48 protein-coding genes (1 of these 48 running past the window's edge) are annotated in these 57671 nt (G+C 71.7%); 34 read left to right on the top strand and 14 right to left on the bottom strand.

The window, feature by feature from the left end:
• Together J7E88_RS32000 and J7E88_RS31995 are read left to right on the top strand one after the other, a co-directional pair.
• A protein-coding gene (locus J7E88_RS32000; protein WP_215186962.1) for an iron ABC transporter permease crosses the window boundary here: on the top strand, window positions 1–83 show its 3' end. The gene continues 1561 nt to the left of window position 1, outside the view; only the last 83 of its 1644 coding nucleotides appear in the window; its start codon lies beyond the left edge, outside the window; it ends in the stop codon at window positions 81–83.
• Window positions 83–1147, top strand: a complete 1065-nt coding sequence (locus J7E88_RS31995) for an ABC transporter ATP-binding protein (RefSeq protein WP_215186955.1) — start codon at window positions 83–85, stop codon at window positions 1145–1147. Before J7E88_RS32000 ends, J7E88_RS31995 begins: the two co-directional genes overlap by 1 nt.
• 140 nt (window positions 1148–1287) lie before the next feature.
• Here J7E88_RS31995 and J7E88_RS31990 read toward each other — a convergent pair whose 3' ends face one another.
• The 5 genes from J7E88_RS31990 to J7E88_RS31970 all read right to left on the bottom strand — a co-directional run bounded on the left by J7E88_RS31990 (window position 1288) and on the right by J7E88_RS31970 (window position 6446).
• Complete coding sequence (locus tag J7E88_RS31990; RefSeq protein WP_215186954.1) at window positions 1288–2400, bottom strand: LOG family protein; 1113 nt, start codon at window positions 2398–2400, stop codon at window positions 1288–1290.
• A gap of 61 nt (window positions 2401–2461) precedes the next feature.
• Window positions 2462–3601, bottom strand: a complete 1140-nt coding sequence (locus J7E88_RS31985; RefSeq protein ID WP_215186953.1) for a hypothetical protein — start codon at window positions 3599–3601, stop codon at window positions 2462–2464.
• Window positions 3583–4311, bottom strand: coding sequence for an ABC transporter ATP-binding protein (locus tag J7E88_RS31980; RefSeq protein WP_215186952.1), 729 nt, complete (start codon window positions 4309–4311; stop codon window positions 3583–3585). Before J7E88_RS31980 ends, J7E88_RS31985 begins: the two co-directional genes overlap by 19 nt.
• A gap of 255 nt (window positions 4312–4566) precedes the next feature.
• Complete coding sequence (locus J7E88_RS31975; RefSeq protein WP_215186951.1) at window positions 4567–5946, bottom strand: aspartate aminotransferase family protein; 1380 nt, start codon at window positions 5944–5946, stop codon at window positions 4567–4569.
• Window positions 5931–6446: an Lrp/AsnC family transcriptional regulator gene (locus J7E88_RS31970; RefSeq protein ID WP_215186950.1), complete on the bottom strand. Its 516-nt coding sequence runs from the start codon at window positions 6444–6446 to the stop codon at window positions 5931–5933. The genes J7E88_RS31975 and J7E88_RS31970 overlap by 16 nt, the downstream gene beginning before the upstream one ends.
• A gap of 166 nt (window positions 6447–6612) precedes the next feature.
• Here J7E88_RS31970 and J7E88_RS31965 point away from each other — a divergent pair, with 166 nt between their 5' ends.
• From J7E88_RS31965 to J7E88_RS31955, 3 genes are all read left to right on the top strand, one after another.
• Complete coding sequence (locus tag J7E88_RS31965; RefSeq protein WP_215186961.1) at window positions 6613–8052, top strand: gamma-aminobutyraldehyde dehydrogenase; 1440 nt, start codon at window positions 6613–6615, stop codon at window positions 8050–8052.
• 126 nt (window positions 8053–8178) lie between these two features.
• Window positions 8179–8709, top strand: coding sequence for an HXXEE domain-containing protein (locus J7E88_RS31960; RefSeq protein ID WP_215186949.1), 531 nt, complete (start codon window positions 8179–8181; stop codon window positions 8707–8709).
• A 36-nt stretch (window positions 8710–8745) separates the two neighbouring features.
• A complete protein-coding gene (locus J7E88_RS31955; RefSeq protein WP_215186948.1) occupies window positions 8746–9285 on the top strand; it encodes a hypothetical protein in 540 nt (179 codons plus the stop codon).
• A 186-nt stretch (window positions 9286–9471) separates the two neighbouring features.
• Here J7E88_RS31955 and J7E88_RS31950 read toward each other — a convergent pair whose 3' ends face one another.
• Genes J7E88_RS31950 through J7E88_RS31940 form a run of 3 tightly spaced genes read right to left on the bottom strand, consistent with a single transcriptional unit; the run spans window position 9472 to window position 12010 of the window.
• Entirely contained in the window at window positions 9472–10248 is a 777-nt protein-coding gene (locus J7E88_RS31950; RefSeq protein ID WP_215186947.1) for an SAM-dependent methyltransferase, read from the bottom strand.
• Window positions 10245–10952 carry a glycerophosphodiester phosphodiesterase gene (locus J7E88_RS31945; protein ID WP_215186960.1) on the bottom strand — a complete coding sequence of 236 codons (708 nt, stop codon included), beginning with the start codon at window positions 10950–10952 and terminating at the stop codon, window positions 10245–10247. The genes J7E88_RS31950 and J7E88_RS31945 overlap by 4 nt, the downstream gene beginning before the upstream one ends.
• Before the next feature lie 32 nt (window positions 10953–10984).
• Window positions 10985–12010 (bottom strand): adenosine deaminase, encoded by a 1026-nt coding sequence (locus J7E88_RS31940; protein WP_215186946.1) that lies wholly within the window; start codon window positions 12008–12010, stop codon window positions 10985–10987.
• Between the two features lie 112 nt (window positions 12011–12122).
• On the opposite strand from J7E88_RS31940, the gene J7E88_RS31935 reads away from it, so the two are divergent.
• Complete coding sequence (locus J7E88_RS31935; protein WP_215186945.1) at window positions 12123–12869, top strand: DUF4190 domain-containing protein; 747 nt, start codon at window positions 12123–12125, stop codon at window positions 12867–12869.
• Between the two features lie 72 nt (window positions 12870–12941).
• Here the strand turns inward: J7E88_RS31935 and J7E88_RS31930 are convergent, their stop codons facing one another.
• Window positions 12942–13490: an NADAR family protein gene (locus J7E88_RS31930; protein WP_215186944.1), complete on the bottom strand. Its 549-nt coding sequence runs from the start codon at window positions 13488–13490 to the stop codon at window positions 12942–12944.
• A gap of 175 nt (window positions 13491–13665) precedes the next feature.
• Between J7E88_RS31930 and J7E88_RS31925 the strand changes: the two genes are divergently transcribed.
• The 6 genes from J7E88_RS31925 to J7E88_RS31900 all read left to right on the top strand — a co-directional run bounded on the left by J7E88_RS31925 (window position 13666) and on the right by J7E88_RS31900 (window position 20869).
• The gene (locus tag J7E88_RS31925) at window positions 13666–15183 is read left to right on the top strand and encodes a gamma-aminobutyraldehyde dehydrogenase (protein WP_215186943.1); all 1518 of its coding nucleotides are present in this window, start codon (window positions 13666–13668) and stop codon (window positions 15181–15183) included.
• Window positions 15184–15257: 74 nt separating this feature from the next.
• Window positions 15258–16505: a PotD/PotF family extracellular solute-binding protein gene (locus J7E88_RS31920; protein WP_215186942.1), complete on the top strand. Its 1248-nt coding sequence runs from the start codon at window positions 15258–15260 to the stop codon at window positions 16503–16505.
• 43 nt (window positions 16506–16548) lie between these two features.
• Window positions 16549–17700: an ABC transporter ATP-binding protein gene (locus J7E88_RS31915; protein ID WP_215186941.1), complete on the top strand. Its 1152-nt coding sequence runs from the start codon at window positions 16549–16551 to the stop codon at window positions 17698–17700.
• Complete coding sequence (locus J7E88_RS31910) at window positions 17697–18629, top strand: ABC transporter permease (protein WP_215186940.1); 933 nt, start codon at window positions 17697–17699, stop codon at window positions 18627–18629. Before J7E88_RS31915 ends, J7E88_RS31910 begins: the two co-directional genes overlap by 4 nt.
• Window positions 18629–19426, top strand: coding sequence for an ABC transporter permease (locus tag J7E88_RS31905; protein WP_215186939.1), 798 nt, complete (start codon window positions 18629–18631; stop codon window positions 19424–19426). The genes J7E88_RS31910 and J7E88_RS31905 overlap by 1 nt, the downstream gene beginning before the upstream one ends.
• Window positions 19427–19456: 30 nt before the next feature.
• Entirely contained in the window at window positions 19457–20869 is a 1413-nt protein-coding gene (locus J7E88_RS31900; RefSeq protein ID WP_215186938.1) for an FAD-binding oxidoreductase, read from the top strand.
• Between the two features lie 348 nt (window positions 20870–21217).
• On the opposite strand, the gene J7E88_RS31895 is transcribed toward J7E88_RS31900, so the two are convergent.
• Window positions 21218–22036, bottom strand: coding sequence for a phosphatase PAP2 family protein (locus J7E88_RS31895; protein WP_215186937.1), 819 nt, complete (start codon window positions 22034–22036; stop codon window positions 21218–21220).
• A 113-nt stretch (window positions 22037–22149) separates the two neighbouring features.
• Complete coding sequence (gene gabT, locus J7E88_RS31890) at window positions 22150–23484, bottom strand: 4-aminobutyrate--2-oxoglutarate transaminase (RefSeq protein WP_215186936.1); 1335 nt, start codon at window positions 23482–23484, stop codon at window positions 22150–22152.
• Between the two features lie 1139 nt (window positions 23485–24623).
• On the opposite strand from gabT, the gene J7E88_RS31885 reads away from it, so the two are divergent.
• From J7E88_RS31885 to J7E88_RS31825, 13 genes are all read left to right on the top strand, one after another.
• Window positions 24624–26795, top strand: coding sequence for an ATP-binding protein (locus J7E88_RS31885; RefSeq protein ID WP_215186935.1), 2172 nt, complete (start codon window positions 24624–24626; stop codon window positions 26793–26795).
• Between the two features lie 96 nt (window positions 26796–26891).
• Entirely contained in the window at window positions 26892–28463 is a 1572-nt protein-coding gene (locus tag J7E88_RS31880; RefSeq protein ID WP_215186934.1) for a PucR family transcriptional regulator, read from the top strand.
• A gap of 458 nt (window positions 28464–28921) precedes the next feature.
• Window positions 28922–29875 carry an EamA family transporter gene (locus J7E88_RS31875; protein ID WP_215186933.1) on the top strand — a complete coding sequence of 318 codons (954 nt, stop codon included), beginning with the start codon at window positions 28922–28924 and terminating at the stop codon, window positions 29873–29875.
• Window positions 29876–30013: 138 nt separating this feature from the next.
• Window positions 30014–31459, top strand: a complete 1446-nt coding sequence (locus tag J7E88_RS31870) for an aldehyde dehydrogenase family protein (protein WP_215186932.1) — start codon at window positions 30014–30016, stop codon at window positions 31457–31459.
• A gap of 314 nt (window positions 31460–31773) precedes the next feature.
• The gene (locus J7E88_RS31865; RefSeq protein WP_215186931.1) at window positions 31774–32334 is read left to right on the top strand and encodes a hypothetical protein; all 561 of its coding nucleotides are present in this window, start codon (window positions 31774–31776) and stop codon (window positions 32332–32334) included.
• Between the two features lie 274 nt (window positions 32335–32608).
• Complete coding sequence (locus tag J7E88_RS31860; protein ID WP_215186930.1) at window positions 32609–34543, top strand: acyl-CoA dehydrogenase family protein; 1935 nt, start codon at window positions 32609–32611, stop codon at window positions 34541–34543.
• Between the two features lie 127 nt (window positions 34544–34670).
• The gene (locus J7E88_RS31855; protein WP_215186929.1) at window positions 34671–35450 is read left to right on the top strand and encodes a hypothetical protein; all 780 of its coding nucleotides are present in this window, start codon (window positions 34671–34673) and stop codon (window positions 35448–35450) included.
• A 92-nt stretch (window positions 35451–35542) separates the two neighbouring features.
• On the top strand, window positions 35543–36814 hold the full coding sequence (gene dxr, locus J7E88_RS31850; RefSeq protein WP_215186928.1) for a 1-deoxy-D-xylulose-5-phosphate reductoisomerase: 1272 nt from the start codon (window positions 35543–35545) through the stop codon (window positions 36812–36814).
• Window positions 36811–38109, top strand: coding sequence for an RIP metalloprotease (locus J7E88_RS31845; protein WP_215186927.1), 1299 nt, complete (start codon window positions 36811–36813; stop codon window positions 38107–38109). Before dxr ends, J7E88_RS31845 begins: the two co-directional genes overlap by 4 nt.
• Before the next feature lie 163 nt (window positions 38110–38272).
• The gene (gene ispG / locus J7E88_RS31840) at window positions 38273–39430 is read left to right on the top strand and encodes a flavodoxin-dependent (E)-4-hydroxy-3-methylbut-2-enyl-diphosphate synthase (protein ID WP_215186926.1); all 1158 of its coding nucleotides are present in this window, start codon (window positions 38273–38275) and stop codon (window positions 39428–39430) included.
• A gap of 279 nt (window positions 39431–39709) precedes the next feature.
• Window positions 39710–40570: a GNAT family N-acetyltransferase gene (locus tag J7E88_RS31835; protein WP_215186925.1), complete on the top strand. Its 861-nt coding sequence runs from the start codon at window positions 39710–39712 to the stop codon at window positions 40568–40570.
• Window positions 40571–40633: 63 nt separating this feature from the next.
• On the top strand, window positions 40634–41179 hold the full coding sequence (locus J7E88_RS31830; RefSeq protein WP_215186924.1) for a GNAT family N-acetyltransferase: 546 nt from the start codon (window positions 40634–40636) through the stop codon (window positions 41177–41179).
• 112 nt (window positions 41180–41291) lie between these two features.
• Window positions 41292–42986 (top strand): proline--tRNA ligase, encoded by a 1695-nt coding sequence (locus J7E88_RS31825; RefSeq protein ID WP_215186923.1) that lies wholly within the window; start codon window positions 41292–41294, stop codon window positions 42984–42986.
• 381 nt (window positions 42987–43367) lie between these two features.
• Here J7E88_RS31825 and J7E88_RS31820 read toward each other — a convergent pair whose 3' ends face one another.
• From J7E88_RS31820 to J7E88_RS31810, 3 genes are read right to left on the bottom strand one after another with little or no spacing between them, the layout of a single operon-like run.
• Window positions 43368–44237 carry an aminoglycoside phosphotransferase family protein gene (locus J7E88_RS31820; RefSeq protein ID WP_215186922.1) on the bottom strand — a complete coding sequence of 290 codons (870 nt, stop codon included), beginning with the start codon at window positions 44235–44237 and terminating at the stop codon, window positions 43368–43370.
• A 43-nt stretch (window positions 44238–44280) separates the two neighbouring features.
• Window positions 44281–44712 carry a DUF4439 domain-containing protein gene (locus J7E88_RS31815; protein ID WP_215186921.1) on the bottom strand — a complete coding sequence of 144 codons (432 nt, stop codon included), beginning with the start codon at window positions 44710–44712 and terminating at the stop codon, window positions 44281–44283.
• Entirely contained in the window at window positions 44712–45263 is a 552-nt protein-coding gene (locus J7E88_RS31810; RefSeq protein WP_251023514.1) for a hypothetical protein, read from the bottom strand. Before J7E88_RS31810 ends, J7E88_RS31815 begins: the two co-directional genes overlap by 1 nt.
• A 124-nt stretch (window positions 45264–45387) precedes the next feature.
• Here J7E88_RS31810 and rimP point away from each other — a divergent pair, with 124 nt between their 5' ends.
• The 9 genes from rimP to J7E88_RS31765 all read left to right on the top strand — a co-directional run bounded on the left by rimP (window position 45388) and on the right by J7E88_RS31765 (window position 56934).
• The gene (gene rimP, locus J7E88_RS31805; RefSeq protein ID WP_215186920.1) at window positions 45388–45903 is read left to right on the top strand and encodes a ribosome maturation factor RimP; all 516 of its coding nucleotides are present in this window, start codon (window positions 45388–45390) and stop codon (window positions 45901–45903) included.
• 2 nt (window positions 45904–45905) lie between these two features.
• Entirely contained in the window at window positions 45906–46901 is a 996-nt protein-coding gene (gene nusA, locus J7E88_RS31800; RefSeq protein ID WP_215186919.1) for a transcription termination factor NusA, read from the top strand.
• A 116-nt stretch (window positions 46902–47017) separates the two neighbouring features.
• Window positions 47018–47296: a YlxR family protein gene (locus tag J7E88_RS31795; RefSeq protein ID WP_215186918.1), complete on the top strand. Its 279-nt coding sequence runs from the start codon at window positions 47018–47020 to the stop codon at window positions 47294–47296.
• A 152-nt stretch (window positions 47297–47448) separates the two neighbouring features.
• Entirely contained in the window at window positions 47449–50517 is a 3069-nt protein-coding gene (infB, locus tag J7E88_RS37185; protein ID WP_215186917.1) for a translation initiation factor IF-2, read from the top strand.
• 135 nt (window positions 50518–50652) lie between these two features.
• The gene (locus J7E88_RS31785) at window positions 50653–50946 is read left to right on the top strand and encodes a DUF503 domain-containing protein (RefSeq protein ID WP_215186958.1); all 294 of its coding nucleotides are present in this window, start codon (window positions 50653–50655) and stop codon (window positions 50944–50946) included.
• 63 nt (window positions 50947–51009) lie between these two features.
• Window positions 51010–51447, top strand: coding sequence for a 30S ribosome-binding factor RbfA (gene rbfA, locus J7E88_RS31780; protein ID WP_215186916.1), 438 nt, complete (start codon window positions 51010–51012; stop codon window positions 51445–51447).
• On the top strand, window positions 51444–52343 hold the full coding sequence (gene truB / locus J7E88_RS31775) for a tRNA pseudouridine(55) synthase TruB (RefSeq protein WP_215186915.1): 900 nt from the start codon (window positions 51444–51446) through the stop codon (window positions 52341–52343). Before rbfA ends, truB begins: the two co-directional genes overlap by 4 nt.
• 200 nt (window positions 52344–52543) lie before the next feature.
• On the top strand, window positions 52544–55942 hold the full coding sequence (locus J7E88_RS31770; RefSeq protein ID WP_215186914.1) for a trypsin-like peptidase domain-containing protein: 3399 nt from the start codon (window positions 52544–52546) through the stop codon (window positions 55940–55942).
• 41 nt (window positions 55943–55983) lie between these two features.
• Complete coding sequence (locus J7E88_RS31765; protein WP_215186913.1) at window positions 55984–56934, top strand: bifunctional riboflavin kinase/FAD synthetase; 951 nt, start codon at window positions 55984–55986, stop codon at window positions 56932–56934.
• Window positions 56935–57671 lie beyond the last annotated feature (737 nt).

Below are 57671 nucleotides of genomic sequence, written 5' to 3'. Positions count from 1 at the left end.
GCACGATCCTGATGGTGGTGTGCGCCGCCGCGTTGCTGCTCCTCGAACGCATCCGTACCGACACCACCTCCGAGGAGTTGTGATGGCGCTGCTGGAACTGGAGGGCGTCACCGTACGGTTCGGGGCGCGGACCGCGCTCGACGCGGTGGACCTGAAGGTCGCCGAGCACGAGATCGTCTGTGTGCTGGGGCCGAGCGGCAGCGGGAAGTCCACGCTGCTCAGGGTGGTCGCCGGGCTCCAGCGCGCCGACGCCGGACGGGTGTTGCTCGCGGGCGCCGACCAGGCCGGGGTGCCGGTGCACCGCCGAGGAGTGGGGCTGATGTTCCAGGACCATCAGCTCTTCCCGCAGCGCGACGTGGGGGGCAACGTGGCCTTCGGGCTGCGCATGCGTCCCCTCGGCCCTGGTGGGCCCGGGAAGATGCCGAGCGTCGGCGGGGCGGGACGGGCAGGCAGAGTCGAGGAGTTGCTGGAGCTCGTCGGACTGCCGGGGGCGCAGCGGCGGGCCGTGGCCGCGCTGTCCGGCGGGGAGCAGCAGCGCGTTGCGCTGGCCAGGGCACTGGCGCCGGAGCCCAAGCTGCTGATGCTCGACGAGCCGCTCGGGCAGCTGGACCGCGGGCTGCGGGAGCGGCTCGTCGTCGAACTGCGCGGACTGTTCGGCCGGTTGGGCACCACAGTCCTCGCCGTCACCCATGACCAGGGCGAGGCCTTCGCGCTCGCCGACCGCGTCGTTGTCATGCAGGACGGGCGCATCGCCCAGGCGGGTACGCCGCTGGAGGTGTGGCAGCGTCCGGCATCGCCGTTCGTCGCCCGCTTCCTCGGCTTCGACAACGTCGTGCCCGCCGCGGTCAGTGGCGCGGTCGCCGACACCGCCTGGGGCAAGGTCCCCGTCCCGGACGGCTCACCGCAGGGCGACCGCACCCTGCTGGTACGGCCGTCCGGTGTGCACCTCGCCGACCCGGGGCAGGGCCTAGCCGCCACGGTGCTCTCGCGCACCTTCCGCGGCGGTCATGTCGCCCTGCGCCTGCGGCCCGCCGACGGGCCGGTGCTTGAGGCCGAGTGTTCGCTGCGGGATGCCCCCGCGGAAGGGGCGCGGATCGGCGTCCTCTTCGCCGCGGACGACGTGGTGGTCCTGGACGGCGGCACCTGACGCGTTCCCACCGCGTGGCGTCGGCCTACGCGCCCCGCTGCGCGCAGGCGCGGAGCGCCCTCCCTACGCGCCCGCCGCTCCCGAGCGCCCGCCCTGCCCCCGCCGCCCTCGGTCCGTGCATGCCCCGGAGCGCGCCCTCCCTACGCGCCCGCTCCGAGCCGCAGCAGTGCCTCCGGCGCCTCGTCGACCGAGTCCACCAGGGCGATACGGGACTCCATCGACCGGCCCCGGGCGAGCGAGCGCAGCAGCGGCCACGTGGGCAGGTGGTCGGTCCAGTGGGTGCGGTCGACCAGCACCATGGGGGTCGGTTCACCGCGCGACGCGTAGTAGTTTCCGGTCGCGTTGTCGAAGATCTCCTGCACTGTCCCCGCCGCTCCCGGCAGGAAGATCACTCCCGCGTCGGAGCGGGCCAGCAGACCGTCCTCGCGTGTGGCGTTGGCGAAATACTTCGCGATGTGCCCCGCGAACGCGTTCGGCGGCTCGTGCCCATAGAACCAGGTGGGGATGCCGACCGAGTCCGCGCCCTCCGGCCAGCGCGAGCGGACCTCGAAGGCGGCCTGCGCCCAGTCGGTCACCGAGGGCATGAACGAGGGTGCCTTGGCCAGCAGCCGGAGGGCGTCGTCCAGCATCTGCCCGTGATGCGGAGCGGCGTACGCGCCGAGGTTGGCGGCCTCCATCGCACCCGGACCGCCCCCGGTCGCCACCGTGAACCCGGCCCGGGTCAGGGACCGGCCGAGCCGCGCCGCGCCGGCGTAGGACTCGGTGCCCCGGCCCATCGTGTGGCCGCCCATCACGCCCACCACCCGTGCGCCGGCGAGACGTTCGTCGAGGGCGTCGGAGATGGCGTCGTCGTGGATCGCGCGCAGCATCGACGCGAAGATGTCGCCGTCGGCCTTGGTCCGCTGGAACCACTCGTACGTCAGAGCGTCCGGGGTGGCCGCGTATCCGCCGTCCAGCCCGGCGAAGAGGTCGTCGGCGGTGTAGAGACGACTGCGGTACGGGTCGAAGGGCAGGTCCGGTACGGGCGGGAAGACAAGCGCCCCATCGGCTCGGACCTTGGCCGCCGCCGCGGGCTCCATCGGGCAGCCGAGGAACACCGTGCCGCCGGTGTCGGTGCGGAGCAGCACGGACGTGCGCCCGGTGAGATCGACGGACTGGACGCGGAATCCGCCGAGGGCCCGCTCGGACACCACCCGGTCGAACTCATCGAGTGACTCGATCTCGCGGCGCGTGTGCGGCTCGTGGAGCGTCATGCGCCCACCATAGGCCCGCGTGGTGCGCCTCATGATCCGGCAGGATCCGACCGCGAGGCCCCTAGCCCTTCAGCGGGGCCGCGGCCAGTATGGCGACCGTCAGGGTCAGTGGCCCGAACAGCGCCAGCAGGGCCACCGCGCGCAGCGCGGCGGCCTGGCGCAGAACTGCCGGAGGTGCTCCCAGGCGCAGCAGTGCCTCGGTGGTGGCGTCGCGCGACTGCCGCGCCTCAAGCGCCGCCGTCAGCAGCGTGGCCGTCGTGCAGGCGACGACGAGCGCCGTGCCCAGAGCACTCATCGGGCCCCAGGGGCGTGCCGCGTCGCCGTGCAGCGTGCTCATTGCGAGTGCTCCGGAGGCCACCGCGCACACGACGCCGAGCGGGCGGCCGATGCGGCGGGCCTCCGCCATGAGGATGCGGCCCGCGAACAGCCGGGTCGCGCGGGGGCGCAGGGCCTGCAGGAGACGGCCGCACAGATGCGTGAGGGCCGGGCCGACGAGCCACAGGCCGACCGCGGTCAGAACCCAGCCCACCACGACCCCGGCCGGATGGCCGGTGGCATGGCCAGGCAGGGCAAGCGGCTGCCCGGAGGGCCGTCCGCTCGCGTACGTCTCGACGGCGAGGCCGCCGGCGATCAGGGCGATGCCCCACGGGAGCCCGGCGGGTGCCGACGTCTGCTCGCCCTCCCCGACCGCGGCCCGGTGGCGCAGCGCGATCGCCGCAGCCGCCGACGAGGCCACGGGGACCAGCGCCAGCAACATCAGCGCGGCCCCCAGGGGCAACGATTCATCAGCCGCGAGCAGCTCGGCCGCCGCCCCGTCGAACGGCAGCCCGGACAGATCGCCCCGCAGATGAAGGAAGAGCAGCAGCGCGGTCGTGCTCCCCAGCGTCGTGGCGACAGCGGTCGTCGCCGCGGCGACGACCGCGAGCCCGGCCGGCCCCAACCCGACGGCGGACAGAGCGGACCGCGGCCGGGTGCCCGGGTCGGTGCGGGCGACGGCGACGGCGAAGTACACGGCCGCGACGAGCGGGAACAGACACCACAGCAGCCGCTGGGTGGCTGCCGCGGAGTCGCCCGGGTGGGACAGCGCGTACGTCAGGGTGCACAGCAGCAGGAAGCCGACGCCCGCGGACGCCGCGGCGACCAGCAGCCGCCGCAGCTGTACGAGGGCGTGGCCGCCGCGGGCTAGACGGAGAGCGAGCACGCCGCCCGGCCTTCCGGCTCGGCCGTCTGGGAGGAGCCCGCCCTGCGGCCGTCGGCGAGCATGATCGCGCGGTCCGCGAGGGCGGCCACGTCAGCGTCGTGCGTGGCGAGCACCATGGTGATGCGGTGGGACCTGGCGGCGGTCGCGACCGTGCGCAGCACATGGGTCCGGTCGGTGCTGTGCAGCGCTGCGGTCGGCTCGTCGGCGAACAGCACGGACGGCGTGGTGACAAGCGCGCGGGCGACGGCGACGCGCTGCTGTTCGGCCCGGACGAGCGCGTACGGCCGCTTGGGCGCGGCGGAGCTGATGTCCAGGCGCTCCAGCCACTCCAGGGCGGTGGTCTTGGCCGCCCGGCGTGAGACGCCGCGCAGCAGCAGCGGCAGGGCCGCGTTCTCCCATGCCTTGAGCTCGGGAACCAGGGCCGGTTCCGGGCCGATCCAGCCGAAGCGGTCGCGGCGCAGCCGTTCGCGCTGCAGCGGGGGCATCGTGTGCACGGGGGCGCTGTTGAACCACACCTCGCCCTGTTCGGGGACGAGTTGCCCGGACAGGCACTGCAGGAGTGTGGTCTTTCCGCTGCCGCGCGCTCCGTGCACGGCGAGGATCTCGCCCTCCCGCACTCCGAGCGACACCCCGGCGAGCGCCGGTGAGCCGCGGTGGGAGTGGTGCAGGGAACGAGCCCAGATCACGTCGTTGTCCGGCGGGGCCACCATCGCGTACACCTCTGTTCTGATCAGATTTCCGGCCCCCCGTACGGGGGAACGAAGACGTGGCCGATCGGTCACTGGGCACGCTAAGGAGTCACCGCCGGGCTCCGGGGAAGCACGCGGCCCGGGCACCGCCCATCTCACTCGGATGGGGGTACCCGGGCCGTTCGCGCGGGGCCGGAGCGGGGGAGGCTCGGTCGTGTCGGCAACGTCTCGCCCGGCTCGCGCTGCGGGCGGACGGCGATGCGTCGCGGACACGTCCTAGAGCTTCGTCCAGGCCTCCGTGAGCACCGAGCGCAGGATCTGCTCGATCTCGTCGAACGTCGACTGGTCGGCGATCAGCGGCGGAGCCAGCTGGACGACCGGGTCGCCGCGGTCGTCGGCCCGGCAGTACAGACCGTTGTCGAAGAGCGCCTTGGACAGGAAGCCGTACAGGACGCGCTCGGTCTCCTCGTCGTTGAAGGACTCCTTCGTGACCTTGTCCTTCACGAGCTCGATTCCGTAGAAGTAGCCGTTGCCACGGACGTCGCCGACGATCGGCAGGTCGTGCAGCTTCTCCAGCGTGGAGCGGAAGGCGCCCTCGTTGTCGAGCACGTGCTGGTTGAGGTTCTCGCGCTCGAAGATGTCGAGGTTGGCGATGCCCACGGCCGCGGAGACCGGGTGGCCACCGAAGGTGTAGCCGTGCAGGAAGGTGTTGTCGCCCTTGTAGAACGGCTCGGCGACCCTGTCGGAGATGATGCAGGCGCCGATCGGGGAGTAGCCCGAGGTCATGCCCTTGGCGCAGGTGATCATGTCGGGCACGTAGCCGAACTTGTCACAGGCGAACATCGTGCCCAGACGGCCGAAGGCGCAGATGACCTCGTCGGAGACGAGCAGCACGTCGTACTGGTCGCAGATCTCGCGGACCCGCCGGAAGTAACCGGGCGGGGGCGGGAAGCAGCCGCCCGCGTTCTGCACAGGCTCCAGGAAGACCGCGGCGACGGTCTCGGGGCCCTCGAAGAGGATCTGCTGCTCGATCTGGTCGGCGGCCCAGCGGCCGAAGGCCTCGGGGTCGTCGCCGTGGATCGGGGCGCGGTAGATGTTGGTGTTCGGCACCTTGTGCGCACCGGGGACCAGCGGCTCGAAGGGAGCCTTCAGCGCGGGCAGGCCCGTGATGGACAGGGCGCCCTGCGGAGTGCCGTGGTAGGCGACCGCACGCGAGATGACCTTGTACTTGGTGTGCTTGCCCTGGAGCTTGAAGTACTGCTTGGCCAGCTTCCAGGCGGTCTCGACGGCCTCGCCGCCGCCGGTGGTGAAGAAGACCTTGTTGAGGTCGCCCGGGGCGTGGTTCGCGAGGCGCTCGGCGAGCTCGACGGCCTTGGGGTGGGCGTAGGACCACACCGGGAAGAAGGCGAGCTCCTGGGCCTGCTTGTAGGCGGTCTCGGCGAGCTCGTGCCGGCCGTGACCGGCGTTGACCACGAACAGGCCGGCGAGGCCATCGAGGTAGCGCTTGCCCTTGTCGTCGAAGATGTAGGCGCCCTCGCCACGCACGATGGTGGGCACGGGTGCGTTCTCGTACGACGACATGCGGGTGAAGTGCATCCACAGGTGGTCGTAGGCGGTCTTGGAGAGGTCCTGGCTCACGGCTATCGGGTTCCCCACATATAGGTCTGCTTCTTGAGCTTGAGGTAGACGAAGCTCTCGGTGGAGCGCACGCCGGGGAGCGTACGGATCCGCTTGTTGATCACTTCGAGAAGGTGGTCGTCGTCCTCGCAGACGATCTCCACCATCAGGTCGAAGGAGCCCGCGGTCATCACCACGTACTCGCACTCGGCCATGGCCGTGAGCGCTTCCGCCACGGGGTCGACGTCGCCCTCGACCGTGATGCCGACCATCGCCTGGCGTCGCAGGCCCACGGTGAGCGGGTCGGTGACGGCGACGATCTGCATCACGCCTTGATCGAGCAGCTTCTGGACGCGCTGTCGCACGGCCGCTTCGGAAAGGCCCACGGCCTTGCCGATCGCCGCGTACGGACGGCGCCCGTCTTCCTGAAGCTGTTCGATGATCGCGAGGGAGACAGCGTCGATCGTCGGGGACGACGAACCGCTGCCGACCTGGTTCCTGGAGTCTGCGCTACGACTGGCCACGACCTCACTCTGCACCGGTACCGTTGATTTGGCAAGCCCTGAGCGATGAAATCCGTTGTTCTGGCGATCGAAATTCACTGAATCCGAAGTTGCCGACCGTCGGGCCTATTGAAAACGTCGGAGGAGACATTAGGGTGGGTTGTCTCACCCATCGGGACATCTGACAGGAGGGGTGGCAACAGTGACCACCGAGCTGCGTCGTCTGCGCAACTACATCAACGGGGAGTTCAGGGACGCCGCCGACGGCCGGACCATCGACGTCGTCAACCCCGTCACCGGCGAGGTGTACGCCACGTCGCCGCTCTCCGGCCAGGCCGACGTGGACGCCGCCATGGAGGCCGCCCGGGCCGCCTTCCCCGCCTGGCGTGACACCACGCCGGCCGAGCGCCAGAAGGTACTGCTGAAGATCGCCGACGCCTTCGAGGAGCGCGCCGAGGACCTGATCGCGGCCGAGTCGGAGAACACGGGCAAGCCGCTGGGCCTCACCCGCACCGAAGAGATCCCGCCGATGGTGGACCAGATCCGCTTCTTCGCGGGCGCGGCGCGCATGCTCGAAGGCCGCTCGGCCGGCGAGTACATGGAGGGCATGACCTCCATCGTCCGCCGTGAGCCGGTCGGCGTCTGCGCGCAGGTCGCGCCGTGGAACTACCCGATGATGATGGCCGTGTGGAAGTTCGCGCCGGCCCTCGCCGCGGGCAACACCGTGGTGCTGAAGCCGTCGGACACCACACCCGCGTCGACCGTGCTGATCGCGGAGATCATCGGCGCCATCGCGCCCAAGGGCGTCTTCAACGTCGTCTGCGGCGACCGCGAGACCGGCCGGGCCATGGTCGAGCACCCGACGCCGGCGATGGCGTCCATCACCGGCTCCGTACGTGCCGGTATGCAGGTCGCGGCCTCCGCAGCCAAGGACGTCAAGCGCGTCCACCTGGAGCTCGGCGGCAAGGCGCCGGTCGTGGTCTTCGAGGACACCGATATCGCGAAGGCCGTCGAGGACATCTCCGTCGCGGGCTTCTTCAACGCCGGCCAGGACTGTACGGCGGCCACCCGCGTGCTCGTCCAGGATTCCATCCACGACGAGTTCGTGGCGGCACTGGCGAAGGCGGCGGCGGAGACCAAGACGGGCGCGCCGGACGACGACGACGTGCTCTTCGGCCCGCTCAACAACGCCAACCAGCTCGAGCAGGTCACCGGCTTCATCGACCGTCTGCCGGCGCACGCCAAGGTCGAGGCGGGCGGTCACCGCGTGGGCGACAAGGGCTTCTTCTACGCCCCGACGGTCGTCTCCGGCCTCAAGCAGGACGACGAGATCGTCCAGAACGAGGTCTTCGGCCCGGTGATCACCGTCCAGTCCTTCTCGGACGAGGCGCAGGCGCTGGAGTGGGCGAACGGCGTGGAGTACGCGCTGGCGTCCTCGGTGTGGACCAAGGACCACGCACGCGCCATGCGGATGTCGAAGGCGCTGGACTTCGGCTGCGTGTGGATCAACACACACATCCCGCTGGTGGCGGAGATGCCGCACGGCGGCTTCAAGAAGTCGGGCTACGGAAAGGACCTGTCGGCGTACGGGTTCGATGACTACACGCGCATCAAGCACGTGATGACGTCGCTCGACGGCTGACCCGGGTTCCGTCCCGTACAAGAACGCCGCGCGCCCGGTGCATCTGTGCACCGGGCGCGCGGCGCGTGCGGGACATCGACGCCAAGCGCGGCCCACGGCCATGCCTCCTGGAGCAGACTGGGGATCATGAGCGATGACCCCATGAACGCGACTGTCACATACGGCCTGTTGGCCGCCTGGGCGCTGCACGACCTGGAGGAGCTGGCCACCGGGCCTCGCTGGATACGCCGGAACGTGCCCCTGCTCCGTAAACGGTTCCCGCAGGTCCCCGAGCGGGTCTGGCGGGCGATGGAAACGGTGGACCAGCGGGAGTTCACCACGGCTGTGGGCGTGATGGCTGCGATCGTCGGCGCAGCAGCCGTCGCCGGACATCGCACCGGCGGCCGGTCGGCCTTCTACCAGGGCGCCGTCGACGGGTTCGGGTTGCACGGCCTGGTCCACATCGCCCAGGCGGCCGCTGTGCGCGGCTACACCCCCGGCTCGGTCACCTCGCCCCTGATCGTGGTGCCGTTCGCGCTCTGGGCCAGGGGGCGGCTCCGGCGCGCCGGAGTGCTGCGGCCCGCCAGGGTGCGGGATGCGGCAGCCGGTCTGGCGGTGGCCGCCGGCGCCACCGCCGTCGCCCACATCGTCGCCCGGAGGATCAGCGGCACCCACTAGTTTTGAACACGTTCACTTCTGTCGTAGGGTGCCCGTATGAGCGAGCGAGCAGCCCTCTTGCGGGGGATACGCGTGTGGCTGGTCTTCTTCATCGTGTGCCTGGTGCTGAGCGGCGCGACGGCCTTCCCCCTGGTCACCGAACTCCACTGGCTGGAAAGACTGCTGGGGGCCGCCGCCTCGCCCGTCCCCGAGCACCTGCCCGCCCTGATGGAGTGGATCGAGCGGGTGCGCGAGGGCCTCGACGCCACCGACGCGGCGTACCCGTTCATGCTGTACGGCACGGACTGGCTGGCCTTCGCCCACCTGGTGATCGCGGTCGCCTTCTACGGGCCCTACCGTGACCCCGTACGCAACATCTGGGTGATCGAGTTCGGCATGATCGCGTGCGCCGGGATCATCCCGCTCGCGCTGATCTGCGGGCCCATCCGCGGAATCCCCTTCTGGTGGTCCGTCATCGACATGTCCTTCGGGGTCTTCGGCGTCATCCCGCTGTACGTCGTGCGCCGCAGGATCAAGCGTCTTGAGGCCCTGGCGGTGCCGGAGCGCGGGTCGGCCCCGGCACCGGCAGCCGCCTGACGGGTGGCGCTCAGCCGCGGGCGGCCGGGAACGCGGCCTCGACGACTGGCGTCACGACGGGGTCCGCGCCTTGCCCCTTGTGTCCGTGCCCTTCGCGTCCGTCGAGTCGATGCTGTGGACGAAGGAGCGGAACAGGCAACTTCTGGCGCCGATCACCGTGTTGCAGCCCCGGCGTCCCTACGCTCGTTACGGCTTGCGGCCCACCGCTCCGAACTGCGCGACCTCCGGCTGCGTACCGTCCGCGCGCCAGCGGGCGCACGAGACGATGCCCGGCTCCAGAATCTCCGTGCCCTCCAGGAACGAGGCGAACTCCGCGCGTGTGCGCGCCGTGATCGGCGGCGTCGCGTTCTGGTTCCAGAACGCCATCGCCTCGGCGTTCCCCTCGCCGCCCAGCTCCAGCGTCGGATGCGTCAGGACGAGATGGCTGCCGGACGGCACGGCGTCCATCAGCGTCCGCACGATCGCCCTCGCCCGGTCCGTGTCCAGGACGAAGTTGAGGATGCCGAGCATCATCACGGCGACCGGCTGCTTCAGATCCAGCGTCGCCGAGACGGAGTCGAGGATCTCCTCCGGCTGGTGTGCGTCCGCTTCCACGTACTCCGTGACCCCCTGCGCGGATCCGGTCAGCAGCGCACGGGCGTGGGCCAGCACGATCGGGTCGTTGTCCACGTACACGACGCGCGCGTCCGGCGCGATGCGCTGTGCCACCTCGTGCGTGTTGTCCGCGGTCGGCAGGCCCGTGCCGATGTCCAGGAACTGCCGTACGCCCGCCTCACCGGCCAGCAACGACACCGCGCGGCCGAGGAACGCCCGGTCCGCACGGGCGACTTCGCCGATGCTCGGATACATCCCGGTGACCTGGTCGCCGACCGCCCGGTCCGCCGGATAGTTGTCCTTGCCGCCCAGCCAGTAGTTCCACACCCGGGCGTTGTGCGCGATGTCGGTGCGAAGCCTTCCGGTCATGTACGAGGTCCCTTCGGATACCCTGCCCTGTCCAGTACGGTGCCGAGCGCGTCGACACGGTTGGTGGTGATCGAGTCCACACCGCAGGCGAGAAGACGGCGCCACGTGCGCCGGGTGTCGGCGGTCCATGCCGACACCAGCATGCCCTGCCGGTGGACCCGAGCGGTCAACTCCCGCCCGATGAGCCCGAACCGGTAGTTCAGCCAGCGCGGTGCCACCGCGTCCAGCAGCACCGGGCGCGGCGGGGCGAGCGTCGTCCATGTCATGGCGATCTCGGCCGACGGGTCGGCGGAGCGGACGGCGAGCATGGTCGCCGGGCCTGCGCAGTAGTACACCCGCTCACCGGCGCCGCAGTCGTGGACGGTGCCGACCACGGTGCGCACCGACTCCGCGGTCGCGCCGGGCAGATCGATCATCAGACGGTGCGGGCCCGCCTCGTACAGTGCCTGAAGCAGTGTCGGCACACCGCCGCCGGTCAGTGACGCGACCTCGGCGTACGTGAGCCGCGCGAGCGCCACCTCCCGCCCCCACAGGCGCTTCAGCGAGTCGTCGTGCAGCAGGACGGGCACGCCGTCACGGGTCAGCCGGACGTCGATCTCGGCCGCGTCCGCCCCGTGCGCGAACGCCGACCGCAGCGACGGAAGGGTGTTCTCCCGGGCCCGGTAGGGGTCGCCGCGGTGGGCCACGATGGTCACCGGGCGCAGGTCCTCGGCACGCACCCGGCCGCCGTCGCCGTTCAGCGGGCGAGCCACGCGGTCGTGTACGCGTCGATCTCGGCGGCGATACGGGACTTGCCCGCCGCGTCGAGGAACGAGGCCGCCACGGCGTTCTTCGCCAGGTCGGCCAGCCCCCGCTCGTCCAGGTCGAGCAGGCGGGCGGCGACCGCGTACTCGTTGTTGAGGTCGGTGCCGAACATCGGCGGGTCGTCGCTGTTGATCGTCACCAGCACACCGGCCGCGACCATCTCCTTGATCGGGTGCTCGTCGAGGTCGGCGACCGCGCGGGTGGCTATGTTGGAGGTGGGGCAGACCTCCAGCGGGATGCGCCGCTCGGCGAGGTGCGCGAGCAGCCTCGGGTCCTGCACCGAGCTCGTGCCGTGGCCGATGCGCTCGGCACGCAGGTCGGTCAGGGCGTCCCAGACCGTCTGTGGTCCGGTCGTCTCGCCGGCGTGCGGCACGGAGTGCAGCCCCGCGGCGATCGCGCGGTCGAAGTACGGCTTGAACTGGGGACGGGGCACCCCGATCTCCGGGCCGCCGAGCCCGAACGACACCAGTCCCTCCGGGTGCAGGTCCACCGCGAGCCGGGCGGTCTCCTCGGCCGCCTCGAGACCGGCCTCGCCGGGGATGTCGAAGCACCAGCGCAGCACGACGCCGAGCTCACTCTCAGCCGCTTGGCGGGCGTCCTCGATGGCCGCCATGAACGCCTTCTCCTCGATGCCCCGGCGAGTCGAGCTGAACGGCGTGATCGTCAGCTCCGTGTAGCGGATGTTCTGCCGCGCCATGTCCCGGGCCACCTCGAAGGTGAGCAGCCGTACGTCCTCCGGGGTGCGGATCAGGTCGACGACCGAGAGATAGACCTCGACGAAGTGCGCGAAGTCGGTGAAGGTGAAGTAGTCGGCCAGGGCCTCGGGGTCGGTCGGCACCTTGGAGTCGGGGTGGTGCGCGGCCAGTTCGGCGACGATGCGCGGGGAGGCCGACCCGACGTGGTGCACGTGCAGTTCGGCCTTGGGCAGCCCCGCGATGAAGGGGTGCAGATCGGTCATCGTGGTACCTCCGTGTGCGATGCGCCGCTCCTGGTCGGGGGATCATCGTAGGCGGCCGGTCGGGCCGGGGACCGAGGTCGTAGCATGACCGGACCACCTATGGGGGAGATCCATGTCTGACAACCAGGGCAACCACGGCGGGCCGGCGGGCGCGCCCCAGCCGAACGACCCGTGGGCCCCGCCGGCCGGCGGCGCTCCGCAGGACAAGGTGCCGCTGGACAAACCGCAGTCCGCGCCCACGCCGCCGAGCGTGCACGATCAGCAGACGGTCATCGGGATGCCCGGTGCCGGACCCGGCGACACCGGCTCCGCGCCGCCGCCCCCGGTCGCGCCCGGCGGCCCCGCGCCCGCAGCGGGCGCCTACGGTTACCCGGCCGCCCCGAGCCTGCCCCAGCCCCCCGCCTCCGGCGGCTTCGGGGCCCCCTCGGAAGGCTTCGGCGCGCCCTCCGATCCGTACGGCGCCGCCTACCCGGGCTACGCCCCCTACGCCGGACCTAACCCCGGCTGGACGCAGACCCCGGCCAACGGCATGGGCATCACCGCGATGGTGCTCGGCATCCTGTCCGTGTGCCTGTTCTGCCTGTACGGAGTCGTCGGCGTCATCCTCGGCGTACTCGCGCTGATCTTCGGCATCCTCGGGCGCAAGCGTGCGCAGCGCGGCGAGGCCACCAACGGCGGCATGGCCCTGTCCGGCATCATCCTCGGCTCCATCGGCATCGCGCTCGGCCTGATCTTCATCGCCCTCCTCGCCTGGGGCATCACCACAGCGATCAACGAGGACAAGAAGAACAAGGACAACTACGACTACGACTACGACAGCTACTCCAACCACCTGGTCGTCGACGACACCCGCCGGTGACCCGGGCGGGCCCCAGGCTCCCCGGGGCCCGCGCCGGGCCGATCCCGGGCTCCGCCGGGCGCGCCCCGGCCTCTACCCCCGGCCCCGCAGCTCCGCACGCGCCTCCATCAGCGCGAATCCGAGCAGATTGAGCCCGCGCCAGCGCGCGGGATCCTGTGCCCGCTCGTCGTCCGCGGCCAGCCCGATGCCCCAGATGCGGTCGACCGGGCTCGCCTCCACGAGCACCCGCTCGCCGGTGCCCAGCAGGAAGTCGCACAGGTCGGCGTCCTGGCCGAACTTGTGCACACTGCCGGTGCGCACGATGTCGAAGCGCTCGCGCTTCCATATCGCCTCGTCGAAACCGCGCACCAGCCGCCCCGCCTTCTTCGCCTCGGCGGGGCTTTTCGCGTCAAGCGCCTTCCGTTCGGCCTCGGCGTCCCCGAACAGCCGGGCCTTGTGCGCCATCATCCAGTGCTCCGCCGTCGCGTACCGCACGCCCTCGACCTCGAACGGCGAAGGCCACCACTGACTGAGGCAGCCCGCTCCGATGCGGCCGTCGCGGCGCGGCGAGTGGCCCCAGAAGTGCAGGTACTTGATTCGCTGTCCCTCGGCGGCCAGCTTGATCAGTTCATCCGTCCCCATGCACGCGAGTCTGTCAGCTGCCACGGACAGTCCGTCGCGGGACAGGAGGGACGACGCGACACACAGTCGACCGATTCCGTCGCGTAATCAAAAGGCAACAACGGAATCCCTTGTTGCGTGGGTCACTCTCTGCCAGGATCGGCACTCAATTCGCGCTGGGGCAACGGAGAACGTCATGGGCAACGATTACCGGATGCAGGACCGCTTCGCGGCCGGCACGCAGTACATCGGCGGACGACTTCGATCCGGCACCTCGGGCCGTACGCAGGATGTGGTCGACCCGGCGACCGGCGGACGAGTCCACAGCTACGAGCTCGCATCGGCCGCGGACGTCGACGAGGCCGTGGCCGCCGCGCGCGAGGCGCTGCCCGGCTGGGCGGGCGCCACCCCGGGCGAACGGTCCGACGCACTGCACCGGTTCGCGGGCGTGCTCGGCGACCGGGCCGAGGAACTGGCGCACACGGAGACCGTCCAGTGCGGCAAGCCGATCAAGCTCACCACCGAGTTCGACGTGCCGGGAACGGTGGACAACACCGCCTTCTTCGCCGGGGCCGCCCGCCACCTCCAGGGGCAGTCGGCCGGCGAGTACAGCGGCGACCACACGTCCTACGTACGGCGCGAGCCCATCGGCACGGTCGGCTCGATCGCCCCCTGGAACTACCCCCTCCAGATGGCGGCCTGGAAGATCCTCCCGGCAATCGCCGCGGGGAACACCATCGTTCTCAAGCCCGCCGAGATCACGCCGCTCACCTCGCTGCTGTTCGCCGAGGCGGCCGCTGAGGCCGGGATCCCCGCCGGCGTCGTCAACATCGTCAACGGCGCGGGCAAGGACGCGGGCGAGCACCTGGTCGGCCACCCGGACATCGCGATGACCTCGTTCACCGGCTCCACCGCCGTCGGCAGGCGCGTCGCGGAGATCGCCACCGCGAGCGTCAAGCGGCTGCACCTCGAACTCGGCGGCAAGGCCCCCTTCGTGGTCTTCGACGACGCCGACATCGAGGCCGCCGCCCACGGCGCGGTCGCCGGCTCCCTCATCAACTCCGGCCAGGACTGCACGGCCGCCACCCGCGCCTACGTGCAGCGGCCGCTGTACGACGCCTTCGTCGCGGCCGTCGCCGATCTGATGGCCACGGTCCGGCTCGGAGACCCCCTCGATCCCACGACCGACCTCGGCCCGCTCGTCTCGCATCTCCAGCGCGACCGCGTGGCCGGTTTCGTCGAACGGGCACGCGCCTACGCCACCGTCGTCACCGGCGGCGAGGCACCCGGGGGAGACCTCGACCGGGGCGCGTACTACCGGCCCACCCTCATCACGGGCGCCGCCCAGGACAGCGAGATCGTCCAGTCCGAGATCTTCGGACCGGTTCTGGTGGTGCTCCCCTTCGACACCGACGACGAGGGAATCGCCCTCGCCAACGACACCCCCTACGGGCTCGCGGCCTCCGCCTGGAGCCGCGACGTCTACCGGGCCGGCCGGGCCACCCGCGAGATCAAGGCGGGCTGCGTCTGGGTCAACGACCACATTCCGATCATCAGCGAGATGCCGCACGGCGGATACAAGGCATCCGGCTTCGGCAAGGACATGTCGGCGTACTCCTTCGAGGAGTACACGCAGGTCAAGCACGTCATGTACGACAACACCGCGATCGCCAGAAAGGGCTGGCACCGCACGATCTTCGGGGACCGACCGTAACGACATGCGGCTACCGCCGCGTGGTGTCAGGCCGCGCGACCGGCGGCCGATCCCACCCGAAAGGGCAGAGCGTCATGGAGCAGTACGAATCGGAGCGCCTCTCGGCGGCGCAGATCGCCGCGATGCGTCGCAGCCTGACCAACGGGCGGGGTGCCCTCTCCCGCCGTTCGCTGCTGCGCGCGTCGAGTTTCGGCGCACTCACGGCCGGCGGCGCCGGCCTGCTGAGCGCCTGCGGCATCCCGCCCGCCAAGCGCGAGGCCGGAGCCGAGGGCTCAACGGACTTCTCGGACAAGGAGAAGCGGCTCACCTTCTCCAACTGGACCGAGTACATGGACACCAGCGAGGACGAGAAGAGCCGTCCGACCCTTGAGGAGTTCACCCGGCGCACCGGGATCACGGTCAAGTACACCGAGGACATCAACGACAACGTCGAGTTCTTCGGCAAGATCCAGCCGCAGCTCGCGGCCGGGCAGGACACCGGCCGCGATCTGATCAACGTCACCGACTGGCTGGCCGCCCGGATCATCCGGCTGGGCTGGGCGCAGAAGCTCGACGCGTCGCTGCTGCCCAACGCCTACGCCAACCTCTCCCAGCAGTTCCGCAGCCCAGACTGGGACCCGGGCCGCGCCTACAGCTACCCGTGGACCGGCATCCCGACCGTCATCGCCTACAACATCAAGGCGACCGGCGGCCGCAAGGTCGACTCCGTCACCCAACTGCTCGACGACCCCCGGCTCAAGGGCCGGGTCAGCTTCCTCACCGAGATGCGCGACACGGTCGGCATGACCCTGCTCGACATGGGCAAGGACCCCGTCAAGGTCACCGACGCCGACTTCGACGCCGCCCTCGGCAGGCTGCAGAAGGCCGTCGACAGGAAGCAGATCCGCCGCTTCACCGGCAACGACTACACGTCGGACCTCGACAAGGGCGACATCGCCGCCTGCATCGCCTGGGCCGGCGACCTCATCCAGCTCCAGGTCGACAACCCCGACATCCGCTACACGATCCCCGACGCGGGCTACATGACGGCCACCGACAACCTCCTGGTCCCGGCTCACGCACGGCACCGGAAGAACGCCACTCGCCTGATCGACTACTACTACGAACTCCCCGTCGCGGCGAAGCTCGCCGCGTACATCAACTATGTGACGCCGGTCGCCGGAGTCGCCCCCGAACTGGCGAAGATCGACCCCGAGCTGGCCAAGAACCCGCTGATCATCCCGGACGAGGCCATGGCGGCCAAGTCCCACTCCTTCCGCTCGCTCGGCAGCGCGGAAGAGACGGCGTACGAGGAGAAGTTCGCCAAGCTCATCGGTGCCTGACCCACACGTCCTGACGACCCGACACCACCTGGGACCGCGACCCATGACTGAAAAGACAGAGGGCGGCGACGTCCGCCTCTCCGGGATCAGCAAGACCTACGGCTCCTTCACCGCCGTCCACCCGCTCGATCTGACCGTCCCGCAGGGCTCCTTCTTCGCGCTCCTCGGCGCGTCCGGCTGCGGAAAGACGACCACCCTGCGCATGATCGCCGGCCTGGAGGACCCCTCCACCGGCACCGTCTCGCTCGGCGCCCGCGACGTCACCGGCCTGCCCCCCCACAAGCGCCCGGTCAACACGGTCTTCCAGAGCTATGCGCTCTTCCCGCACCTGAGCATCTACGAGAACATCGCCTTCGGACTGCGCCGCCGCGGCGTCGGCTCCGTGCGGCAGCAGGTCGGCGACATGCTCGACCTCGTCCAGCTCGGCGACTTCGCCCAGCGCAAGCCGCACCAGCTCTCCGGCGGCCAGCAGCAGCGCGTCGCCGTCGCCCGCGCGCTGATCAACCACCCGCAGGTCCTCCTCCTCGACGAGCCGCTCGGCGCGCTGGACCTCAAGCTGCGCCGTCAGATGCAGCTGGAGCTCAAGCGCATCCAGACGGAGGTCGGCATCACCTTCGTCCATGTCACCCACGACCAGGAGGAGGCCATGACCATGGCCGACACGGTCGCGGTCATGAACGGCGGCCGGGTCGAGCAGCTGGGCGCGCCCGCCGAGCTCTACGAGAACCCGCGCACCACCTTCGTCGCCAACTTCCTCGGCACCTCCAACCTCATCGAGGCCGAGGTCGTCGACAACAGCGGCGGCGAGGTCGTCGTCACCGCGGGCGGCGGCAAGCTGCGGCTGCCCGCCGGACGCTGCCCCGACGTCGTGCGCTCCGGCGGCAAGCTGCTCGTCGGCGTCCGGCCCGAGAAGATCTCGCTCACCACCGCCGACGAGGCGGACTCCGTCGCCGCCGGCCGGAACGCCGTCACCGGCCGGATCGTGGACTCCTCCTTCATCGGCGTGTCCACGCAGTACGTGGTGGAGAGCCCGGTCGGCAAGGCACTCGAGGTCTACGCACAGAACGTGGAGCACCGGGCCGGACTCGTACCCGGTGCGGAGGTCGTCCTGCACTGGAACCCCGAGCACACCTTCGGGCTGGACGCCGCCCAGGACATCGCGGCGGGCGTCGAGACGGTGGAGGAGACGCCATGACCGTCACCGAGGCGCCGCCGCCCACCGCCCCGGCACCGGCCGAACCACCCGTCCACAAGACCTCCCTTCGCCGCCGGCTGATCCCGTACTGGCTGCTGCTGCCGGGCCTCGTGTGGCTGCTGGTCTTCTTCGCGCTGCCGCTCGTCTACCAGGCCTCGACCTCCGTGCAGACCGGCTCCCTGGAGGAGGGCTTCGAGGTCACCTGGCACTTCGCGACCTACTGGGACGCGCTGACCGAGTACTACCCGCACTTCCTTCGGTCGCTGCTGTACGCGGGCGCGGCCACCGCCCTGTGTCTGCTGCTCGGCTATCCGCTCGCCTACCTGATCGCGTTCAAGGCGGGCCGCTGGCGCAACCTGCTGCTGGTGCTCGTCATCGCGCCCTTCTTCACCAGCTTCCTGATCCGTACGCTCGCCTGGAAGACGATCCTGGCCGACGGCGGACCGGTGGTGGAGGTCCTGAACGCCATCGGGTTCCTCGACGTCACCAGCTGGCTCGGGATGACCGAGGGCGACCGCGTCCTCGCCACACCGCTCGCCGTCGTCACCGGTCTGACGTACAACTTCCTCCCCTTCATGATCCTTCCGCTGTACACGTCGCTGGAGCGGATCGACCCTCGGCTGCACGAGGCGGCCGGGGACCTGTACGCGAGCCCCGCCAAGGTCTTCCGCAAGGTGACGTTCCCGCTGTCCATGCCGGGCGTCGTCTCCGGAACGCTGCTGACGTTCATCCCCGCGAGCGGCGACTACGTCAACGCCGAGCTGCTGGGGTCCACCGACACCCGCATGATCGGAAACGTCATCCAGTCGCAGTTCCTTCGGGTGCTCGACTACCCGACGGCGGCCGCGCTGTCGTTCATCCTGATGGCGGTCGTGCTGGTCACGGTCACCGTTTACATCCGACGGGCCGGAACGGAGGACCTGGTCTGATGCGTTGGACAAGGCGCAACCTCGTGGTGGTGGCGGGCCTGCTCACGCTCGCGTACCTGATCGTGCCGAACATCGTCGTCATGGTGTTCTCCTTCAACAAGCCGGCCGGCCGGTTCAACTACTCCTGGCAGGAGTTCTCCACGGACGCCTGGAAGGACCCGTGCGGTGTGGCCGACATGTGCGGCTCGCTCACGCTGTCCCTCCAGATCGCCCTGTGGGCGACGGCCGGGGCGACCCTCCTGGGCGCGATGATCGCCTTCGCGCTCGTGCGCTACCGCTTCCGGGCCCGGGGCACGGTCAACTCGCTGATCTTCCTGCCCATGGCGATGCCCGAGGTGGTCATGGCCGCCTCGCTGCTCACGCTCTTTCTCAACCTCGGTGTGCAGCTGGGCTTCTGGACCATCCTCATCGCCCACACCATGTTCTGCCTCAGCTTCGTGGTGGTCGCCGTCAAGGCACGCGTCATGTCGATGGACCCGCGACTGGAGGAGGCGGCCCGCGACCTGTACGCGGGACCGGTGCAGACGTTCCTGCGGGTCACCCTGCCGATCGCCGCGCCCGGCATCGCGGCAGGCGCGATGCTCGCCTTCGCGCTGTCCTTCGACGACTTCATCATCACCAACTTCAACTCCGGAAACACCGTCACCTTCCCCATGTTCGTGTGGGGTTCGGCCCAGCGCGGTACACCGGTGCAGATCAATGTCATCGGTACGGCCATGTTCGCCGTCGCCGTGCTGATCGTCCTCACCGGCCAGATCGTCAGCAGCCGGCGCAGGAAATCCGCGCTGCCCCAATAGGCCCCCGGGCCCGAAGAAGGAGTGGAAACCATGGCCCCGGCCGCCCTGCCCTTCGCCTCGTCCCTCGCCGACGCCCGGCCCGTCCCCTTCTGGCTGGACGACCCCGGCAGGCCCGGCGCCCGGCCCGCCCTCACCGGCACCGAACGCTGCGATCTCCTCGTCGTCGGCGGCGGCTACAGCGGACTGTGGACCGCGCTGCTCGCCAAGGAGCGCGACCCCGGGCGGGACGTGGTCCTGATCGAGGGCCGCGAGGTGGGCTGGGCCGCCTCGGGCCGCAACGGCGGCTTCTGCGCCGCCTCCCTCACCCACGGCCTCGGCAACGGACTCGCCCGCTGGCCGCAGGAGCTCGGGCGGCTGGAGGAGCTCGGGGCACGCAACCTGGACGCGATCGAGGACACCGTCGCCCGCTACGGGATCGACTGCGACTTCGAGCGCACCGGCGAGATCGACGTGGCCACCGAGCCCCACCAGCTCGCCGAACTGAACGAGCTGCACCAGGAGGCGACCCGGCTGGGCTTCGGCGGACTGCAGATGCTCGACCGGGACGCCGTGCGCGCCGAGGTGGACTCGCCGACCTTCCTCGGCGGTCTGTGGGACCGCGACGGCGTCGCCATGCTGCACCCGGCCAAGCTGGCCTGGGGGCTCAAGCAGACGTGCCTCGGCCTCGGCGTGCGCATCTACGAGAACACCCGGGGACTCGAACTCGCCCCGTCCGGGCCGGGCATGGCCGTACGCACCCCGTACGGCCGTGTCCTGGCCCGGCACGTCGCACTCGGCACCAATGTGTTCCCGTCGCTGGTCAAACGGGTTCGCCCGTACACCGTCCCGGTCTACGACTACGCGCTGACGACCGAACCGCTGAGCGTCGAGCAGCTCGCCTCCGTGGGCTGGAAGCGCAGGCAGGGCCTCGGCGACAGCGCCAACCAGTTCCACTACTTCCGCATCACCGCCGACCACCGCATTCTGTGGGGCGGTTACGACGCGGTCTATCCGTTCGGCGGCCGGCTCGATGCGGAGCTGGACCACCGGCCCGAGACCTACCTCAGGCTCGCCGGCCACTTCTTCCACTGCTTCCCGCAACTGGAGGGCATCCGGTTCAGCCACGCCTGGGGTGGTGCCATCGACACCTGCTCGCGGTTCGCCGCGTTCTTCGGCACCGCGCACGGCGGAAAGGTCGCCTACGCCGCCGGGTACACCGGTCTCGGCGTCGGTGCGACCCGGTTCGGCGCCGACGTGATGCTCGATCTGCTGGCCGGCGCCCGCACCGAGCGCACCGAGCTGAAGATGGTGCGCAGCAAGCCGCTCCCGTTCCCGCCCGAGCCGGTCGCCTGGGCCGGTATCGGGCTCACCAAGTGGTCTCTGGCCAGGGCAGACGCCAACGGCGGCCGGCGCAACGCGTGGCTGCGGACACTGGACCGGCTCGGGCTCGGCTTCGACAGCTGAATTCCCCATGACCCCGGACGGCTTGGGGAACGCACGACGACGCCTCGCTGCCGGCGCTCGCGATGCACCAGGCGGTGGCAGGCACCGCGCGGCACGCGCGGCACGCACCGCGCGTGCCGATGGGGAACGGGGCGGACGAGGCAGTCAGGGCGGAACGTGCCACAGGTCTTGACAACCACCTTGGTCTGGGCCGCGTTGTGCGCGCCGCCCCACTCCGAATCCCCCAGCCCGGGGGCAGTTGGGCGCTGGACTGCCTGACGAAGAAGACCGACTGCGGCTCCTGCACCACCCACGGCACCTGGCCCGCGCTGCGCGGCCTGATGACCAGGTCGATCAACTGGGACCGCTTCAACCGGTGGGAGTTCTCGCGGAACTTCGTTGCATACCGGTCGAGTTGAGGACCAGCAGCACCACGCCGAACAGGCACCAGCTGCCCAGGACGTCCAGTGGCCAGTGGTAGCCGCGCAGGACGAGCCCGATGCCCGTCGCCACCGTGAGCACCACGGCGACGGGCGTCGCCCATCGTCGGCGCAGATACGGGGTGACCAGCAGCGCGGCACCGCAGTAGGCGACCATCGCGGTCGCGGTGTGCCCCGACGGATACCAGCCCGTGCCCGGCTCCAGCGGTCCCGGACGGGCGATCCAGACCTTGAGCGGAATCACCAGCGCGGGCACCGCCGCCATGGCGAGCACGGTGGCCAGCGCGGGCCGCCACCGCCGGCCGCGCCACAGCGTCCACGCGACGGCGGCTGCGAGCACGGGAAGGGCGACGGTCATGCTGCCGAGATCGGCGAGCGGTTGCGTCAGCGCGTCGGGCGCATCCCGGAAGACGGCACGTCCCAGGCGTTCGTCCGCCCTGCGCAGCGGTCCGTGCGCGGCGACCTGCCAGGTGATCAGCGCGAAGAGCGTGCAGCACAGCGCGAGCGCGGCGGCCCGTGAACGCCGAGAGGCCGGCCGCATCGGGACAGGGGGGGTGGTCCCGATGCGGCCGGCCGGACCGGTTTGCCGCACGCCCCGGGGGGTTTGGGGCGAGCGGCAAACCGATCGGTGAGGAGTTCCGGAGCGTGAGGCTCCAGCGGTGTGCGCGGTGGCACGACCCGGTCGGGGCTGGGGATGCTCCGGTCCGGGGTCGCCCGCGGTCGCCCGCGAGCTGGGTGTTTCTTCCATCTGCGGAAACCGTACGGCAGAGGCAGGGGGGACCGACAGACGGATTCCCATCCCGCCATCGGCCCCCCACAGCTTCTTCACAGAGCGGCTCCGTCGTTCCGGATCGGCCCTGGTCAGATGGCTGCGAACGCCTGCTCGATGATGTCCAGGCCCTCGTTCAGAAGGTCCTCGCCGATCACCAGCGGGGGCAGGAAGCGCAGCACGTTGCCGTACGTGCCACAGGTGAGGACGACCAGGCCTTCGGCGTGGCAGGCCTTGGCGAGCGCGCCGGCGGCCTCGGCGTTCGGCTCCTTCGTCGCCGGGTCCTTCACCAGCTCGATCGCGATCATGGCACCGCGGCCGCGGATGTCGCCGATGATCTCGTACTTCTCCTGCATCGCGGCGAGGCGGCCCTTCATGACCTCCTCGATGCGCTTGGCCTTGGCGTTGAGGTCGAGCTCCTTCATCGTCTCGATCGAGCCGAGGGCACCGGCACAGGCCACCGGGTTGCCGCCGTAGGTGCCGCCGAGGCCGCCCGCGTGCGGGGCGTCCATGATCTCGGCGCGGCCGGTGACGGCGGCGAGCGGCAGCCCGCCCGCGATGCCCTTGGCCGTGGTGATCAGGTCCGGGACGATGCCCTCGTCCTCGCAGGCGAACCACTGGCCGGTGCGGCAGAAGCCGGACTGGATCTCGTCGGCGACGAAGACGATGCCGTTGTCCTTGGCGAACTGCGAGATCGCGGGCAGGAAGCCCTTGGCCGGCTCGATGAAGCCGCCCTCGCCGAGGACCGGCTCGATGATGATCGCGGCGACGTTCTCGGCGCCGACCTGCTTGGAGATCTGGTCGATGGCCTGGGCGGCGGCCTCGGGACCGCAGTTCTCCGGGCCGGTGGGCCAGCGGTAGCCATAGGCGACCGGGACGCGGTAGACCTCGGGCGCGAACGGGCCGAAGCCGTGCTTGTACGGCATGTTCTTGGCGGTGAGCGCCATGGTGAGGTTCGTCCGGCCGTGGTAGCCGTGGTCGAACACGACGACGGCCTGGCGCTTGGTGTACGCGCGGGCGATCTTGACGGCGTTCTCGACGGCCTCGGCGCCGCTGTTGAACAGCGCGGACTTCTTGGCGTGGTCGCCCGGGGTCAGCTCGGCGAGCGCCTCGCAGACCTCCACGTAGCCCTCGTACGGGGTGACCATGAAACAGGTGTGGGTGAAGTCCTGCAGCTGGGCGCTCGCCCGGCGCACGACGGCCTCGGCGGAGGCGCCGACCGAGGTCACGGCGATGCCGGAGCCGAAGTCGATGAGGCGGTTGCCGTCGATGTCCTCGATGATCCCGCCGCCCGCACGGGCCGTGAAGACGGGCAGCACGGACCCCACACCGCCGGCGACCGTGGCCGTACGGCGGGCCTGAAGCTCCTGCGACTTCGGGCCGGGGATGGCGGTGACGACGCGGCGCTCCTGCGGGATTGCGGTCATGCGGGGCTCCTGGGGGTGTATCCGGACGCTTGTTGTCTTTCTCCGCAGGCTAGGGGCCGGGGAGGGGTGGGGGCATGCGCCGTTCGGGAGTGTTGGGGGTGTGTCGTTGTCCTCGACGGCCATAGTCGCGCCTCCGCGCGGGCCCGCGGGCGCGAGGCACCTCGTCCGGACCGGGCCTGGTCGAGGTGGGCCTTGGACCGTTGCCGGGTCCCGTGTGGGTGTCGGGCGCGGGCGCGCGGCGTGACCATGGCCGAGGCCGGCCTCGGACCGGCCCTGGCGCAGACGGGGTTTGTGGACCCGGCCCCGGCGGGGCGGGGCCTGTCCATCCGGATGTTCGGGGAGACCGGACCACGGGACGCGCCCCGGGCCGCAGGGCGGCTGAGTCAGCCCCTTGCCAGGCGGCGCCGGGCGTACGCGGAACGGCCGACTCGCGGTCGCCCGCGCGGGGGCCCAGTGTCCACCTTGCGTGGCCTCGGCCACGGCCGTCGGCCCCTGTCATGTCACGCCGCCCGGCGGTGGGAAGGTCAGGCGCAGGCCTCGGCGGTGGCCGGTCATACCGGTCCAGGCCGGGGACCTCGGGACGGTCGGTCCGGGTGGCGGTCGCCGACGCCCGGCCCGGGGAGGGGCGTTGGGACGGGGCGGCGGTCGGCGAGCGGGGTGCTGCCGGTGGCCTGCCCCGCCGTGGGTGGCCGGGTGGGCGGTCAGCCCGCGGCGTGACAGGGACTTCGGGGGCGAAGTGCGTCACCGCCGCCGTCAGGCGGTGTTTGTCCAGCACCGACAGTAGACGGCGCGGGAGGTCTGGACTACCTCCGGCGGGACACACGGCACGAGGCGACGCGTTGTGCCCTGCGAGCTGCCCTGGCCGCGGGCCCGGCAGCGGGAGCGTGCCCCGCCGGCCCCGTCCGTCCGGCCGTAGCGTGCCTCGTAGACGGCGTCGGGCACCGTGGACCTGTCGGCAGGGCGTGGACGGAAGTTGCCAGCGGCCGCCGTCCGGCGGAAGGGCCCGCGGCCGCGTTCGACGCCCTGCGGCGGGTGGCCGGTGTCCATGACACCGGCGCGAGTCGCTGAACTCCCCACGCCGGGGCACTAGATTGACGGGTGCACAGAGCGGACCTGGCTGGTCAGGGGGCAGCGGTTTCATGGAATCCGAAGGCACATTCGACGCACGCGGCACACGCGCCAATCCCGTGTCCCGTCCGGCCGGACCGCCGTCCGAGGCACCGGCCGCGCCCTCCTCGGAGCCGGCCCGCGACGAGTGGCCCGACGCCCCGTCACCCCACAGCCCGTCCATGCCGCCGGGCACGCCGGCCCTGCCGGGGCACGCGCCCACGACCCGCCCCGCCGTGCTGGAGTGGCTGCGCACACCGCGGCCCCAGGCCGAGCCCGGCGTCTGGCGGCTCGGCCACCGCCGACGCCCCGACGAGGAGCCCGAACTCGTCCCGGCCAGGCGCCTGTTCTCCGGCGCGATCATCTCCCTGCTCAGCGGCTGGCTCCTGTGGTCCCTGCTGTGGAACGGCTACCTCGGCCGCTACTGGCTGTGGCCCCTCCTCGTCCTCACCCCCGACTCGTGGCGCGCCGACGCCACCACCTGGGCCAACGCCAGCTACGTGTACTACGCGATCGTCGGCGGCGGCATGCTGGTGTTCTTCGCCCGCATCGGCCATGTGCCCGAGATCTGGCACCGCTACGTCGTACGCCGCCGCAAGCCCGCTCCCTCAGCGCCCCCGCCCGAGGCCGACCTCGCCGACTGGCCCGAGCTGCGCGGCGCCGGCCTCGGCGACGCCGCCGCGCGGCTGGGCGAAGCCGCCCGGTCCGGGGCCCTCGGTGACGTCGACTACGCCCGTATCCGGCGCGCCTGGCAGGGCGTCCACGCCCGGCCCGAACGGCTCGCCGCCTTCGCCGACACCGTGCGCAGGCACGGGCCCGCCGCCTGCGCCCACCCCTCCGGCCTGCGCGACCTGCCGGTGCGCACGGCCACCCACGACCTCGTCACCGGGCAGGTCAAGATCGGCACCGTCGTCGACGACAGCCGCAATCCCTACGCGCGGCGTACCACCGGCGTGGCCCTGGAGCCCGCGTTGCTCGGGACCTCGCTGCTCGCCGTCGGGCCCTCCGGTTCCGGCAAGAGCGTGCGGCTCGTGCGGCCCGTCGTCGAGTCGCTGTGCCTGCTCGCGCTCGCCAACCGGGCCGCCGTCGTCGCAGTCACCGCCTACGGCGCCGCCGTCGCCCCGGACGGCGACTTCGACCTCGTCATCTCCGTGGGCCGGGCGGGATCCACCCACGATCTCGACCTGTACGGCGGGGCCGACGACCCCGACGAGGCCGCCCGAATGCTCGCGGAAGCGCTCGTCGGCGACCTCGCGGCCGGTCTCCCCGGCGGCGACAGCCGCCGCGCCGCGACCGCGCTCGCCCAGCTCATCGGCCCCTACCAGTGCGTCCATGGTCACTTCCCCGCCGTCCCGGAGCTGCGCGAACTCCTCAGTGGCGCGCCCTCGGCCCTGGACGAGCTGCGCTCCGCGCTCCGGGCCGCGGGCGAGGCCTCCCAGCTCCGCGAACTCGACGCACGTGAACGGCAGTCGGCGCGCGGCGACGACATCGGCGTGCTGCTCGCCGAGCGGATCGCGTTCCTGGACCGGCCCGCCTTCGCGGACTTCTTCCGCACCGACGGCGGCGGCCGGCAGTTCTCGCTGCGCTCCATCGAGCACCCGCTGCGGGTCCGTGTCGACCTTCCGGAGCGCGGCCACGCCGAGGCGTCCCGGATCATCGCGCGGCTGGTGCTGGCGCAGTTCACCGAGGCCGCGCTCGCCCGCACCGACCGCTCGCTGTTCGCCTGCCTGGTCCTCGACGACGCCTCGTACACGGTCACCGCCGACTCGGTGCGCGCGGTGCAACGCCTGCGTACCGCCAACGCGGGCGTCGTCTTCGCGCTGCGGACGCTGGAAGACGTGCCGGAAGCGCTGCGCGGCCCGCTGCTCGGCGCGGTCGGCTGCCGTATGGCGTTCGCCGGGCTCGCGCCCTGGGACGGCGGGCACTTCGCCGAGACCTGGGGCACCGAGTGGGTCCAGACCCGGGACGTCACCAACCGGCAGATCATCTCCGACGAACCGTTCACCAAGGCCCTGCACATGATGCGCCGCCTGGTCACCGGCCGGGCGGTCACCGCGGAGGCGGTGACCGTGCGCGAGGTCGAGCGGGCCCGCTGGTCGGCGTCCGACCTGGCGCACGGGCTGCCCGCCGGGCACGCGGTCCTGTCGCTGACCAGCGTCCGCGGTGAGCACGCGCCGCCCCTCCTGGTAGATCTGCGGACCTGAGCGGATCTCCGGACTGCTACGAGCTGGCAGAATCGAGGTAGGCCGTTCATACGGGACGGCGAAATCCCGCACCTCTGCTCGGAGGGCCACAGGTCCATGCCGCCCACCCTCGCCTCGCTCGTGCAGCACTCTGCGCTCAAGCTCACCGTGCGCGCCGGTGAGGACCGCCTCGAGACCCCCGTGCGCTGGGCCCACGTCAGCGAGCTCGCCGACCCCGTGCCGTATCTGGAGGGCGGCGAGCTGCTGCTCGTCACCGCCATGACCCTGGACGCCGAGGACCCCGAGGCGATGCGGCGCTATGTGCGCAGGCTGGTCGCGGCGGGCGTGGTCGGCCTCGGCTTCGCGGTCGGGGTCAACTACGAGGACGTGCCCGACGCCCTCCTCGACGCAGCGAAGGAGGAGCGGCTTCCGCTGCTTGCCGTACCGCGCCGCACACCGTTCATCGCCATATCGAAGGCCGTGTCCGCCGCGATCGCCGCCGACCAGTACCGGGCCGTGACCGCCGGTTTCGAGGCGCAGCGCGAGATGACCCGCGCGGCGCTCGCCGAGGGCCCGGCGGCGGTCGTCGCACGGCTCGCCGCGCATGTCGAGGGCTGGGCCGCCCTGTACGACGCCTCCGGCGCGGTCGTGGCCGCCGCGCCCGAGTGGGCGACCCGCCGGGCTGCCCGCTTCACGGCCGACGTGGAACGGCTGCGGGAGCGGCCCGCGCCCGCGAGCGCGGTCGTCGGCGGCGCGGAGGACGACGACCGGGTCGAACTCCAGTCGCTCGGCTCCGGCCGCCGGGTGCGCGGCGCGCTCGCTGTCGGCACCGGGGCACCCCTCGGCACCGCCGAGCGGTACGCGGTCCACTCGGCCGTCGCCCTGCTCACGCTCTCCACGGAACGCTCCCGCTCGCTCCAGGCCGCGGAACAGCGTCTGGGCGCCGCCGTGCTGCGGATGCTGCTGGCCGGCCAGCCGGACCACGCGCGTGCGGTCGCCGGCGACCTGTACGGCGGGCTGCTCGACGCGCCCTTCCGGCTGCTGATCGCCGAGGCCTCGGGGGAGACGGACGGCGACGCCGGGGGTGACCCGCTCGCCGAGTTCACCGAATCGCTGGAGTCGGCGGCGGCGCGCGCCGGCGAGGCGGTGCTGGTCGTTCCGGACACCGACGGCCGCCTGGTGGTGCTCGCGGCGGACGGCGGCGCGGTCGTCGCCTCGTGCACGGCCGCGTACGCGGGCAAGGAGGCCGAGGACGCGCAGAGCGTCGTCGGACTCTCCGCGCCGACGGGACCGATAGCGGCGGCGGGGGCGTACAAGCAGGCGGAACAGGCCCTGTCGGTGGCCCGGCGGCGCGGCCGCGTGCTGGTCGAGCACGAGGAGCTCGCGACGGGTTCGATCCTGCCGCTGCTTGCGGACGACGCGGTGCGCGCTTTCGCCGACGGCATGCTGCGCGCGCTCCACGAGCACGACGCCACGGGCCGGGGCGACCTCGTGGCGTCACTGCGCGCCTGGCTGTCCCGCCACGGCCAGTGGGACGCGGCGGCGGCGGACCTCGGCGTGCACCGCCACACGCTGCGCTACCGGATGCGCCGCGTGGAAGAGATCCTGGGCCGCTCCCTGGACGACCCGGACGTCCGGATGGAGCTCTGGCTTTCCCTGAAGACGACGTCGACGCCCCCCACGACCTGACAGCCCCCAGGGGACCACGCCGGCCGGGCAGAAGCCTCCGGCCGGTGGGACGCATTAGGCGGCAGCCGCCGCGCGGCTCGGCCTGCGCGCGGTGGTGCGGCCAGCCGGGCGGGTCGGCATGAAGCGGTGCGACCAGCCCGCGGCCCGGCCCGGCCGCGCGAAGCGGTCCAACCGCCGCAGCCCGGTCGACCGGGGCCCGCCCAACGCCGTGCGCGGCCCGTGCCGCGACCGCAGCCATGGTCCCGGGCCGGGCGGCGAGCCCGCCTGCGGTGCCGGCCGCCCGGCACTCCGGCCACGCCACCCGAAAACCTCGCCCCCGGCGAAGAATTTTCCGCTTCGCTGCCCGATCCCGGGCAGAATCGTTGCAGTTCAGCCCGTGACTTCCTATCTTCCTCGCTTGTGAGGGCGCGCCCCGGCACACGTCGTGGGGCGCGTCGCCGTGGAGGCGAGGAGCACCGATGGGCACACGCGTTGCCGGCGAGGACACGACCTTCAAGGGCGTCCTGCCCGGTGGGGCCGCAGGGCGGCGGATCAGCGGGGCCGTATGGGCCGCCCTCGGCATCGTGTACGTCGTCTGGGGGTCCACGTATCTCGGTATCCGCGTCGTCGTCGAGACCATGCCGCCCTTCCTGTCCGCAGGCGCCCGGTTCGTCGTCGCCGGCGCCGTCCTCGGCGCGCTCGTCGCCTGGCGGTACGGGCCCTCGGCGCTCAAGGTCACCCGGGTCCAGCTCGGCTCGGCCGCCCTCGTCGGCCTGCTGCTGCTCCTCGGCGGAAACGGCCTCGTCGTCCTCGCCGAGACCTCCGTCCCGTCCGGCCTCACCGCTCTGATGATCGCCGTCGTCCCCGCCTGGGTGGTCGTCCTGCGCAGGTCCTTCGGTGAACGCCCCGGCCCCGGCGCCTACCTCGGCGTCCTGCTGGGTCTCGCCGGACTCGCCGTGCTGACCCTGCCCGGTCTCAGCGGCGATGTGCGGATCGGCGGCGTGTTCACGGTGATCGTGGCGACCGTTCTGTGGGCGGTGGGCTCCTTCTCGTCGTCCCGTATCCCGATGCCCGCCAACCCCTTCGCGGCCAGTGCCTACGAGATGGTCGCGGGCGGCCTCGGCTGTGCGGCCGTCGCCCTCTTCCGCGGCGAGCAGCACGGCTTCCGCCTGGAGGACGCCTCCGCCCGGTCCTGGACCGCTTTCGCCTACCTCGTCGTCTTCGGCTCGCTGCTCGCGTTCACCGCGTACGCCTGGCTGCTGCACTCCGCTCCGCTGTCCCTCGTCGCGACCTACGCGTACGTGAACCCGGTCGTCGCCGTGCTGCTGGGCGCACTCGTCCTCGACGAGCGGCTGTCCTGGCCGATCGCCGTGGGCGGTGTGGTCGTCGTGGCGGGGGTCTGCCTCATCGTCAGCACCGAAAGGCGCCGCTGACCCGCCCGTCGACCCGCCCTCTCGCCAAAGCGTCGCAGACCGGCCGGCCACCACTACGCGCCGGATAAACACATTGGCGGGCCGCCGGTCCTACGGTGGGCACAGACCAACCCCCATCTACTTCGGAAGGGCCGGGACATGACCTCCACCCACGCCTTCTGGCTCGCCGGCCGCCAGGCCACCGGCGAGGCCGCCTTCGACGTCACCTCCCCCTGGGACGGCCGGCTCGTCGGCCGGGTCTCCGTGCCCACCGAGGCGCAGGTCGAGGAGGCCGTCGCCGCGGCGCACGCCGTGATCGACGAGTTCGCCGCGACCCCGGCCCATGTGCGTGCCGCCGCTCTGGACCACGTCTCCAAGCGCCTGGTGGAGCGCACGGAGGAGATCGCCCAGCTGATCTCCGCCGAGAACGGCAAGCCGATCAAGTGGGCGCGCGGCGAGGTCGGCCGCGCCGTGTCCGTCTTCCGGTTCGCCGCCGAGGAGGCCCGCCGCTTCAACGGCGGCGAGGCGCAGCGGCTGGACACCGACGCGGGCGGCCAGGGCCGTCTCGCTCTGACCCGCCGCTTCCCCAAGGGCGTCGTCCTCGGTATCGCGCCGTTCAACTTCCCACTCAACCTGTGCGCCCACAAGATCGCCCCGGCCATCGCGGTCGGTGCGCCGATCATCCTCAAGCCCGCCCCGGCGACCCCGCTGTCCGGGCTGATCCTCGGTGAGCTGCTCGCCGAAACCGACCTGCCCGCCGGTTCCTGGTCGGTGCTGACCGTCCCGAACGAGCAGATGCCCGCCCTGGTGAAGGACGAGCGCCTGCCGGTCATCTCCTTCACCGGCTCCGACAAGGTCGGCTACGCGATCATGGACTCGGTCCCGCGCAAGCACTGCACCCTGGAGCTGGGCGGCAACGGTGCGGCGGTGGTCCTCGCGGACTTCGCGAGCGAGCAGGACCTGGACTGGGCGGCGACCCGTATCGCCACCTTCTCCAACTACCAGGGCGGCCAGTCCTGCATCTCCGTGCAGCGCGTGATCGCCGACGCGTCCGTCTACGACCGGCTGCTGCCGAAGATCGTCGCGGCGGTCGAGGCCCAGGTCACGGGCGACCCGTCCGACTCGGCGACCGATGTCGGCCCGCTCGTCAGCGAGGACGCCGCCAAGCGGGTGGAGTACTGGGTCGACGAGGCCGTCCAGGGCGGTGCCAAGCTGCTGACCGGCGGCAAGCGCGACGGCGCCACCTACGCGCCCACCGTCCTCACCGACGTCCCCGCCGATGTCAACCTCGCCTGCGAGGAGGTCTTCGGTCCGGTCCTGACCGTGACGAAGGCCGACGGCGAGGACGAGGCGTTCGCGGCCGTCAACGACTCCAAGTACGGCCTCCAGGCCGGTGTGTTCACGCACGACCTGCAGACCGCCTTCCGCGCCCACCGCGCCCTCGAGGTCGGCGGCGTGATCGTCGGCGACGTCCCGTCCTACCGTGCCGACCAGATGCCGTACGGCGGTGCCAAGCAGTCCGGCGTCGGTCGTGAGGGCGTGGCCTTCGCGATGGACGACTACACGTACGAGCGAGTGCTGGTCCTCACGGGCCTGGCCATGTAGTACGTCACCTGGACCAACGGCCGGAGCCCACTGTGCGGGGGCTCCGGCCGTTGTCTTGTCTGCCGGCGTTCGAATCCGCTGCCGAGATGTCCCCCTGGCCCCGACCATCCCCAGTCACTCGACGTTCGGTGGTAGGAGCTTGGCGGTCGCCAACCTTCAGTGACCGAGTGCTGGGGACGGGATCCGCATATAGCCCGATCGGACGGCTCGCGGTGGGCTGATCTGTTGATTTCCCAGCCTGCTTGTCGTGCTTTGCGACGTAAGGGCCGAATCAAAAATCCGCCACGATGGTTTCGGCGGGTGCACTTGCCGTAGTGCTCAATATTGTCCCCAGCACGGAAGCCATCGCCGACGCGGTTCACAGGTCCGGCGCCGATCACAGCCTGGGGCTGCCAGGCCCGAACGGCGCCACCAGTGCCGATCGCGACAAGGACCGCGACAAGGACCGCGACAAGGACCGCGACAAGGACCGCGACAGAGACCGTGGGCCGCAGGGCCCCCAGGGTGAGCAGGGCGACCAGGGTCCCCAGGGCACGCAGGGTGCTCAAGGCGCACAGGGCGCACAGGGCACCGGAACGCAGGGTGCCCAGGGTGCCCAGGGCGCACAAGGGGCGACCGGCACGGCCGTCGTCACCGAAGTGATCGGAAATCTCGCAACCGTGGCACCCGGATCCAGTGCTGTCAGCACTGCCACCTGCCCGGCCGGCCAGCATGCGATCTCCGGCGGCCACATCATGAGCTTTGGGCCCATCGCGGTTATCTCGCAGCGGACTTCGGTCAACAGCCCCGGCGACAGCTGGCGGGTATTCGTCGACAACCCCTATAGCACCGAGGAGGAATTTGGATGGGCGATCGCGTACTGCGTTCCCGTCTAGAGATCACGTAGCGCGAGCGTCTCTGCTGTGCGGGCGGGGCTCTCCACGCTCCGCAAGCTGACGGGGTGCAAGGAAGGCCCGGCGGCCCACCGCCCGGGCCTTCCGCTTCGTCGAGCGGCCGCAGATGCGTCACCTTCGTCCGCCTGCGCGCGAGGACTGGTGAGAGTCGGCCGGATCGGGTAGAGACTCACAAGTAGCACCCACCGGTAGTTCCCCATGGATTCGACCGATTCCACCACGGACTCCACCACACCGCGGCGAGGTGACTCCCTTCATGTCCGCACCGACCAAGCCCAAAGTCTCCGAGCGTGAAGCCCGCCAGGTCGCCGAGGCGGCGCGCGAGCAGGACTGGCGAAAGCCCAGCTTCGCCAAGGAACTGTTCCTCGGCCGCTTCCGGCTGGACCTGATCCACCCCCATCCCCTGCCGCCCGCGGACGACGTGCAGCGCGGCGAGGAATTCCTCGCCAAGCTGCGCGACTTCTGCGAGACGAAGGTCGACGGCGCACAGATCGAGCGCGACGCCATGATCCCCGACGCGGTGATCGACGGTCTCAAGGAGCTCGGCGCCCTCGGGATGAAGATCGACACCAAGTACGGCGGCCTCGGGCTCACCCAGGTGTACTACAACAAGGCCCTCGCCCTGGCCGGCTCCGCGAACCCGGCGATCGGTGCCCTGCTGTCCGCCCATCAGTCGATCGGCGTACCGCAGCCGCTGAAACTGTTCGGCACGCAGGAGCAGAAGGACGCCTTCCTGCCCCGCCTGGCCCGCACCGACATCTCGGCGTTCCTGCTCACCGAGCCGGACGTGGGCTCGGACCCGGCACGCCTGGCAACCACCGCCGTCCCCGATGGCGACGACTACGTCCTCGACGGGGTCAAGCTCTGGACGACGAACGGCGTCGTCGCCGATCTCCTCGTCGTGATGGCCAGGGTGCCCAAGAGCGAGGGGCACAAGGGCGGCATCACCGCCTTCGTCGTCGAGGCGGGCTCTCCCGGCGTCACCGTCGAGAACCGCAACGCCTTCATGGGCCTGCGCGGCCTCGAGAACGGCGTCACCCGCTTCCACCAGGTCCGCGTCCCCGCGGCCAACCGCATCGGGCCCGAGGGCTCCGGCCTCAAGATCGCCCTGACCACCCTCAACACCGGCCGGCTCTCCCTGCCCGCGATGTGCGCCGGCGCGGGCAAGTGGTGTCTGAAGATCGCCCGCGAGTGGTCCGCCGTGCGCGAGCAGTGGGGCAAGCCGGTCGCCCACCACGAGGCCGTCGGCTCGAAGATCTCCTTCATCGCCGCCACCACCTTCGCCCTCGAAGCCGTGCTCGACCTGTCCAGCCAGATGGCGGACGAGAACCGCAACGACATCCGCATCGAGGCCGCCCTCGCCAAGCTGTACGGCTCCGAGATGGCCTGGCTGATGGCGGACGAACTGGTCCAGATCCGCGGCGGCCGGGGCTTCGAGACCGCCGACTCCCTCGCCGCCCGTGGCGAACGGGCCGTCCCCGCCGAGCAGTTGCTGCGCGACCTGCGCATCAACCGCATCTTCGAGGGATCGACGGAGATCATGCACCTGCTGATCGCCCGCGAGGCGGTCGACGCCCATCTCGCGGTCGCCGGCGACATCATCGACCCCGACAAGACCCTCGGCGACAAGGCCAGGGCCGGGGCCCAGGCGACCGCCTTCTACGCCCGCTGGCTGCCCAAGCTGGTCACGGGCCCGGGCCAGCTCCCGCGCTCCTACGCCGAGTTCCACCCCCGCGGCCACGTGGACCTGTCCACCCATCTGCGCTATGTCGAGCGAGCCGCCCGCAAGCTCGCCCGGTCCACGTTCTACGCCATGTCCCGGTGGCAGGGCCGGATGGAGACTAAGCAGGGGTTCCTCGGCCGGATCGTCGACATCGGCGCCGAACTGTTCGCGATGAGCGCCGCCTGTGTACGGGCGGAACTGCTGCGGACCACCGGGGACCACGGCCGCGAGGCCTACCAGCTGGCCGACGCCTTCTGCCGGCAGGCCCGCATCCGTGTCGAGGAGCTCTTCGGGCGGCTGTGGAGCAACACCGACGACCTCGACCGCGCCGTGGTCAAGGGCGTCCTCGGGGGCGCGTACACCTGGCTGGAGGAGGGCGTCATCGACCCGAGCGGCGACGGCCCCTGGATCGCCGACGCCACCCCCGGCCCCTCGGAGCGGGAGAACGTGCACCGGCCGATCCGCTGAGCCATCCGCGGGTACGGCCGGGCGCGCCCGGCCGTACCCACTCCTGTCGGCCCCGTGAAGGTGGCGCGGCACGGCCTCGTGACCCACAATCGACCTTCCGTCGGCTCAACAGGGGAACGGGGCACGGATGTTCGGTGCGGGAAACGTCAACAGCGGCCACCGGCACGCCCCCAGGCGGCTGCGCGCCTGCGGCCTGGTGCTGGCCGGGCTGATGGTCACCACGGCCGCGTGCGGCAGCGACGACGGCGGACCGGACAGCGACGGCGCCGGCCGGTCCGCCTCCCCTTCCGGCTCCGCACCGGCGCGCGGAGGCACCGCGCTCACGGAGGCCGCCCTGAAGGACGTCGCCTTCGCCGAGGGCGAGCGGATCGGCTCGTACACCGCGCGGGGCACGGACGGGGCCCCGCTCGGCGACGCCTACACCGCCGACCCGGACCGCTGCGGGCCGCTCGTCTCCCTCGCCGCGGGCGCGACCGCCCACGACCCGGCCGCCGAGGTCCACCGCCAGGTCGACATCGCCGACGAGATGATCGGGACGAGCGTCCTTGTGCAACTGCGCTCCTACGCGGGGGACGGGGCCGCCGCCGTGATGAAGGACCTCGCCGCGGCGGGCGACGCCTGCGCCGGCGGCTACACCGAGGAACGCGCCATCGCGCGGGCCAGGGTCCTGAAGGTCGAGCCCGCCGGGGCGCCCGCGATCGGGGACGAGGCCGTGGCGTTCCGGTTCACCGTCCTCGATGTGAAGGGAAAGCTGAGGCTGTACGAGTACCTGACCGTCGTCCGGTCCGGATCGACCACGCTCTCCTTCCGCGCCGACTTCCTCGGCACCAAGGACATCAAGGCCGTGCCCCGGGAGATCGTCGACGCCCAGTGGAAGAAGTTCTCCGCCGCCCGGAGCCGGGCCTGACCGCAATTGGCGAGCGGGGCCCGACCACACCCGGTGGCAACGCAGGGGGACGCCCTGTCCGGGCGGAGAGGCTCAACGGCCACAATGGGGGGATGAGCGACAGCCCATCACCCCTCGCCGACCCGCATCTGACCTTCGACGCGCTGGAAGGACGCCGGGACATCGTCGTCCTCGGCTCGACCGGGTCCATCGGCACGCAGGCCATCGACCTGGTGCTGCGCAACCCCGACCGCTTCCGCGTCACCGCGCTGTCCGCCGCCGGCGGACGGGTCGGCCTGCTGGCCGAGCAGGCGCACCGGCTGCGCGTCGAGGCCGTCGCCGTGGCCCGCGAGGAGGCCGTGCCCGCGCTGCGCGAGGCGCTGGCGGCGCGGTACGGCTCCGAGCCCCTGCCCACCATCCTGGCCGGCCCGGGCGCGGCCACCGAGCTCGCCGCCTCGCCCTGCCACACGGTGCTCAACGGCATCACCGGCTCCATCGGTCTCGCTCCCACCCTCGCCGCGCTCGAAGCCGGCCGCACGCTCGCGCTGGCCAACAAGGAGTCGCTCATCGTCGGCGGGCCCCTGGTCAAGGCGGTCGCCAAGCCCGGTCAGATCATCCCGGTTGACTCCGAGCACGCCGCGCTGTTCCAGGCGCTTGCCTGCGGCACCCGCGCCGATGTGCGCAAGCTCGTGGTCACGGCGTCGGGCGGTCCCTTCCGGGGCCGCACGAGGGCGGAGCTCGCGGACGTCACACCCGAGGACGCCCTCGCCCACCCCACCTGGGCGATGGGCCCGGTGATCACCGTCAACAGCGCGACCCTCGTCAACAAGGGGCTCGAGGTCATCGAGGCGCACCTCCTCTACGACATCCCCTTCGACCGCATCGAGGTCGTCGTCCACCCCCAGTCCTACGTCCACTCGATGGTGGAGTTCACCGACGGCTCCACGCTCGCCCAGGCCACTCCGCCGGACATGCGGGGCCCGATCGCGATCGGCATCGGCTGGCCGGAACGGGTGCCTGACGCGGCCCCCGCGTTCGACTGGTCCACGGCGTCGACCTGGGAGTTCTTCCCCCTCGACAACGAGGCGTTCCCCTCCGTCGCACTCGCCCGGCACGTGGGGGAGCTGGGCGGCACGGCCCCGGCGGTGTTCAATGCGGCGAACGAGGAGTGCGTCGAGGCGTTCCTTGCGGGGCGGCTGCCGTTCAACGCCATCATGGATACGGTCACCCAGGTGGTCTCCGAGCACGGCACCCCCGCGCCGGGAACCTCGCTCACCGTGGCCGACGTTCTCGAGGCGGACGCCTGGGCCCGTGCCAGGGCCCGTGAGACGGCGGCGACGTACACACACAGCGGCGAAGAACGGCCTGCGGAGGCTCGCGCATGACGATGGTGTTGACGGTTCTCGGCATGGTGCTGTTCGGGGTGGGACTGCTGGTCTCCATCGCCTGGCACGAGCTGGGCCATCTGTCGACGGCGAAGCTGTTCGGCATCCGGGTGCCGCAGTACATGGTCGGCTTCGGCCCGACCCTGTTCTCACGGCACAAGGGCGAGACGGAGTACGGCATCAAGGCCATCCCGATGGGCGGCTACATCCGCATGATCGGGATGTTCCCGCCCGGCGAGGACGGCCGGATCGAGGCCCGCTCCACCTCCCCGTGGCGCGGGATGATCGAGGACGCACGCTCCGCGGCGTACGAAGAGCTGCGGCCCGGCGACGAGACGCGGCTGTTCTACACGCGCAAGCCGTGGAAGCGCGTCATCGTGATGTTCGCGGGGCCGTTCATGAACCTCGTGCTCGCGGTGGCGATCTTCCTCGGCGTGATGATGACCTTCGGAACTCCTACGCAGACCACCGAGGTGGCGGGCGTTCAGAAGTGCGTCATCGAGCAGAGCGAGAAGCGCGACAAATGCGCCGCCGGCGATCCCGAGTCGCCCGCAGCCCTCGCGGGCCTGAAGGAGGGCGACCGGATCGTCGCCTTCAACGGGGAACGCATCGACGACTGGAGCACCCTGTCGAGCCGCATCCGCGAGACGATCGGCCCCGCCACCATCACCGTCGACCGCGCCGGCGCCGAGCAGGTCCTGAACGCGACGCTCATCGAGAACATGGTCGTCAAGAAGGACGCGGACGGTGAGGTCGTCGAGGGCTACGAGCCCGCGGGCTACCTCGGCTTCGCCGCCCGGACCGAGATCCTGCCCCTGTCCTTCGGTGATTCCGTCGACCGCATGGGCGACATGATCGAGAACGGCGCCGAGGCGATCATCGCGCTGCCCACCAAGGTCCCCGACCTGTGGGACGCGGCCTTCGGCGACGGTGAACGCAAGGACGACTCTCCGGTCGGCGTCGTCGGCGCGGCCCGGCTCAGCGGCGAGGTGCTCAACCTCGACATGCCGACGACCAACATCGTCGCCACGTTCCTGATGCTGCTCGCCGGCTTCAACCTCTCGCTGTTCCTGTTCAACATGCTGCCGCTGCTGCCACTGGACGGCGGACACATCGCGGGCGCCCTGTGGGAGTCCGTGCGGCGCGGGATCGCCAAGCTGTTCCGGCGTCCCGACCCGGGCCCGTTCGACGTGGCGAAGCTGATGCCCGTCGCCTATGTGGTGGCCGGGATCTTCATCTGCTTCACCCTGCTCGTGCTGGTCGCCGACATCGTCAATCCGGTGAAGATCAGCTGAGGCGATCACCCTTGTGACGGCCGGACACCCCTCGTGTCCGGCCGTCACCTTTGGGTGGAGTCGGGGCGGCGGATGTGCCCGGCCGAACGCCAGTGCCGTAATCTCGGGTGCTGGAGCCCGCCGATCTCGGGACCTCGATCCACACCTTGGGGTTGCACAGCAGATGACTGCAATTTCTCTCGGAATTCCGTCCGTTCCGACGAAGCTCGCCGACCGGAGGGTCAGCCGGAAGATCCAGGTCGGTTCCGTCGCGGTCGGCGGCGACGCACCGGTCTCGGTGCAGTCGATGACGACCACCAGGACCTCCGACATCGGAGCGACGCTGCAGCAGATCGCCGAGCTCACGGCGTCGGGCTGCCAGATCGTCCGGGTGGCGTGCCCCACCCAGGACGACGCGGACGCCCTCGCGACCATCGCGAAGAAGTCGCAGATCCCGGTCATCGCGGACATCCACTTCCAGCCGAAGTACGTCTTCGCCGCGATCGAGGCGGGCTGCGCCGCGGTGCGGGTGAACCCGGGCAACATCAAGCAGTTCGACGACAAGGTCAAGGAGATCGCGAAGGCGGCGGGGGAGAGCGGCACCCCGATCCGTATCGGCGTCAACGCGGGCTCCCTCGACCGCCGCCTGCTGGAGAAGTACGGCAAGGCGACTCCCGAGGCGCTCGTCGAGTCCGCCCTGTGGGAGGCGTCGCTCTTCGAGGAGCACGGCTTCCGCGACATCAAGATCTCGGTCAAGCACAACGACCCGGTCGTGATGGTCAACGCCTACCGACAGCTCGCCGCCCAGTGCGACTACCCCCTGCACCTCGGCGTCACCGAGGCCGGCCCCGCCTTCCAGGGCACGATCAAATCCGCGGTCGCGTTCGGCGCGCTCCTCGCGGAGGGCATCGGCGACACCATCCGCGTCTCCCTCTCCGCCCCGCCCGCTGAAGAGGTCAAGGTCGGCATCCAGATCCTCGAGTCGCTCAACCTCAGGCAGCGCCGCCTGGAGATCGTCTCCTGCCCGTCCTGCGGCCGCGCCCAGGTCGACGTCTACAAGCTGGCGGACGAGGTGTCGGCGGGCCTGGAGGGCATGGAGGTCCCGCTGCGCGTCGCCGTCATGGGCTGTGTGGTGAACGGACCGGGCGAGGCCCGCGAGGCCGACCTCGGTGTCGCCTCCGGCAACGGAAAGGGCCAGATCTTCGTCAAGGGCGAGGTCATCAAGACCGTGCCCGAGTCCAAGATCGTCGAGACGCTGATCGACGAGGCGATGAAGATCGCCGAGCAGATGGAGAAGGACGGCGTCGCGTCCGGCGAGCCCCAGATCTCCATCGCCGGCTGATCGCGTACGAAGCCTCCGAAGGCCCCGCCGTCCTCACCGGGCGGCGGGGCCTCGTGCTGTCCGGGGCCGCGTGCCCACGCGGAAGGGCGCGGCCGCCGCTCGCCTTCTCCTGCGAAAGCGCCGCCGCCGCTGGTTCGGCCGGGCCGTGCCTCACGCGGAAGCGCCGCCGCCGCTCGCCTCGTCCCGCGGAAGCGCCGCGGCCGCCGGATCCGGCCCCCTTTTCCCGGAATCGGACACGACGTCGAGGCGGCAGGTAAAGTGCCAGGATCAGCAAACCGCATGGTGAGGCCCCTCGTGTTGACGCAGACCACCACCCGGGTCCTCGACCCCGGCGAACTCGGCGCAGCGCTCGCCATCCTCGAGAGCGATCCCGTGGCGAATGCTTTCGTCACCGCCCGGGTCCAGGCAGCGGGTCTCGATCCCTGGCGCCTCGGCGGCGAGATGTGGGGCTGGTACGCGGACGGCCGACTGCGCTCCCTGTGCTACTCCGGCGCCAATCTCGTCCCCGTCTGTGCCACGCCCGAAGCCGTGCGCGCCTTCGCCGACCGGGCCCGCAGGACCGGCCGCCGCTGCTCGTCGATCGTCGGCCCCGCCGAACCCACCGCCGCGCTGTGGCGGCTGCTCGAACCGAGCTGGGGACCGGCCAGGGACATACGCCCGCACCAGCCGCTCATGGTCACGGACAAGGTTCCCGATGACATCGAGCCCGACCCGTACGTCCGCCGCATCCGCAAGGACGAGGTCGACGTGATCATGCCGGCCTGCGTGGCGATGTTCACCGAGGAGGTCGGCGTCTCGCCCCTCGCCGGTGACGGTGGCCTGCTCTACCAGGCTCGCGTCGCCGAACTCGTCGGCACGGGGCGGTCGTTCGCGCGCATCGAGGACGGCAAGGTCGTCTTCAAGGCCGAGATCGGCGCAGCGACCGCCAAGGCATGCCAGATCCAGGGCGTCTGGGTCGCACCCGAGTACCGCGGCCGCGGACTGTCCGAGACGGGCATGGCAGCCGTCCTGCGCTTTGCGCTCGCCGACGTCTCGCCCGTCGTCAGCCTGTACGTCAACGACTACAACACCGCCGCGAGGGCCGCCTACCGCCGGGTCGGATTCCGCGAGGTCGGAGCCTTCATGAGCGTGCTGTTCTGACGCCTGCCGCGGCCTGTGACCGCACGGTGCCGACCGCCGGCCGCGGCAAGTAGGGTTCCCGTCATGGCAGCACACCCCGGCGTCGTGGTAGGACCGCTCGACCTCGCGGCGCGCGTCGACGAGGCCCTCGCGGTACAGGCCCTCGCCTTCGGACTCAGCGACGAAGAGATCGACATCCGCCGCTACATCGTGCTGCGGCATCTGAAGAACTCCGGCGCGCGGGCACTCGGCGCGACCACCGAGGACGACCGCCTCGTCGGCTTCGTCTACGGCATGCCCAACGACCGCACCCACTGGTGGTCCACCGTCGTGGAGCCCTATCTGCGCGGCAACGGCAGCGACACCTGGCTCGACGACTCGTTCGTGATCACGGAGCTGCACGTCCACCCCGCGTTCCAGGGCCGTGGCGTCGGCCGTGAGCTGATCACCACGATCACCGACACCGCCGGCCAGCCGCGCTCCATCCTGTCCGCCATCGACACCGAGAGCCCCGCACGGGCCCTCTACCGCAGGCTCGGCTACCACGACCTGGCGCGGCGGGTCATGTTCCCGAGCGCGCCGAGTCCCTACGCGGTGATGGGCGCGTGGCTGCCGCTCTCGCGGCCGTGATCCGGCCCGGCCGCCCCGCCGTGCGGCGGGTGCCGCACGGCAACTGATTTCCGCCTCCCGCCGCCGCCCGGCTAACCTCCTGCACATCACACGTTCCGAGCAGGAGTTCACCATGGCCCAGGTCCAGCGCATGTCCCGTCTGATGGTCAAGACACTGCGCGACGACCCGGCGGACGCCGAGACGCTCAGCCACAAGCTCCTCGTCCGTGCCGGTTACGTCCGCCGCAACGCCGCGGGGATCTGGTCCTGGCTGCCGCTGGGCAAGCGCGTCCTGGAGAACGTCGCCCGCGTCGTACGCGAGGAGATGGACGCGATCGGCGCGCAGGAGGTCCTGCTGCCGGCCGTTCTCCCCAAGGAGCCGTACGAGGCGACGGGCCGCTGGGAGGAGTACGGAGCCGAGCTGTTCCGCCTCAAGGACCGCAAGGGTGCCGACTACCTCCTCGGTCCCACGCACGAGGAGATCTTCACCCAGCTGGTCAAGGACCAGTGCACGTCCTACAAGGACCTGCCGGTGATCCTCTACCAGATCCAGACCAAGTACCGCGACGAGGCGCGTCCGCGTTCGGGCATCCTGCGCGGCCGCGAGTTCCAGATGAAGGACTCGTACTCCTTCGACACCTCCGACGAGGGCCTCGCCGAGTCCTACGCCCTGCACCGCGAGGCGTACGTGAAGATCTTCGAGCGGCTCGGCCTGCAGCACAAGATCGTCTCCGCGGTCTCGGGCGCGATGGGCGGCTCGGCGTCCGAGGAGTTCCTCGCGCCCGCCGCGGCCGGTGAGGACACCTTCGTCTACTGCCCCTCCTGCGACTACGCCGCCAACACCGAGGCCGTCACCTTCGCGCTCGCGCCCGTCGAGAGCGCGGACCACGGCCCGGTCGAGGAGCTGGACACCCCCGACACCCCGACGATCGAGACGCTCGCCGCGCACCTCGGCGTCCCGGCGTCGGCGACCCTGAAGAACCTCCTCGTCAAGGTCGACGGCGAGATCGTCGCGGTCGGCGTCCCCGGCGACCGCGAGGTCGATCTCGGCAAGCTCGGCGACCACCTCGCGCCCGCGACCGTCGAACTGGTCACCGCCGAGGACTTCGTGGACCGCGCCGATCTGGTCCGCGGTTACGTCGGCCCGCAGGGTCTTGAGAAGGTCCGCTACATCGCCGACCCGCGCGTCGCGCCCGGAACGGCCTGGGTCACCGGAGCCAACAAGCCCGACACCCACGCGAAGAACGTCGTCGCCGGCCGTGACTTCGAGGTCGACGAGTACCTGGACGTCGTCGTGGTCGAGGAGGGCGACCCCTGCCCGAAGTGCACCACCGGCCTCAAGCTGGACCGCGCGATCGAGATCGGCCACATCTTCCAGCTGGGCCGCAAGTACGCCGACGCCTTCCAGCTCGACGTCCTCGGCCAGAACGGCAAGCCGGTCCGCGTGACGATGGGCTCGTACGGCATCGGCGTCTCGCGCGCGGTGGCGGCCCTCGCCGAGCAGACCGCGGACGACAAGGGCCTGTGCTGGCCGAGCGAGATCGCCCCGGCGGACGTCCACGTCGTCGCCGCCGGCAAGGCGCTCCAGACCGAGCTGGCGCTCGACGTGGCGGAGCAGCTCGGTGCCGCGGGCCTGCGCGTCCTGGTGGACGACCGCGCGGGCGTCTCGCCGGGCGTGAAGTTCACCGACGCGGAGCTGATCGGCGTCCCCAAGATCCTTGTGGCGGGCCGCCGCTCGGGCGAGGGCGTGGTCGAACTGAAGGACCGCCGCACGGGGGAGCGCGAGGAGCTCCCGGTGGCGGAGGCAGTGGCGCGCCTGCGGGGCTGACGCTCGTACCCGAGGCTCCTCCCCGCACGCCGTGCGGGGAGGAGGGCCCACCACCTCGGGGCTGAGTCCCGTTCGGGGGTCCCCTGCGGGCGTGAACCCCCAACCGGACCTCGGCACCTCACACTCCCGCTACGGCCAGCGGCTGCGGGTGGGGGTCTCCCCGGCGGGGCCAGGGATGCCCCGGGGGCTGGATCGGCTGCGCGAAATCAGCCCGGTCCGGGGATACCCGGGGCAAAGCCCAGGGGGAGTGGAGTGCCCCACCTCAGGCGGTACGGCTTCGGGGTGAAGCCCCGAAGCCCGCGCCGCAAGGGCGCAGAGCCGTGGGGTCCGGGGCGAAGCGGTTCGGGGAGGGGCGCGGGAGGGGACACAGCCCCGGCCCCGTTACAACCAGCTCGCGAACTCCAGCGCCAGCTCACCCTCCGCGCGACGGCCCCCCGCCACCGCCCGCGTGCCGGATTCGACCGCGCGGAACAGCGCCCAGCCGCGCAGGCGGTCGCGGTCCACCTCCAGGGAGTCCGCCAGGCGGTTGACCCGGCGGCGGGCCGACGACGCGCCGCCGGACGCGGCCACCAGGTCCTCGACCCGGTCGCGCACCAGGCGCGCCAGGTCGTAGGCGCGTTCGCCCAGCACCGGCTCCGGGCCCACGGCGAGCCACGGTGCGCGCTCGCCCGCCAGGACCTTGCCCTGGCGGAAGTTGCCGTGCAGCAGCAGCAGTTCGGGCGGAAGCGCCAGAAGCTCCTCGCGCACGGCGAGCGCCGCCGCGACGAGCGGCTCGTCGAAGGCCCGCATCGCCTCCGCCTGCCGCGCCGTACGCTCGGCCACCGTCTCGAATCCGTGGCTCGCGGGCGGCTCCACCCACAGCCGGCGAACCGTTCCGGCAGCCTCCAGCAGTGCCTTCGCCTCCGGCAGCGACCGCAGCGAGACATCGGGCTGCAGCCGCTCCAGGAGCAGGCCGTTCCCGTCCTTGTCCTCCTCCAGCAGGCGTACCGCTCCCCACCCGTTCCAGTGCGCGAGCGCCGCCCGCTCCAGGGCGGGCGCGGCGGCGGGCGGGGCGAGCTTCAGCGCGGCGGGCGCACCGTCGGGACGGCGTACGAGAAGGACGAGGCCGCTCCGGCCGCCCGGCACCACCACCCGTTCGACGTCCAGCCCCCGTCGGTCCACCGCCTCCTGAACGGTCTTGGGCAGGTGCCCGAGCCACTCGTCGTTCTCACCGAGTGCCCGGACCAGCCGCTGCGGCGGTTCGAAAGCCATACGTGGTGCGTTCCCTTTCCGGTTCAGCCGATTGCAGACGAGGTCAGCCGCTTCGGCCGGCGGCCCGCTCGGCGAGCCCAGGAAAGGCTACGCCGCTGCCGCGCCAGCGCACGGCACGGACCGCGGCCTCGCGCAGCGCCGCCGCGGCCTCCTGCCGCAGCGGTCCTTCCACCGCCCGCACGAGGTCGGAGCACACACCCGCGACCCGCTCCTCCAGTTCCGCGGCGAGCCGGACCGCCGCGGCGGAGTCCGGCACGTCGAACGGCAGCGCGTAGGCGGCCGCGGCGACGGCGGGCTCGGCGCCGAGGTCGCGCGCCGTGCGGGTGAGCGCGTCCCGGCGGGCGCGGTGCGCCGCATGGGCGGCGGCGGCCTCCCGGGCCCGGTCCTCGTCGATCCGGCCGCCGACCACCCCGTACCCGTAGACCGCCGCGTGCTCCGCCGCGAGCGCGGCCTGTACGGCGTCCACCGCGCTCATCACGCGTCCCCCTTCGTCAGCAAGTACGCGTGTACGGCGCCGGCGGCGGCCACCGACGCCAGCAGCCGGGCCAGCTCCGGTTCCGCTTTCAGGAGCGCCGCGGTGTGCTCGTCCGCGGTGCGCCGCTCGGCCGCGGCGAGCGCCTTGAGCGCTGCGGCGGGGTCGTCCGGGGCCGGGCCGTCGGCCATCTTGGGCGCGGCGCCCGAGGGCGACGGGGAGGCCGGCACTGCCGTGGCGCCCGCGAGGGCAGGGACATGTGCGGCCACGTCCGTGCGCAGCGGCGACAGCCGGTCGGCGAGCGCGGGATGGCGGGCGATCACGGCGTCGTACTCGTCGAGCAGCGCCTGGCTCCGAGCCGCGAGACGCCGGCGCAGCGCCTTCTCCGCCCGTGCCGGATCGGCGGCCTTCCCGGCGGCCGGCCGCTGCCCGGAAGCACCTCCCGTGCAGCCGGTCACCACCGCGGCGGCCGCCGCACCCGTCGCCAGCAGCGCACCTCGTCGCGTCGTCCCGGTGCGCCCCACGCGTGTCTCCTCGGCCCTCTTGGTGATCATCGCCGCAGGCGAGCGTACCCGCGGGTCCGGCGCCGGTGGACGGCAACACCCTCCGGGACCGGATACCCTTTCCTTCGACACGCGACGATCCCACAACAGCACACGCGGCCGAGGAGTCACCCGGATGAGCACCACCCAGAGCGAGAGGCTGCGCGGGCTGCTGGAACCGCTCGTCAGCGCCGCCGGACTGGATCTGGAAGAGATCGAGCTCTCCCGGGCGGGCCGCCGCCGCACGCTGAGGATCATCGTCGACTCCGACGACGGCGTGGAACTGGACGCGTGTGCCGAGCTGAGCCGCTCCCTCTCCGAGAAGCTGGACGAGACGGACGCGATGGGCGAGGGCGAGTACGTCCTCGAAGTCAGCTCCCCCGGCGCCGACCGGCCCCTGACCGAGCACCGCCACTACGTGCGCGCCACCGGGCGTCTGGTGAGACTGCAGCTGCACGAGAGCGGGGAGCTGGTCGCCCGCATCCTCACCGTGGACGACGAAGGACTCGACCTCGAGATCCCGGGCGTGAAGGGGCGCAAGCCCACCGCCCGCAGGGTCGCGTTCGACGAGATCGCCAAGGCGCGCGTCGAGATCGAGTTCAGCCGCAAGGACAAGCAGGGCGAGAAGGACGAGAAGGAAGAGGAGGCGTAGCCATGGATATCGATGTGAAGCTCCTGAGGGGCTTGGCACAGGAGAAGGAGATCGCCTTCGACCTGTTGGTCGAGGCCATCGAGTCGGCCCTCCTCATCGCGTACCACCGCACGGAGGGCAGCCGTCGGCACGCCCGTGTGGTGCTCGACCGGAACACCGGCCATGTGACGGTGTGGGCGAAGGAGGACCCGTCCGATCTGGAGGAGGGCCAGGAGCCCAAGGAGTTCGACGACACCCCGTCGGACTTCGGCCGGATCGCCGCGAGCACCGCCCGCCAGGTCATCCAGCAGCGCCTGCGGGACGCGGAGAACGACGTCACCTTCGGCGAGTACGCCCGGCGTGAGGGCGATGTCGTCGCGGGCCAGGTGCAGCAGGGCAAGGACCCGAAGAACGTCCTCGTCAAGCTGGACGACAAGCTCGAGGCGATCCTGCCCGTGCAGGAGCAGGTCCCGGGCGAGGAGTACACCCACGGCCTGCGTCTGCGCACCTATGTGGTCCGGGTGGCCAAGGGTGTGCGCGGCCCCTCAGTGACCTTGTCCCGCACCCACCCGAACCTGGTGAAGAAGCTGTTCGCCCTCGAGGTCCCGGAGATCGCGGACGGCAGCGTCGAGATCGCGGCGATCGCCCGTGAGGCCGGTCACCGCACCAAGATCGCCGTCCGCTCCACCCGCTCCGGCCTGAACGCCAAGGGCGCATGCATCGGGCCGATGGGCGGCCGGGTGCGCAATGTCATGGCGGAGCTGCACGGCGAGAAGATCGACATCGTGGACTGGTCGGACGACCCCGCCGAGATGGTGGCGAACGCCCTGTCGCCCGCTCGGGTGAGCAAGGTGGAGATCGTCGACCTGGGCGCCCGCTCCGCGCGCGTGACCGTGCCGGACTACCAGCTGTCGCTGGCGATCGGCAAGGAGGGGCAGAACGCCCGCCTCGCCGCCCGCCTCACGGGCTGGCGCATCGACATCCGCCCCGACACGGAGCAGACCTCCGACCAGGGCTGAGGAATGGAACCGCGGGCGGCCCTGTTGTGACTGGTCGGGTCGGCGTGGATCAGGACAACAACCGTTCGATTTTTGCCCCAAAGGGGTGAGGTCGGTGCGGGGAGGTAGACTTAACCGTGTCTGGCCGGACGCATGCCCGCGTGTGCCCTGAGCGAACCTGTGTGGGATGCCGGGAGCGAGCGGCCAAGAGCGATCTGCTGCGCATCGTGGTGATCGAGGGCGAGTGCGTCCCCGATGATCGCGGTACGCTGCCCGGCCGGGGTGCGTACGTGCACCCCGCCTTGGTCTGTCTCGACCTGGCGGTTCGCCGCAGGGCGTTCCCGAGGGCCTTCCGGGCCAAGGGACCGCTCGAGACCGCCGACGTCAGGCGGTATGTCGAGCAGGCAGCACCGTAAGAACAAAGAAGTACGGCACGGAACCCCGTGCGGTCAGGTACCTCGCGAGTTGGAAGTAGGTCGAGATTGCGATGAGCACTCGATGAGTACGCGATGAGTACGCCCATGAAGTAGCGACGGTCCGGCGGTAACCCGGACCTAAAAGGAGCGAAGTGGCTAAGGTCCGGGTATACGAACTCGCCAAGGAGTTCGGCGTGGAGAGCAAGGTCGTCATGGCCAAGCTCCAAGAACTCGGTGAATTCGTCCGTTCGGCGTCCTCGACGATCGAGGCGCCGGTTGTACGCAAGTTGACTGACGCGCTGCAGGGTCCCGGCGGTAACGCCGGCAAGACCGCAGCCAAGCCCGGCGCGCCCCGCAAGGCGACGCCGTCCAAGCCTGCCGCGCCCTCCCCGGCGCAGGCGGCACGTCCCGCTGCCCCCAAGCCCGGCGCCCCCGCGCCGAAGCCTCCGGTGGCAGAGAAGCCCGCGACGCCGGCCCCCGGCCCGCGTCCTACGCCGGGTCCCAAGCCCGCACCGGCCAAGCCCGCTCCGGCGGCTCCGGTGCCCGCAGCCGAGTTCTCGGCTCCCGCCCCGGCACAGCCGTCCACCCCGCAGGCCCAGCGTCCCGCGGGTGCCACCCCCGGTCCGCGCCCGGCCCGTCCGGCTCCGGCCGGCGGTCAGCGTGACGGTGGTCGCGGCGGCGAGCGTCCGGCGCGTCCCGCCGGCGGTCAGGGCGCTCCGCGCCCGGGTGGCCGTCCGGCCGGTCCCCGTCCGGGCAACAACCCCTTCACCTCTGGTGGCTCCACCGGCATGGCGCGCCCGCAGGCGCCCCGTCCGGGTGGTGCTCGTCCCGGTCCCGGCGGTCCCGGCGGTGCCGTTCCCGGTGCTCCGCGTCCGCAGGGCGGCCCCGGCGGCGCTCCGCGTCCGCAGGGCCAGGGCGGTGCCCGTCCGACCCCGGGCGGCATGCCCCGTCCGCAGGCCCCGCGTCCCGGCGGTGGCCCGGCAGGTAACCGGCCGAACCCCGGCATGATGCCGCAGCGTCCTGCTGCCGGTCCCCGTCCTGGTGGCGGTCCCGGTGGCGGCGGTCGCGGTCCCGCGGGTGCCGGTCGTCCCGGCGGTGGTGCCGGTCGTCCTGGTGGCGGTGGCGGCGGCTTCGCCGGTCGTCCCGGCGGCGGTGGCGGCGGCGGTCGTCCCGGCGGCGGTGGCGGCGGCTTCGCCGGTCGTCCCGGTGGCGGTGGCCCCGGTGGCGGCGGCGGCTTCGGCGGCGGTCGTCCCGGCTTCGGTGGTCGTCCCGGCGGCCCCGGTGGCCGTGGTGGCACGCAGGGTGCCTTCGGCCGTCCCGGCGGTCCGGCGCGTCGCGGTCGCAAGTCGAAGCGGCAGAGGCGCCAGGAGTACGAGGCCATGCAGGCCCCGTCGGTCGGCGGCGTGATGCTGCCTCGCGGCAACGGCGAAGCCATTCGCCTGTCGCGCGGTGCGTCGCTCACCGACTTCGCGGAGAAGATCAACGCCAACCCGGCGTCGCTCGTCGCGGTCATGATGAACCTCGGCGAGATGGTCACCGCGACGCAGTCCGTCTCCGACGAGACGCTGCTGCTGCTCGGCGGCGAGATGAACTACACCGTCCAGATCGTCAGCCCGGAGGAGGAGGACCGCGAGCTTCTCGAGTCCTTCGACATCGAGTTCGGCGAGGACGAGGGCGGCGACGAGGCCCTGGTCTCGCGTCCGCCGGTGGTGACCGTCATGGGTCACGTCGACCACGGTAAGACCCGTCTGCTCGACGCGATCCGCAAGACGAACGTCGTGGCGGGCGAGGCCGGTGGCATCACCCAGCACATCGGTGCCTACCAGGTCTCGACCGAGGTCAACGACGAAGAGCGTCGCATCACCTTCATCGACACCCCGGGTCACGAGGCGTTCACCGCCATGCGTGCCCGTGGTGCGAAGTCCACGGACATCGCGATCCTCGTGGTCGCGGCGAACGACGGTGTGATGCCCCAGACGATCGAGGCGCTGAACCACGCCAAGGCGGCCGACGTGCCGATCGTGGTCGCCGTCAACAAGATCGACGTCGAGGGTGCGGACCCGACCAAGGTGCGCGGTCAGCTCACCGAGTTCGGTCTGGTGGCCGAGGAGTACGGCGGCGACACCATGTTCGTCGACATCTCCGCCAAGCAGGGTCTCAACATCGACTCCCTGCTGGAGGCCGTGGTCCTCACCGCCGACGCCTCGCTCGACCTGCGGGCCAACCCGGAGCAGGACGCGCAGGGCATTGCGATCGAGTCCCACCTCGACCGCGGTCGAGGCGCCGTCTCGACCGTCCTGGTCCAGCGCGGCACGCTGCGCATCGGCGACACCATGGTCGTCGGCGACGCGTACGGCCGTGTCCGGGCGATGCTCGACGACAAGGGCAACAACGTGGAGGAGGCGACTCCGTCGACTCCCGTCCTGGTCCTGGGTCTCACCAACGTTCCGGGCGCCGGCGACAACTTCCTGGTCGTCGACGAGGACCGTACGGCCCGCCAGATCGCCGAGAAGCGCGCCGCGCGTGAGCGCAACGCCAACTTCGCCAAGCGCACCCGCCGGGTGTCCCTCGAGGACCTCGACAAGGTGCTCAAGGCCGGTCTGGTCCAGGAACTCAACCTCATCATCAAGGGCGACGCGTCCGGTGCGGTCGAGGCTCTCGAGTCCTCGCTGCTCCAGCTCGACGTCGGTGAAGAGGTCGACATCCGGGTCCTGCACCGCGGTGTGGGTGCGGTCACCGAGTCCGACATCGACCTGGCGATGGGCTCCGACGCCATCGTCATCGGTTACAACGTCCGTGCGGCCGGCCGTGCCGCGCAGATGGCGGAGCGCGAGGGCGTCGACGTCCGGTACTACTCGGTGATCTACCAGGCCATCGAGGAGATCGAGGCGGCCCTCAAGGGCATGCTCAAGCCGGAGTACGAAGAGGTCGAGCTCGGTACGGCGGAGATCCGCGAGGTCTTCCGCTCGTCCAAGCTGGGCAACATCGCGGGTGTTCTCATCCGCTCCGGCGAGGTCAAGCGCAACACCAAGGCCCGACTCATCCGCGACGGCAAGGTCATCGCGGAAAGCCTCAACATCGAGGGCCTGCGTCGCTTCAAGGACGACGTCACCGAGATCCGCGAAGGCTTCGAGGGCGGTATCAACCTCGGAAACTTCAACGACATCAAGGTCGACGACGTCATCGCGACGTACGAGATGCGCGAGAAGCCGCGCGGCTGACACGCAGCTAGTCCGGGGCCGGTCGGCGGAAGAAACTCCGTCGATCGGCCCCGGCCGTTGCGTGTACGGTTTGGATGTCCCTGCCAAGCGCTGGCAGGCGTCATGAACCCGAACCGGCGGGACATCCGGTCACACATGTATGTGGGGACGCTGTCCTTCGATCTGCTCCTCGGCGACGTACGGTCGCTGAAGGAGAAGCGTTCCGTGGTCCGCCCGATCGTCGCCGAGCTCCAGCGGAAGTACGCGGTGAGCGCGGCCGAGGTGGGCGGGCAGGACCTCTACCGGCGGGTCGAGATCGGCCTCGCGGTGGTGTCCGGCGACACGGGACATCTCACGGACGTACTGGACCGTTGCGAGCGCCTTGTCGCCGCCCGGCCCGAGGTGGAGCTGCTCTCGGTTAGACGCAGGCTCCACAGCGACGAAGACTGAATGAGCACCGCAGCAGGAACTGCAGGAACTGCAGGAATTGCAGGAACAAAGGGAGAAGGACCAGTGGCCGACAACGCGCGGGCGAAGAAGCTGGCAGACCTCATCCGGGAGGTGGTCGCCGAGAAGCTGCAGCGCGGCATCAAGGACCCTCGGCTCGGATCGCACGTGACCATCACGGACACCCGCGTCACCGGTGACCTTCGGGAGGCCACGGTCTTCTACACGGTCTACGGCGACGACGAGGACCGGGCCAGTGCCGCGGCGGGCCTGCAGAGCGCCAAGGGCATCCTGCGTTCCGCGGTCGGCGCGGCGGCGGGCACCAAGTTCACGCCGACCCTGACGTTCGTGGCCGACGCCCTTCCGGAGAACGCCAAGACGATCGAGGACCTCCTCGACAAGGCGCGGGCCTCGGACGCCAAGGTGCGCGAGGCGTCGTCCGGCGCCGCGTACGCCGGCGAGGCAGACCCGTACCGCAAGCCCGAGGACGAAGCCTCGGAATGACACAGCGCATCACACCGCCCGACGGACTTGTCATCGTCGACAAGCCGTCGGGCTTCACTTCGCACGACGTCGTCGCCAAGATGCGCGGGATCGCAAGGACCCGGCGCGTCGGACACGCGGGGACGCTCGACCCCATGGCCACCGGCGTACTCGTCCTCGGCGTCGAAAAGGCCACCAAGCTCCTCGGCCACCTCGCGCTGACCGAGAAGGAGTACCTCGGCACCATCCGGCTGGGGCAGAACACCGTCACCGACGACGCGGAGGGCGAGATCACGTCCTCGGCCGATGCCTCCGGGGTCACCCGGGAGGCGATCGACGCGGGTGTCGCCGAGCTGACCGGCGACATCATGCAGGTGCCGTCCAAGGTCAGCGCCATCAAGATCGACGGCAAGCGGTCGTACGCGCGCGTGCGCGGCGGCGAGGAGTTCGACATCCCGGCCCGACCGGTGACCGTCTCCTCGTTCCACGTCTACGACGTGCGGGAGGCGACCACCGAGGACGGCCTGGCCGTCGTCGACCTCGTCGTCTCCGTGGTCTGCTCCTCCGGCACGTACATCCGGGCGCTCGCCCGTGACCTCGGTGCGGCTCTGGGCGTCGGCGGCCACCTCACGGCGCTACGCCGGACCCGGGTCGGTCCCTACGGGATCGATGCGGCGAAGACGCTCGACCAGCTCCAGGAGGAGCTGACCGTGATGCCGATCGCCGAGGCCGCCGCGGCCGCCTTCGCCCGCTGGGACGTGGACGAGCGGCGGGCGAAGCTGCTCGCCAACGGGGTGCGGCTGGACATGCCGACCCATGACACGTCGCCGGTGGCGGTCTTCGGCCCCGGCGGGCGCTTCCTGGCGCTGGTCGAGGAGCAGAAGGGCAAGGCCAAGAGCCTCGCCGTCTTCGTCTGACCACGCAGGACGCCTCGTGGCACGGGCGGTGCCGCTGCCCGTGCCACGATCCCCCTCGCTTCCCCCACCCAGAGGTCTGTCCGCCGCACCGCCCGGATTCACCTCATCGTGCAGGCGCTCGGAGTACCTGGCGGCGCATTTGGGGGCGCGTTCCCGACGCGGCCTCACGCGCTGATCATCGGCGACCTACCGTCGGACGTATGGAACGCGGTAGTTCGGCAACATTGGTACGGATCTGCGATCTGGCCGGGCGGCCGTTGGGCACCGGCTTCGTCGCCGACGAATCGGGCACGGTCGTCACAGGTCGGGAGACCGTCGACGGACCGGACGCCGTGCTCATCAGGGCAGCGGGCGGCCGGGAATGCACCGTCGGCGCCGAGGCCGTCACCCTGCTCCCCGGCCACGGCCTCGCCCTGGTCCGCACCCCCGGCCTCGCGGTACCCCCGCTGCCCATCGGCGCACGCGACCCGGTCGCCCCCGGCACATATGTACGGCTTGCCGCGGGCGGCTGGCGCGAGGCCCGTGTCCTCGGCGCCGCCCTCGGCGCCGAGGAAGCCGGAGCCCTGGAGCTGGCCATGGGGACGGACGGCAGCGACGCGCTGCGGCGCGAGCGGTCGGCAGTCGGAGGGCCCGTGCTCGACGCGGTCACCGGCGCGGTCCTCGCCGTCCTCGCCCCGCCCCCGCCGCCCGGTCACCGCGCGGCGGTGATCGTCCGCCCTCTGCGCCCCGGCCCGGCCGGCGGACCGCTCGCCGCGCTGCTCCGGCACAACGCCGCCACCGTTCCCGCGTACGGCGAGGACCTCAACCTCGCCGCCGTCCTCGAACTCACCGCCGCCTCCCTCGCGCCCACGCCAGGACCCAGCGCCCGGCCCGACCCGGTCGAGCGGCCGGAGGTCGCGGCGGAGCTCGCCGCGTTCACCCGGTCCGCGCCCGGCGTGCTGGGGCTCGTCGGCGCGGCGGGCACGGGCCGTACGACGGAACTCTCCGCGCTCGCCGGGCGGCGCTCACACGGTCCCGGACCGGCCCCCACCCTCTGGCTGCGCGGTGCGGACCTGCACACCGGCGACACCTCGATCGCCGACGCGATGGCACGGACGCTGCTGCACGCGGCACGCATCCGGGCCGCCGCCGCAGGGACGGACGACCTCGCGGGCATCACCCCGCGGCGGGCGGCGCAGCTCGCCCGCGAAGCGGACCGGCCCCTTCTCGTCGTCCTCGACGGGCCCGAGGAGATGCCGCCCGCCCTGGCGCACCGGCTCGCGCAATGGGCCTCGGGCACCGCGGACTGGGTCGGCAGCCACGGCGTGCACCTGGTCGTCGGCTGCGGCCCCGAGCACTGGGAACAGGCCGCGCCGCTGTACCGCGCGCACGCGCCCGGGGCGCGTGCGACATGCACCACCGCCGTACGGATCGGCGACCTCGGCCCCGCACAGGCGCGGCTGGTGCGGGAGCGGTACGGCCTGCCCGAGCACGCACTCGCCGAGCGGGACGCACAGCATCCGCTGGCCCTGCGGCTGCTCGCCGAGGTACGGCGGGCCCTGCCCGCGGGGGCGGCCGGGCGGCCGGGACGCGAGGAGATCTTCGCCGCCTGGCTGGACCTGCTCTGCCTGCGCGTCGCGGTCCGCGTCGCCGCCGCCGGCAGCCCGCCCCTGCGCGGGTCCGCGGTGCGGCGGCTCGCGACGAGGGTGGCCGGCCAGGTGCACGAGGCCGCACGGTGCTGCCTCGGCTCCGGACCGGGCGCACTGGACCGCCGGTCCTTCGAGGCGCTCTTCCCCTGGGCGTCCGGCTGGGCGCCCGCCGTGCTCACCGAGGGACTGCTCGTCCCGGCCGGCGCGGGCTACCGCTTCGCCCACCAGGAGTTCGCGGACTGGATCCAGGGCGCCCACCTGGACCTCGCCACCGCGCTGCGTGAGCTGGTGCACCGCCGTGACCGGGCCTCGGACGCCTCACCGCCCGTACCGCACCATTGCACCGGCCCGGTCGTGCAGGCCATGCTGCTCCTCGCCCGGCAGCACGGCCCCGACCGGCTCGCCGCCGAACTCGCCGGTCTCGTCGGCGCGTTGGACCGCATCGACGCCTCGGAGGAGGACCAGGAGGCCCGCTGGTGGGCGGTGCGGCTGCTCACCGAGGTGCTGGGCCGCGTGCCGGACGCCGAGCCGTACACAGGCGTGCTGCGGCAGCTCGCCCGGCACGTCGTCACCGTGCCCGCCGACCGGAAGCACTTCGGGCCCGCCTTCTGGGCACGGCTGCCGCTCGGCGAGGCGTCCCGCCTCGACCTCCTGCGCCGACTCGTCCCGGCCGACCCGATGCCGGGCGCCGGCGGAGCTGCGCCGCGCTACCTCGACCTGGCAGCGCAGCGACTGGCCTCCGACCCCCGGACCGTACAGCCGCTGCTGTGCCGGTGGTTCACCGACGACACACCGCTCGCCGCCGGACCGGACGCGGCCGTGCGGCCCACCGTCTCGGCCGCCGCGCAGGCCCTGCTGTATGCCCGGCGCGGCCACGACGCCGACGGTCTCACCGAGGCCCTCGTCGCCACGCCGCACCCCCGGGCCTTCGAACTGCTCGCCGTCCTCGCCGACGACCTTCCCGCCGCCTACTGCCGCGCGGTCCACCGCTGGGCGCGCGACCCGCGTCCCGACCGCAGAGCCGCGGCCGCCGCCCACGCCCGGGCCGCCGACGCCGCGATCACCGCCGATGCCGACCGCGAACTGCTGCGCAGTGCCGCGGCCGCACTGCTCGTCCGCCCGGGGCCGCTGAGCGGTCCGGCACTGGCCCTCCTCGTCCGCGACCCCGTCAGCCGCGGCCACCACCTGGACCGGGCGCTCGCCCGCTTCGCCGACGGTGACCCGCAGCTGCCCCCGGCCGCCTTCACCGGTGCGCTCTCCACCCACCCCGGCCCCGTGCTCGCCGCCTTCCGGACCCGGCTGCTGACGCCCGGCGCCGCCGACGCGGGCGACCTGCTGGACGTGCTCGCCCGGGCCACCACCCCCACCACCGCCCGGCCCGTCGCCGCCCTTGTGTGCGAGTACGTCGACCACAAGCCCGGCGGCGCGGCGCACGCCGCGGCCTACGTCGAGCACCGCCTGGAGCACCGACCCATCGACCGCGCCGTCCTCTTCCCCCTCGTCACCCGCCTGCTGCGCGGCAGACCCGCCCGCGTACGCAGCGCGCTCGCACCCGTACTCGCCGCACCCGGCAGCCCCGCCTCCCGCCCGCTGCGCACCGAGCTGCTCGACATGCTGCTGTGCTACGAGCAGTACGAGGCCCGCGACCTGGAGGTGCTCGAGGCCGTGCTGCGGGCGCTGGCCCTCGGCTGCGGGGTCCGCGACGAGGCCACGGACAGGGCCCTGCTGCACCGCACCGGTCTCCTGCTCGTCCGCAGCCCCGGCGGCGCGGCCCGCCTGGACCGGCGCCTCGTGGAACTGGCCCGGGCCGCGCCCTGCTTCGCCGCCGCGATCGCCGGATGGCTCGCGGAGGACCCGCAGGAGTGGGCCCTGGTGGCCGGACCGCACACCTGGCGGGCGCTGTGGAGGCCCGCCAGTCAGGTGCCGATGCGAAGCGGGCGCCACGGGCATGGCAGTCTTAGACCTGCGTAATCGTTAATGACGTACACGGGTTCGGGCGAGGAGCGGTCACAGTGCAGCGCTGGCGTGGCTTGGAGGACATCCCCGAGGACTGGGGACGCAGCGTCGTCACCATCGGCTCCTACGACGGGGTGCACCGCGGACACCAGCTGATCATCGGCCGTGCCGTGGAGAAGGCGCGTGAGCTGGATGTGCCGTCCGTCGTCGTCACCTTCGACCCGCACCCCAGCGAGGTCGTGCGCCCCGGCAGCCACCCGCCGCTGCTTGCGCCCCACCACCGCCGTGCGGAGCTGATGGCGGAGCTGGGCGTCGACGCGGTGCTCATCCTGCCGTTCACCGTCGAGTTCTCGAAGCTGTCGCCCGCCGACTTCATCGTGAAGGTGCTCGTCGACAAGCTGCACGCCTGCGCGGTCATCGAGGGCCCGAATTTCCGCTTCGGCCACAGGGCCGCGGGGAACGTCGCGTTCCTCACCGAGATGGGAGCCACCTACGACTACGAGGTGGAGGTCGTCGACCTGTTCGTGTCCGGCGAGGCGGGCGGGGGCGAACCGTTCTCCTCGACCCTGACCCGCCGCCTGGTCGCCGAGGGCGACGTGACGGGTGCCGCCGAGATCCTCGGCCGCCCGCACCGCGTCGAGGGCATCGTGGTCCGCGGCGCCCAGCGCGGGCGCGAGCTCGGCTTCCCCACGGCGAACGTGGAGACACTTCCGCACACCGCGATCCCCGCGGACGGCGTGTACGCGGGGTGGCTCACGGCGAACGGCGAACGCATGCCGGCGGCGATCTCCGTCGGCACGAACCCGCAGTTCGACGGGACGGAACGCACGGTTGAGGCGTACGCGATCGACCGGGTCGGCCTCGACCTCTACGGCCTGCATGTGACGGTGGACTTCCTCGCGTTCGTGCGCGGCCAGGAGAAGTTCGACTCGATCGACGCGCTGCTGGTGGCGATGGCGGACGACGTGAAGCGCTGCCGCGAACTGACGTCGTCGGCCCAGCCGTAGGGCTGGGCCGTGCCCCCGGCCCGCGGGCCCGAGCGGCGTGTGCCCAGCGTTTCGTGCGGGTGCGCTGTGGTCATGCGCGTGCGGCTCGGTCCGCGCCACGTGCCCCTGCGGGCGCGGCCTCATTTGGTGTGTGACGTTCTGCCGGCGCTGCCTGGTCCGCGGGCGTGGCTCCGTGCCCCGTGCCCGTTGCCCGGTGCGCCGACGCGGTCAGGAACCGGGCGGATGCACGGGGCGGATCCCCGGGTTCTGTGCTGCTCGGTCCACGGGCGTGGCTCCGTACCGGTGCGCCGACGCCGGGGTGTGCGCACCGCGCCGCGCGGCGGGCGGCGGCGGGAACAGTTGCACGGGGCTGGCTTCGCGCCGGTGCCCCGGTGCGCCGACGTCGGAGGTGTGGGCACTGCACCGCGCGGCGGGAACCTGGGCGGGTGCACGGGGCTGCCTTCGCCCTGATGACCCGGTGCGCTGACGTCGGGGTGTGCGCACTGCGCAGCGGGCGCGGCCGGGGTCGTGGGGGCGGAATCCCGGGTCTGGGCTCGGTTCGCGGGGTGGCTTCGCGGTGACCCCGGTGTGCAGACGTCGGAGTGTGCGCACCGCGTCGCGCGGCGGGCGCGGCAGGGGGTCACGGGGGTGGAGCCCCCGGGTCTCGTCAGAGTTCCGGGAAGGGGTGGGGTGGGGTGGGGTGGGGGATTCCCACGACACAGCCGGCCGCAGGGACCGGCGGCCACGCGCCCCCTAGC

Origin of the sequence: Streptomyces sp. ISL-10 (genome assembly GCF_018614575.1) — a bacterium.
Lineage (GTDB): Bacteria > Actinomycetota > Actinomycetes > Streptomycetales > Streptomycetaceae > Streptomyces.
The sequence above is the reverse complement of the archived record's forward strand: the minus strand, read 5'-3'. Positions and strand labels throughout refer to the sequence as shown.

Bases quoted from the DNA above. Each gene is read 5' to 3' on its own strand.
- J7E88_RS31925 (WP_215186943.1), top strand. From the start codon at position 13,666: ATGGGCAACGATTACCGGATGCAGGACCGCTTCGCGGCCGGCACGCAG.
- J7E88_RS31815 (WP_215186921.1), bottom strand. From the start codon at position 44,712: ATGAGCGCGGTGGACGCCGTACAGGCCGCGCTCGCGGCGGAGCACGCG.
- rimP (WP_215186920.1), top strand. From the start codon at position 45,388: ATGAGCACCACCCAGAGCGAGAGGCTGCGCGGGCTGCTGGAACCGCTC.
- gabT (WP_215186936.1), bottom strand. From the start codon at position 23,484: ATGACCGCAATCCCGCAGGAGCGCCGCGTCGTCACCGCCATCCCCGGC.
- J7E88_RS31915 (WP_215186941.1), top strand. From the start codon at position 16,549: ATGACTGAAAAGACAGAGGGCGGCGACGTCCGCCTCTCCGGGATCAGC.
- J7E88_RS31835 (WP_215186925.1), top strand. From the start codon at position 39,710: ATGGTGAGGCCCCTCGTGTTGACGCAGACCACCACCCGGGTCCTCGAC.
- J7E88_RS31940 (WP_215186946.1), bottom strand. From the start codon at position 12,010: ATGACCGATCTGCACCCCTTCATCGCGGGGCTGCCCAAGGCCGAACTG.
- J7E88_RS31955 (WP_215186948.1), top strand. From the start codon at position 8,746: ATGAGCGAGCGAGCAGCCCTCTTGCGGGGGATACGCGTGTGGCTGGTC.
- J7E88_RS31830 (WP_215186924.1), top strand. From the start codon at position 40,634: ATGGCAGCACACCCCGGCGTCGTGGTAGGACCGCTCGACCTCGCGGCG.
- J7E88_RS31860 (WP_215186930.1), top strand. From the start codon at position 32,609: ATGTCCGCACCGACCAAGCCCAAAGTCTCCGAGCGTGAAGCCCGCCAG.
- J7E88_RS31995 (WP_215186955.1), top strand. From the start codon at position 83: ATGGCGCTGCTGGAACTGGAGGGCGTCACCGTACGGTTCGGGGCGCGG.
- J7E88_RS31930 (WP_215186944.1), bottom strand. From the start codon at position 13,490: ATGGGGACGGATGAACTGATCAAGCTGGCCGCCGAGGGACAGCGAATC.
- J7E88_RS31895 (WP_215186937.1), bottom strand. From the start codon at position 22,036: ATGGAAGAAACACCCAGCTCGCGGGCGACCGCGGGCGACCCCGGACCG.
- ispG (WP_215186926.1), top strand. From the start codon at position 38,273: ATGACTGCAATTTCTCTCGGAATTCCGTCCGTTCCGACGAAGCTCGCC.
- J7E88_RS31810 (WP_251023514.1), bottom strand. From the start codon at position 45,263: ATGATCACCAAGAGGGCCGAGGAGACACGCGTGGGGCGCACCGGGACG.
- J7E88_RS31980 (WP_215186952.1), bottom strand. From the start codon at position 4,311: ATGGTGGCCCCGCCGGACAACGACGTGATCTGGGCTCGTTCCCTGCAC.
- J7E88_RS31825 (WP_215186923.1), top strand. From the start codon at position 41,292: ATGGCCCAGGTCCAGCGCATGTCCCGTCTGATGGTCAAGACACTGCGC.
- J7E88_RS31785 (WP_215186958.1), top strand. From the start codon at position 50,653: ATGTATGTGGGGACGCTGTCCTTCGATCTGCTCCTCGGCGACGTACGG.
- truB (WP_215186915.1), top strand. From the start codon at position 51,444: ATGACACAGCGCATCACACCGCCCGACGGACTTGTCATCGTCGACAAG.
- J7E88_RS31910 (WP_215186940.1), top strand. From the start codon at position 17,697: ATGACCGTCACCGAGGCGCCGCCGCCCACCGCCCCGGCACCGGCCGAA.
- J7E88_RS31855 (WP_215186929.1), top strand. From the start codon at position 34,671: ATGTTCGGTGCGGGAAACGTCAACAGCGGCCACCGGCACGCCCCCAGG.
- J7E88_RS31885 (WP_215186935.1), top strand. From the start codon at position 24,624: ATGGAATCCGAAGGCACATTCGACGCACGCGGCACACGCGCCAATCCC.
- J7E88_RS31875 (WP_215186933.1), top strand. From the start codon at position 28,922: ATGGGCACACGCGTTGCCGGCGAGGACACGACCTTCAAGGGCGTCCTG.
- J7E88_RS31900 (WP_215186938.1), top strand. From the start codon at position 19,457: ATGGCCCCGGCCGCCCTGCCCTTCGCCTCGTCCCTCGCCGACGCCCGG.
- J7E88_RS31905 (WP_215186939.1), top strand. From the start codon at position 18,629: ATGCGTTGGACAAGGCGCAACCTCGTGGTGGTGGCGGGCCTGCTCACG.
- J7E88_RS31880 (WP_215186934.1), top strand. From the start codon at position 26,892: ATGCCGCCCACCCTCGCCTCGCTCGTGCAGCACTCTGCGCTCAAGCTC.
- J7E88_RS31845 (WP_215186927.1), top strand. From the start codon at position 36,811: ATGACGATGGTGTTGACGGTTCTCGGCATGGTGCTGTTCGGGGTGGGA.
- J7E88_RS31935 (WP_215186945.1), top strand. From the start codon at position 12,123: ATGTCTGACAACCAGGGCAACCACGGCGGGCCGGCGGGCGCGCCCCAG.
- J7E88_RS31770 (WP_215186914.1), top strand. From the start codon at position 52,544: ATGGAACGCGGTAGTTCGGCAACATTGGTACGGATCTGCGATCTGGCC.
- J7E88_RS31820 (WP_215186922.1), bottom strand. From the start codon at position 44,237: ATGGCTTTCGAACCGCCGCAGCGGCTGGTCCGGGCACTCGGTGAGAAC.
- J7E88_RS31870 (WP_215186932.1), top strand. From the start codon at position 30,014: ATGACCTCCACCCACGCCTTCTGGCTCGCCGGCCGCCAGGCCACCGGC.
- dxr (WP_215186928.1), top strand. From the start codon at position 35,543: ATGAGCGACAGCCCATCACCCCTCGCCGACCCGCATCTGACCTTCGAC.
- nusA (WP_215186919.1), top strand. From the start codon at position 45,906: ATGGATATCGATGTGAAGCTCCTGAGGGGCTTGGCACAGGAGAAGGAG.
- J7E88_RS31960 (WP_215186949.1), top strand. From the start codon at position 8,179: ATGAGCGATGACCCCATGAACGCGACTGTCACATACGGCCTGTTGGCC.
- J7E88_RS31950 (WP_215186947.1), bottom strand. From the start codon at position 10,248: ATGACCGGAAGGCTTCGCACCGACATCGCGCACAACGCCCGGGTGTGG.
- J7E88_RS31920 (WP_215186942.1), top strand. From the start codon at position 15,258: ATGGAGCAGTACGAATCGGAGCGCCTCTCGGCGGCGCAGATCGCCGCG.
- J7E88_RS31990 (WP_215186954.1), bottom strand. From the start codon at position 2,400: ATGACGCTCCACGAGCCGCACACGCGCCGCGAGATCGAGTCACTCGAT.